We start from the raw sequence: 44658 nt of genomic DNA, 5'->3' as shown, positions 1-44658 counted from the left end.
TGGTCTGCGCGTTATTCGCAGACCAGGGCGATTTTGTTGTTTAAAGACTGCTTAAAAATAACAACACACCACCATCTAGTGAAAGACAATGACAACAATAAAAAGAGCGCTGATGCTGATTGCATACAGCTTGATGTTGCCGCAGCAGGCTTGGGCCGACGGCATTAACCAAGCCAATACGGCGTGGGTTTTAACCTCCACCGCACTGGTTTTATTCATGACCATTCCCGGTCTGTCGCTGTTTTACGGCGGTTTGGTCAGAAGCAAGAACGTGCTGTCGGTATTGATGCAATGTTTTGCGATTACCTGTCTGGTATCGATATTGTGGCTGGCCGGCGTTTACAGCTTCGTATTTACCGATGGCGGTAGTTGGCAGCAATTTCTGGGGGGCGGCAGCAAGATATTTTTGCCGGAAATGAGCACGCAAAACTTGATTGGCGATATTCCGGAAACCGTGTTTTTCATGTTCCAAATGACCTTCGCGATTATTACCCCGGCGTTGATCGTTGGCGCCTTTGCCGAGCGGATGAAGTTTTCGGCGATGCTGTGGTTTAGCGGGCTTTGGTTGATCGTGGTGTATATGCCGATTTGCCATTGGATCTGGGGCAACGGTTGGCTGGCGGCGTTGGGTGCCAAGGATTTTGCCGGTGGGATTGTGATTCACGTCAACGCCGGTGTGGCTTCCCTGGTGGCGGCATTAGTTTTGGGTCGTCGTAAAGGCTTTCCTACCGTGGCGATGCCGCCGCACAATATGACCATGGTCGTGACTGGCGCCGGTATGCTCTGGTTCGGCTGGTTCGGTTTTAACGGCGGTAGCGCCTTAAAAGCCGACGGCAGTGCCGGGATGGCGATCACCGTGACGCACATCGCCGCCGCTGCCGGTGCTTTGACCTGGATGATGATCGAATGGCTGCGTTTTAGTAAACCGAGCGTGCTGGGTATCGTCACCGGGATGGTCGCCGGCTTGGGCACAATCACGCCGGCTTCCGGTTTTGTTGGGCCGATTGGTGGTTTAATCATCGGCGTTGTCGCTGGCGCGGTGTGTTTTTATGCCACGCAATTCGTCAAACGCCGGCTAAAAATCGACGATTCCTTGGACGTGTTTCCGGTACATGGCGTCGGCGGTTGCGTCGGCTCGATTTTAACCGGCGTGTTCGCGGCTGAAAGTTTCGGTGGCTTGGGTTTAAACGGCGTTACCATCGCCGAGCAAGTCGGCGTGCAAGCGCTGGCGGTTTTGGTGACGGCGGCCTGGAGTGCTTTGTTCAGCTATGTTTTGTTGAAACTCATCGATGCGTTCATCGGTCTACGCGTCAGTGAAGACGAGGAACAGCAAGGTTTGGACATCGTGCTGCACGAGGAAACCGGCTACCACAATCTGTAAAAATGAACGCTTAAACTATAGGCTTCTCATAGCGGGCAGGGCGGATAGCCACACTGCCCGCATCCCTGCAAAATTAGGAAAATCATGCCCATCACTCTCGAAGCTTTAGAAACCATCGTCCGCGCAGCCGGCGAAGTGGCGATGCGATATTTCAACGATTTAGATTCTCTGGCGATCAACAAAAAAAGCGCGCGAGATTTGGTCACCGACGCCGATGTCGCGGTGGAAAATTACTTGAAACAAGCGCTCAGCGAGCACTGTCCGGAATACGGTTTTTGGGGCGAAGAAAGTGGCCAAACCGCTAATCAAACCAGTCGCTGGATCGTCGATCCGATTGACGGCACCCATTCGTTCTCAAAAGGCCAATATTTTTGGGGCATCAGCGTAGCCTTGGAAATTGACGGCGAATTGATGATGGGCGCGGTTTACGGTCCGGCCTTGGACGATTATTACTGCGCGGAAAAAGGCAAGGGTGCCTGGAAAAACGGCAAACCTATCCGGGTGTCGGACGAAACCAGTCTGGCCAGCAGTATGGTGTCCACGGGTTTTGCCTGTCTGCGGCAGTATTTGGACGACAACAACCTGCCGCGTTTCAATCGCATCGCTCAGGCCACCACCGGTCAACGGCGGCTGGGCTCGGCGGCGCTGGATTTATGTACGGTTGCCGACGGCCAGGTCGATGCTTTTTGGGAGCAGGAGCTGAATCTTTATGACATCGCGGCAGGCGTGTTGATCGCCAAAGAGGCGGGCGCGACGATCACCGATTTTGAAGGTAATCCCGGCGTATTTCCAAAGCAGGTCTTTGCCACAAACGGCAAGATTCTCGATCAGCTACTGCCTTTGATGTAAGTATTTTTCATCAAGCTCTCGCACCGCTTGGCAATATCGGTAGCTTGCTGCGATGGTGAAAAATCAGCGTATTTTTCCGCAAACTGCCTGGCTGCCTGTGCGTATTTCGCGTGGCGCATCAGTTCAGTCAGTGGCGCTTTGTAATTGGGGTTTTTGCTTTCAGCAGTGATATAAGCGCCCGCGCCGAGATCGGCGGTATTTTGAGCGCTGATCAGCTGTTCGAGTTGAAAAGGCAATGCCAGCAAGGGTTTGCCGAACAGTAAAAATGCCGACAGCATCGCCACCCCTCCATGGCAAATGGCCAGATCGCATTGTTTAGCGGCCGCCGAGATGATCACCGGCTGTGGTGTAATGTGTAGATTGGCGCTACTATTATTCGCTATAAAAGCGGGCGTTGTGCCGGGTATATGCACCAATATCGACCAGGGCGACGCGCGCAACTGTTTTAGCAATATCTCCAGGCCGGGATATTCCGGGCGCAAATAAGCGAATATTTTTTCGGCCCCAACGCTCGGCCAGATTGGCTCAATACCGGCGGTTTGCAAAATGGTTGGACCCCAATAATTTGCGCTACGCCATTGTTTATAATGATCCAGCTCCGGAAATGTGCAGATAAAGTCTTCCGAAATCTCGAATAAGTCCGCCAAAATCCTCAGCGGTGGAGTATTCAGACGAGCTAAAACCGAGTTAGTCGTGCTTAACACCTGGCTTTCGATAGTGCTTAAGACCTTATCGGTAACTCGCAACCAGGGGCGGATATTGGGCATGGGACTGATGCGCGGCGGCGAGAAAAAGCCGGTGCCGAAGCCGGCTCGCGGAATATTAAATTCTCGGGCCGCGAGTAACGCGGTCGGTGCATGGTCAAATATAAGCAGGTCTGGTTGCAAATGCGTATATAAAGATTGCCAGGCTTTTGCTCTCGAATATAAACCGGTTACATCGTTAAAGCCGGAGTTCAACAAAATTCCCGGAAAGTTGGAAGCCGGTGGTAATGGTCGTCCATCCGGCCAGCAGACCGGTGCTTGTAGATAACAAAAGTGATCTTCAGCCAACAAGGTTTCGGCGTATTCCAAATCTCTAAGCGCGAATATTACCTCATGTCCGTATGTTTTAAGTTGTCGGGCTATTGGCAGGAAGGCGGCGGTATGGCCGTAGCCTGCACCCAATTCCCAGCAATAAAGTACTCTACTCATGGTTGCGGATTTAAGGTGGTTGAGCGGGTAATTATTTAAAGTTGATTGGGATATCTTTTACCTGAATTATTTTTACCGGCTTAAATCATGCTCCGGCATTTGCTAAACAAGCGAAATTACGCTATATCGTAATTAACCATTGCGCGCAAACCTAATTACAGAAATTGGATTTTATTTTAATTTACGTAGTATTAACTCACTGACTTTCTCATGAGCTTACCTATACAACATCCCGAAAAATTACCTAGTTTAAGCGAAATGCCGCCTATGCGTTTTTGCCGCCGACTGCGCTGCACTATTTGGCCGCATGTTCATAGTTCTAAACAGCTGTTATTGGCGGCTGCGGCTGCTTTATCGATGACTCCGTTTGCGCTGCAAGCGTCAACTTTGTCCTTCTCCGCCAGTTCTTATAGCGCGACTGAAGCGGGCGGCGGCGTGCCTGTCACTGTCAATATGAATACAGCGGCGTATGGTGGTTGCACTATCAGTGGCGAAGTGGTTGCCACTGGCGGCAGCGCGACTTCAGGTAGCGACTACAACATATCCGGCGGCACCTTTTCTTTCAATGTGCCGTTTACTGGCGGGCCGCATACCGATAGCGCAACAGTGTTTATCAATATTGTGGACGACACACTTGTGGAAAGTACTGAAACCGTGAATTTGGCTATTCAAAACGCTATCGAAGATTGTTCGGGACCGCCCAACACCAGCAGTACTGCCGTGCTCAGTATTGCTGATAACGATACGGCGCCTACTAACCCGACAACCCCGACGACGCCGACGACGCCGACGACGCCAACCCCCAATTTGAGTTCGGATCCCGGCTTTACCCCCAATCAGCAATCAATTTACGAAGGTTTAACCAGCGCTTGTTCCGGGGCGAGCGGCGATTTGTTGGCTCGCTGCAATGAAATAAACAACGCCGATCTAAATGCGGTGATACCCGATGCCGTTGCCGCGCAAGGTGCGGCAGCCGTGGATTTCGGTTACAAACAATTTTCCGTGGTGCATGGCCGCATCGTGAACCTGCGTAATTCTCAGCAGCAAAGCTCCTCGTTACTGGGTTATTCCACTATCAATATCAACGGTGAAACCATACCGGTTGGCAAGGCTTTGATGACGGCCTTGGGGCCGGCGCGGGGCGGTGCGGCTGGCGACGATCCGAACGACCAACCGTTCCGCGATAGCCCGCTGGGCTTCTTCTTGAAAGGTCAATTCAATGTCGGCGAAAAAGCCAATACCAGCAGCGAACGAGGTTTTAAAGCCGACAGGAAAGGGGTGACGTTTGGCATGGATTACAGCATTATGGATGAACTGGTGCTGGGCGCGGCATTCGGCTATGGCTCTACCGACACCAATTACAATTTAAATAGCGGCAGCATGTCGGCCGATGCCTTCGAGTTTTCGTCTTACGGCAGTTACTTTTTGCCGCAGTCATTTTATATAGACTGGATAATGAGCTACGCGCTGCATTCGTTTGATATCAATCGGCGCATTCAATACACCGGTTTCGACAATACGGCCACCAGTGCCGCCAACGGCGACCAATACGGCTTTAGTTTGGGGTTTGGTAAAGATTTTGCCCTACAAAGTTTTGTGATCAATCCGTATCTAAGACTGGATTACAGTAAAACCAAAGTTGATAGCTATCAGGAAAGCGGCGGTGGCGGCTTGGCGATGGAGTTTGCCGGCCAGTCTATCGATTCGGCGACATCGACTATCGGCGGCCAAGCCAGCAACGCGATCAGCACCTCTTGGGGCGTCTTGTCGCCGGGCGTACGTTTCGAATGGGTGCATCAATATCTGGACGAAAGCCGTTTGATCCAGGCGCGTTTTAGTCAGGCGGCTGCCGGTGCCGGCACCTTCAGCGTAAAAACCGATACGCCGGATCGCGACTATTTCAATATCGGTACGTCGTTGGCGTTGAGTTTGCCGGAAGGTCGGGCGGGCTTTTTACGATACGAATACCGCTTGGGGCAGGCGTATATTACCGATCATACTATCGAGCTGGGGGCCCGAATTCCGTTCTAAGGAATTTGTAGCGAATACTTTGGGGAAGGGGCCGCGCCGGGAATACCCCGTAGCGGCCAGCTTTAATGCAGACTTATTTGGCGTTGGCCAATTCCGCGCGCATTTCGTCGATGACTTTTTTGTAATCAGGTTTACCGAAAATAGCCGAGCCCGCAACGAAGGTGTCCGCGCCGGCTTCCTTAATTTCACGAATATTGCCCACGTTCACGCCGCCGTCAATTTCCAGGCGGATATCAAAACCGCTGTCGTCGATGATTTTTCTGGCTTGGCGCAGTTTATCCAGCGCGGATGGAATGAACGATTGGCCACCGAATCCGGGGTTGACCGACATCAGCAAAATCATATCGACTTTGTCCAGCACGTGTTCCAGATAATGCAAAGGGGTGCCTGGGTTGAATACCAGACCGGATTTGCAGCCCAAGTCTCTGATCATTTGCAGTGAACGATCAATGTGTCTGGAGGCTTCGGGGTGGAAGGTAATGTAGCTGGCACCGGCTTTAGCGAAATCGGGAATGATGCGGTCTACCGGTTCCACCATCAAATGGACGTCGATAGGTGCGGTAACCCCGTGCTTACGCAGCGCTTCGCAAACCAGCGGACCGATAGTCAGATTGGGCACAAAATGGTTGTCCATCACATCGAAATGCACAATGTCTGCGCCCGCATTTAAGACATTAACAACTTCTTCGCCCAAGCGTGCGAAGTCTGCGGAGAGTATGGAAGGTGCAATCAGATTGTCAGCCATCTTTTGATCCTTTTGGTGAGGTTAAAAACCACCATTATAACTTCTTTCCGGCATTTGGCTAAAACAGTGGATTGATCGAACAATTTAGGGTCGCAGACGCCTGTTTCAAGCCTTAAGTATCAGCTGACTAACGGCGCATGATTGTTGATAGGTCGATAGTCGGTCAGAAATTTTTCGAATTCCGCTACCGGTAGCGGTTTGCTGGTCAAATAACCCTGATAAAGATCGCATTGCCGGCTCTTCAGAAAAGCCAGTTGTTCGGCGGTTTCCACACCTTCCGCAACCACTCGCATACGCAGCGTTTTTGCCATGGCGATAATCGTGGCGGTGATTTCCATATCGTCGGTGTGTTGGGGAATGTCTTCGATAAAGCTTTTATCAATTTTTAAGACATCCAGCGGAAATAGTTTCAAATAAGCCAGCGACGAATAGCCGGTGCCGAAATCGTCAATGGCCAGATGCACACCCAACCCATGCAGCTTATGTAGAATTTCGATAGCTTCTTTTTCGCGCTTCATCAGGGCGCTTTCAGTAAGTTCCAGTTCCAGGCGCTCGGCTGGAAAACCGGTTTCTTCCAGAACCTTGGCGACCACGTCGCTTATGTCGCTATGTAAAAACTGTTGCGGGGACAGGTTAACCGCCAGACGCAAGGGTGGAAAACCGGTTTGCCGCCAGCGCTGACCGTTACGGCAGGTTTCTCTCAACACCCAATTGCCGATACTGGTGATCAGACCGGTTTCTTCCGCAATCGGTATGAAGCGAAGCGGCGGTATCAGTTCGCCGCTGGCAGTCTGCCACCTGACGAGGGCTTCGGCACCGACGACCGCGCCATTATCGATGCAAATTTGCGGTTGAAAAAACACTCGCAATTCGCCTTGCTCGATAGCTTGCCGCAGGCGGATTTCGATGTCGATGCGTTCGCGCGCCGCGCGAGTCAAATCTTCCGAGAAATATTTAAAACGATTACGGCCCTCGTTTTTGGCTTGATACAAGGCCGTATCGGCTTGTTGGATCAACTCGTCCGGTGAAGCGCCATGCTCGGGAAACATGGCGATGCCGACGCTGACGCCGATGCGTACCTCATGGCCGCTGGGTAGTTGCCAGGTTTGGTTCAAGGCACTAATGATTTGCGTGGCGACATGGGCCACCATTTCCGGTTGGTTGACTTCTTCCAGCAACACTACAAACTCGTCACCGCCGAGTCGGCAAATAGTATCGCTGGTACGCAGCCGGGTGGTTAGGCGCTCGGCCACCATTTGCAGTAAATCGTCGCCGGCCAAATGGCCGAAGCTGTCGTTGACGTCCTTGAAGCGGTCCAAATCCAGCATCAACACCGCCATCTTATTGGCTTGGCGGCGGGCTTTCTCGATATTGTGTTGCAGGCGCGACAGGAACAGCATGCGGTTGGGCAACTTGGTCAGCGGGTCGTGGTGGGCCAGGAATTCCAGCTCCATTTCCGAAGCCTTCAGCTTGGAAATGTCGGCGAACACGCCCACAAAGTGGCTGATCTCGCCATTGCCGTCGCGCACGGTGCTGATGCTTAATAGTTCCGGATACACTTCTCCGCATTTGCGGCGATTCCAAATTTCGCCTTGCCAATGATCCGTCGTGGCAATATTGGCCCACATTTCCCGATAAAAGTCGGCGTTATGGCGGCCGGAACTCATGATGCCGGGACTATTCCCGATCACATCCTGATTGGCGTAGCCGGTGATGTCGGTAAACGCCTTGTTGACCATCGTAATTCGGCACCGGGCGTCGGTAACCATCACGCCTTCTCGCGTGCTTTCGAATACGGCGGCGGCTTGTCCCAAGCGCTCCTCGTTGGCTTTGATGTCGGAAATGTCGGTAATGGTGCCGACGTAACCGCACAATTCGCCGGCTTCATCCAGTTCCGGCTCGGCGCGGCCCACCACCCAGCGTACATTGCCGTCAGCTGTTTGAAAACGGTATTGCATATTGAAAGGCTGCAATGCGGCTACGCAGCGCTGCCATTCGGCAATAACGGAATCGCGGTCTTCGGCCAGCAAACCGGCTACCCAGCCGTCACCATGTGAATCAATAAAATGCAAGCCGGTGATCTCGCACCAGCGGTGATTGACGTAGTCGCATTCACCTTTTTGATTGGTGCGAAAAATGCCGACCGGGGCAATTTTCGATAGCGTATGGAAGAGTAGTTCGCTCTCCTGCAACGCAATTTCCGCTTGCTTGCGAGCCGTTATGTCACGCAGCCCGATTAGGTAAGCCGGCGAGCCTTCCCATTCCAGTGGAGTCGAGCGCAGTTCCGCCCAGGCTATACCGCTGGGACGAATCAGGTTGATGTCTTGAAATTGAATTTTGTCGGCGGGAATCGGAATTGCCAGGGAGTGGCCGATCAGGCTGCCGCGTTCCAGTAATTGTTCTGCTGCCTGATTGGCATAAATAACGCTACCTTGCGGGTCGACCACCATGACGCCGTCGGTAATGGTCTCAAGGATCAGATTAAGTTGTTTGAGTGTTTGCGGCATTTAGAGGGTACGACCAGGCATCAAACGATCACTGTCTGCACACCTGTACCAACATTTTGGGTAGTGATTGCCGCCATCACCGACGACATCCGGGAAAGATCGCCCAGCAGTTTCAATACCGGTTCCGGCAGGTCGCGCACCAGCATCGGTGTGGCAAATATTTCTTTTTCCAGGGCTTTTTCCGGCATGCCCAATACTTCAACCACGTCGAATACCCAATGGCCGGGCTCGTAAATGCCGGCCAGCACCGCGCTGATTTGCTCGACCAGCCTGCGGGTTTCCGGATTTAGCGACACCACATATAAGGTCAAAACCAGTTTATGGTGGTTGGCGCGGCGTTCTTCATGGACTTTAGCGATATGCACCACTTGCGCGATATTTCTGATTTGCGATGCCGACAAGGGTTTGCTGGCCAGTTCGAATTGCAAGCCTTCTTCATGGGCGTCTTTCAGTTGGTCCATGAATTCGGCGGCAAAGGCCGTGACGATATAGACATTCAGGCTGTTGTCCAAGGCCTTCAGGCGACGTAAGGTTTCCACGCCATCGATGCCGGGCATGCGTAAATCCAGAAATATCAAATCGGGACGATCGGCTTCAACCATGGCGATACCTTGCAGACCATTCTCGGCTTCGCGCACCTTATAGCCTTCCTCTTCCAGAATCAGCTTGAAGGCGCCACGTACCGCAGGGTCGTCGTCAATCACTAGAATATTGTTTACCATCGCCTCTGTCTCAATCCGTTAAAAAATACTAATAGTGGGGGAATTTTAACCGTATGCGGCAACCTTCGCCAATGCGACTTTCCACAGCTATCGAGCCATTGGCATCCTGAATCAGACGGCGAGTGACCGATAAACCCAGGCCGGTGCCCTGGCCGGGTGGTTTGGTGGTAAAGAAGGGGTCGAACATGCGGCCTTGCACCTCGTCGGGGATGCCTGGGCCGTTGTCTTTTATAATCAACTCTAGCATTTTTTCCGCGGAGCTGACGCTAATTTCAATGACAGGTTGCGCAATGCCGCGCAGCGCATCGCGGGCATTGATTAAGAGATTGATCAGAATCTGTTGCATGCTTTCCGGGGTGCAGGCGAGTTTGGGCAAGTTTTCCGGTATCTCGGTGCGGACTTGGATAGCGGTTTTGCGCAATTCGCCTTCCAGTAACAACAAGGTTTGGCCTAAAACCTCTTCCAGCGAGCAACTGCCGGTTTGCGTGTTTTTTTGATGCATGAACACCAGCATATTCGAAACAATGTTTTTGATACGTTGAATTTGCTGCAAGGCTTGCGCAAGTACTTGTTTGGATTTGGCGTCTTCGGTGCGGTCCGAGACAAATTCGACGAAGTTCATCACGCCCATCAGCGGGTTGTTGATCTCATGGGCCACGCCGCCGACCAGCGTACCCAGTGCCGACAGCTTTTCCATTTGCAGCATATGATCCTGATTTTCCTGTAATTGTTTATAAGCTTGGCGGGTTTGTTCCAGTAAGCGGGCATTTTCCAACGAAATCGCGGCTTGCGCGGTCAACAGCTCGGTCATGCTGATTTTTTCCGGAGTGAATACGCCTTCGGAAAGGCGGTTTTCCAGATACAGCAGACCGATTAGTTCACTTTGCTTGATGACCGGCAAACACAATACCGAGCGTAAGCCGAACGCCACCACTTCGGGAGCATTTTGAAACTCGCCCTCGCTACAGGCATCGCTCAGCACGACTTTTTCGTGGGTGCGCTGCACGTAATTGACGATGGCGCGGCAGATGCCGCGCACTTTGTTCAGACTGTAATAGTGTTTATGTATGGTGCGTTTTTTGCCGACATGCTGTTCGGCGGCAACCAAAAGTTCGTCATTGTGTTTGATCAGCAAATAACCGTGTTGCGCGGCCGAGCTTTCCAGTACCACCGCCATGATTTTTTGCATCAGTTGCGTCAGATCGATTTCTGCCGATAGCGCCAGCGCCGATTTCATCAAATAGCTGATGTCCAGACTCGGTAAGGTAGTGGGCACCGGATGAGGTTTGGCTATTCTGGCGCCGGTTTCCGGGCTGACGTATTGATGACGCTCCTGTAGCCGGTTGTTTTTCGCATCCGCACGGCATAAACGGTAATGGCGGCGGGCTTCGCCGTAATAGAGTTCCGCATCGCCCAGGCCATGTTTCAGCGTCAGATCGGCCAGCGCTTCGTATAGATGGCCGGTCAGTACGCCATAGTTCTGTGCCAGCGATAGGGCGATGGCATCCAGATACAGATTGCGCGCGTCGCGATATTGGCCATGCTGATTGGCTAATTCCGCATGGATAAACATCACGTAGGGCTTTAATAAGGGGCCGAGTTGCCCCCACACTTCCAGTTCGGCGAGCAAGGGCGGAATTTCGGAATCGATTCGCGCATCATCCGTTTCCGAGCGCAGCAGGTTCAAGATCCGAAATACATACCAAAGACGTTTCAAGACATTATCGGTTAAACCATGCAAATAGTTTTCCACGGTTTTCAAGGATAGTGCCGCCGAGCTATAGTCGCCCAAGTAATATTGGGCAAAACCCAGTAATGCGAAGTAACTGCCGGTAGCGGCAACATAATTATTGGCTTGCCAGTCAGCCAGGGTCGCTTGCATATCGAGCTGACCGCAGTCGGGCTTCATCGGCAATACCCAGCCGGCCATTACTGCTTGCGCTAGGCCTATCGAAAACGACAGCTGGTTTTTACGGGAAAATTGTAAACACTCCTCGGCGGCTTCCTCGACCCAGCGCAGGTTTTTACCCTGAGCGATCAGATTCCACATCAGCGGGCCGTAGGACAAGCCGGCGTTGTATAAGTCGCCGCAGTTCTTCCCGGATTGAATGGCTTTATGCGCGTAATCGACAATATCGGCCGGGTGGCTACGCGAGTGCATATTGCACCAGACAATGCCGTTCATGCCTCTGGTGGCGCCAAAGGTGTTGGGGTATTTGGCGCACAAATCGTGCGCCAAATCCTGATAGCGAAACGCCTGCGCGAATTTGCCCTGTTCGCCCAGATTGAGGCCCATGATGGAAAACGAATAAATCACCGATTCGTCCATGCCGCCTTCCAGGCAATGCAAGGTGGATTGGGCGGCGGACAAATACAGCTGCGGCACCAGACCGCACATGTATAAATCCGGAATCAACTCGCTATAAAAAGCCAGTTCGATTTTGCTCTGCCGCTGTTCAGTAAACGGCATGTTCAGGATTTTTAGCCAGACATCGTCTTGCTGTTCGATGATCTGCATCAGATTTTCCGTACGTTGCCGGGCTTGCTCGGGATCGTCGGGAATGGACTTGTTGAAATAGGCCAAGCCGCGATTGGCAGTGGCGATAGCTTGTTTGAAGTTCCCGAACGAGGATAGCGAGGTGGTCTGATCGGCCAGCGCTTCGGCTTTGTCCAGATCGCTGACCGCATGCTCTATCAGCCGATTCAACAAAGCTTCCGAACTGTCGTAGCGGCCACACATCAGATCGGTTTTCGCCAGGCGCTGATAAATCCGAAATGTCAGTGCGTAGGCCGTTTCCCAGCAATCGGTCGGCAGATAATTGTGGGCCTTCAGGAAAAATTCGTTGGCGGCATCGCCGGCCAGGGCATCCAGGGCTTTATTGCCGGCGTTGAAGTTGATATTCACCAGCCAATAGGCGGTTTGCTCGTCGAGTATAGCCGGGCAACCCTGATTGAGATGGGCGGCGATAGTGAATAAATTGTCCAGGCTGACAAGCTCGGCACCAGGGGGAACCACAGACAGCAAGCGATTGCCTATGCGCCAATGGATGCCGGGGCGGGACGCGGCGTCAACTTGTTGCAATACCGCTTCCTGCACCCGGTCATGGACAAATTGCAGGTCGGCTTTATTTTCCAGCAAGAGGCCCATGCTTAATACCGGTTTTAAATCCTCGAACAGCTGCTCGATGGGTTTGTCCAGCACCAGCCCGACATCCTCGGCAGTAAAGCGATTGCCCATGCAGGCGCAGTGGTAAAGGATGTGTAAAGTCCGGCTTGGAAGTTTGCGCACTTTGGCACTGAACAGTTCCACCACGCTGGCCGGCATTTGCGTGTCGCGGATGCGGTTCATATCCCATTGCCAGTGCTGTTTGGTGTCGATACCGAGTAAACCTTCGTTGTACAACCAGGCCAGACTTTCACTGACAAACAAGGGGTTGCCTTCGGTCAAATGCGCGATAAAGTCGGCCAAATTTGCCGTGGCGGTTAGCGACGAATCGAGAATGTAGGCGACCATTTCGTGGCAGTCGGCGTCGCTAAGTTCGGTCAGATGAATTTCGGCCAGCGGGCCGGCGTTTTCTTGCACGCTACGAATCAGTTTCGTCAGGGGGTGATCTTGATCCACTTCGTTGTGGCGATAAGCGCCCATAAAAAACAAGTAAGGGTGTTCGCGATGATTGGTGAACAGGTTTTGCAAGAAATCGAAAGTGGCGCTGTCGCACCATTGCAGATCGTCAATGAATAAGATCAAGGGATTTTCTTCGCTGGCCAGACAGGCTAGAAAGCGGCCGAACAGGTTGTTGAAACGGTTACGGGCTTCCACCGGCGGCAAGGGCGGGGCCTCGGCTTGCGGGCCGATGATGAATTCCAGCTCCGGCAGCACGTCGACGATCACCCCGCCGGCATTGTCCAGCGCTTCGAGAATTTTTGTCGACCAATCATGTACTTGCGCGTCGCTTTCGGTCAGAAAGGTGCGTATCAGATTGCGCAAGGCCTGGATCAGCGAACTGTAGGGAATATTCTTTTGGTACTGATCGAACTTGCCGGAGCTGAAATAACCGCGATTTTTCACCAACGGTTTTTGCAGTTCCTGAATCAGCCGGGTTTTGCCTATGCCGGATAGACCGGAAATAAACACCGAACGAAACCTGCCTTGGGTTACCTCGCTGTATTCCTGACGAATTAGTTCGGTTTCGCTTTGCCGGCCGACCATTTTCGAAATGAAAATTACCCGGCGGCTGCGGTCATGCTGGCCTATGCCAAAATCCGATACGCTGCCGGTGATTTCGTGCTCTTTCTGGCAGCGCAACAAATCCGCCAGTAAACCGGAGGCACTTTGATAGCGTTTTTCCGGCTGCTTCAAAATCAGTTTGGCGATGATTTCGCTCAGCGTGTTGGGAATGCCCGGGCTGATGTCGTGGACTTTGACCGCTTCCTCGGCCAGATGCGAGTGAATCAGTTCCAGCGGATCGGGGGAAAAAAACGGCAGCCGGCCCGTCAGCAGTTCGTAAAACACGATGCCCAGCGAATATAAATCGGTGGAGAAATCGACCCGGTAGTTGATGCGCCCGGTTTGCTCCGGCGAGGTATACGCTAATGTGTTGCGGACAAACTCCGGATCGTAAATGAAATGACTGACATCGCGGATGTCCAACGGCGTAATGAAATCGGTCAAACGCAGATTCAAACTGCCGGATTGCACCAAAATATTGTGCGGTTTAATGCCGCCATGAGTGATGCCTGCATCATGCACCGATTGCAAGGTGTCGGCTAACGAGCAGGCCAGCGTAAAAAAATCGGCTAAATTCACCGCCTGCTGTTGGGTGATCCAAGCGTTTAATGATTGGCCGTTGAACCACGGTTGCACGATGAATTGATCGCCGTCGTTGGATTCCAAAGCCAAAGGCGTGCAGACGCGCGGGTCGTGCAATACTTTCAGGCGTTCGATTTTTTGCCGCAGGTGCCGGGATTGGTCGTCCCAACTGGACAATAGTTTCAGGCATTTAACCACCAGCGGGTATTCCGGCACATGTTTATGGTAGCCCTTATAAACCGTGGCTTGCAGGCTCTCGCCGAGTTTGTCGGTCAGCACGTAGCTGTCCAGTTGCGGAGCGTTTTGGAGCGGAACTGTTCTGGTGCTTATATCGATCATGCGTTGACGACTGGGAGTATTAACGCGATTTTCGCGGCAGTTCCGGGAGCGGGCTGTTTTATAATTCTAGTCTTGTTTTGATTCAGCAGGATTAACCATGGCCGCGACAGCCTCCAATATGCTGCCTCTAGGCAGTATCGCTCCAGACTTTTGTTTGCCGGATACCGTGTCCGGCCGCGACTATGCCTTGCAGGACTTGAAAGGCGAACGCGGCACCTTGATTTTGTTTATCTGCAACCACTGCCCGTATGTGTTGCACATTAAAGAGCAGTTGATCGCTATTGCCCGGCAATACGCCGCCTCAGGCATTGCGACGGTGGCGATCAGTGCCAATGACATCGAAAACTACCCGCAGGATGCGCCGGATAAAATGCAGCAGATGATGGCGGAATGGGGGCATCCCTTTGCCGCGTATTTGTACGACGAATCGCAGGCTGTGGCCAAAGCCTACCAGGCGGCCTGTACCCCGGATATTTATCTGTTCGATGCCGATCTGGCTTGCGTTTATCGGGGCCGCCTGGACGGCGCCACACCGAAGAATGCGGTGCCGGTAAGCGGTGAGGATTTGCGCAAGGCCCTGGATCAGTTGCTGGCCGGACACCCTATCGATGCTGCGCAAATGCCTAGCATCGGCTGTAATATCAAATGGAAAATGCCGCTAGGATAGACTCATGCCGTTAAGTTAAGCCGTTCGCTGAGAGAATTCGAAGCGAATTGACGGGTTTCGACTCTGCTCGCCCGGCTCTTTGTCTTGGCAAAAGTTCTTAACTTAACGGTTTTGTGGATAGGCTTAGGTGCTATTGGAGTTCGCGGTCGAAATTCAGAAATGTCGGGTAGGACTTACGCTTGTTTGTCGTCGAATTGCTCTACCATGAGATCCAGTTCCTTGCTTAACTCCGAAACGCTGCCGCTGGCTACGCTGGCCTGAATGGCGTGCTCCGAGGTTTGCCGGGACAGGGCACCAATGGCTTCTACATTTCTGGAAATTTCTTCGGCAACGCTTTGTTGCTGTTCGGCGGCGCTGGCGATTTGCACGATCATTTCGTTAATAAAATCGACTGATCTGGTGGTTTGCTCCAATAATTCGGTGGAGTTTTTCCCGTGTTCTGCACCGGTCACGGCCATTTCCCGGACTTTAGCCATTTCGCGGACCGCATTCTGAACCCCGGAGCGCAGGCCGTCGATCATCTTGTGAATCTCTTCCGTGGATTTTTGGGTACGGCCCGCCAGCGTTCTGACTTCGTCGGCTACCACTGCGAATCCCCGGCCTTGCTCGCCGGCGCGGGCCGCTTCAATGGCGGCGTTCAAGGCCAATAAATTAGTTTGTTCGGCAATGCCTTGAATCACATCCAGTACGCCGCCGATTCTCTTACTGTGATCGGCCAGGATTATGATCACCGCTTCCGCTTGCCCGACCGCCGTCTCCAGCCGATCTATCAGATGGATAGTGTCATTGACCCGAGACATGGTTTCCTGAGACTGCCGATTTGCATCGTTCGCAGCATTCGCGGCGTTGGTGGCGCTGCGGGCTATTTCGCTGACGGTCGCGCTCATTTCATGCATGGCCGACGACACTTGTTCGATTTCCGATAATTGTCTATCCATTGCCGAACTGACTTGGCTGACCGCTCTATAGCTGGCATTCGCTTTCCCGGCCAGCGGTTCGGTAGCCTGGATCAAGCGACGGATAATGGTTCTGGATTTGGCTTTTAACAGTTTGACGGCCAACAGCAATTGGCCGACCTCGCTGCTGTCGGCGGTGTAAATTTGCTGCATGACCGGATTTTCTATCACTTGCCGGGCCTCGGCGGCAGCCGACTTCAGCGGGCTCAAGACAAGCGATGTCCAAAGATAAATGGCCAACACCGAGCCGGATGCGAGTGCGGCTGCCAGGCTTAAGCCGAGTATCCCGTTCAAATAAAGGCCGGCGGAGACAAGCAATTGCAGTAGGGCAATGCCGGCGGTCAGTTTGCCAAGGATGCCGATGCGGGCCAAGCGCGATTGTAGGGCTTCGCCGGCATTCAATTTTGCGTAGGTTGCTTGAGCGCGGACAATGCTATCGGCGTCCGGCCTGACCCGCACCGACTCGTAACCAATAATTTTATTGTTTTCGAAGCGTGGGGTGACGAATGCGTCCACCCAGTAATGATCGCCGTTCTTGCAGCGGTTTTTCACGATACCCATCCAGGGCCGGCCGGTTTTCACGGTTTGCCAGAGATCTGCGAAGGCAGCGGGAGGCATATCGGGATGGCGGACGATGTTATGGCTTTGGCCGATTAGCTCCGCTTCGTTAAAGCCGCTGATATGCAAGAAGTCCTTATTCACGTACGTGATCCGTCCAGCCGGGTCGGTGGCTGAGGTAATTGTCGTGGATGTGTTCAGGCTCACTTCGCGCTGGGTAACAGGTAGATTTTTTCTCATGGCTACAGTTCGTTGCTGTCTGGTGGCCCGTTTCGGCGGGGCGGCTGGCATGAAACTAATGCTTTAGGATTATAGGGGAATACCCGGCCGGTGCTGACAAAATCTTCGGAAAGTCTTATGAATTAATCAGCCGGACGGGATGGGTGCAAATTCGTTTGGCGATTTACCCGCGTCCGCATGAGCGGCTGATATTTTTGTCGGATCTCGGTCATGCGCTATGCTTGTCAGCGGCAAAAACCTGCAAAAGAGGATGGAAATGACAGAATATCAAGCACGGCAGTTGCAATTCAGCGGTAGCGGTGGCGAGTATTTTCGGATTTGGATCGTCAATGTCTGCTTGAGTATTGTCACCTTGGGAGTTTACTCGGCCTGGGCCAAAGTCAAACGTAATCAATATTTTTACCGGCACACTACCTTAGCCGGCGCGAGTTTTGACTATCACGGCGATCCTAAGGCGATTTTGAAAGGACGGGTCGTCGCCTTTTTATTGTTTGCTTGTTATACCTTGGTCGGTAAATTCGATCAGGTGGCGGGGTCGGCTATTCTGCTGGTGATCATCGTCGCCATGCCCTGGCTGTTGATGCGTTCGCTCCGCTTCAGGCTGCATAACACCAGTTACCGGGGCTTACGTTTTGCTTTTCATGGCAGCACCGGGGCGGCGTATTTCAATTTTCTGCTATTGCCGGTGTTATCGGCGTTGACCCTGGGTTTGCTCTGGCCGCTGGCGCAACAGCGTATGGCCCGTTATACCCGTGAAAACAGCACGTATGGCAGCGAGTTTTTTAAGTTCTTCGCCGGTAGTGGCGCTTATTACCGTATCTATTTTATGACGATATTTATCGGCGTATTAGTGTTTGCCGGTCTGATGGCCAGCGTCATGTTGCTCGGCAGCAAAGAGCTGATCCCGGTGGAGGCAGACCAATTGGTGGCGATGAGCGTGTTGGTAGCCTCGATAGGTACATATTTGGCCTTGTTTTTACTGGCTTATCCCTATGTTGCGGCGCGTTTGCAGAACTTGATCTGGAATAACACACAATTGGGGCCGCATGGTTTTCAGGCCCAGCTGCGGGCGCGAGAGATGCTGGGCATCATGTTTGGTAATGTACTATTGACTTTGTTGACCTTGGGCTTGTACAAGCCGTTTGCCGATATTCGCTTGGCGCGTTATCGCATCGAGCACGTCACATTATTAACGCGTGGCAGCATCGACGATTTTGTGGCCGGTTTGCAGACCAATAGCTCGGCGGCGGGCGACGAGATGGCCGAGATGTTCGATTTCGATATTGCCTTGTAAATGTGGCTCACGGCTGTGTACTACGACGGGCGGCAAGCCCGGCCGCATCCCGTTACCCTCTGTGTGGAGGGAGATAAACTGTTGTTGCAGGGCCGGGACATTGTGCGGCGCGAAGAGTTAAACGGTCTGAAAATTCCGCCGCCGCTCGGCAGTACGCCGCGCCTGATTTTGTTCGCCGACGGCGGCCGCTGCGAAGTGGCAGACCGGCAAGGCTTTGCTGAGATGTTGCAGGATGCAGGAAATAGCGCGGTGGCGGGTATGGAGAATAGCTGGTGGTATGCGTTGGCAGCGCTGCTGTTAACTTTGAGCCTGCTTGCCGTTGTGTATTTGTTTGGACTGCCTTATGCGGCGCGGGTCGTGGCGGACCGGGTGCCCGTTTATCTGCTGGAGCGGATGGATAATCAGTTTTTCGCCAGCCTCGATCAAACCTTGTTGATGCCCAGTAAACTAGCCGAGGAACGTCGACACACCCTTCAGGATGGCTTGCGGCGCCTGGTCTTGCCGCCGGGTGAGGACCGACCGGCGCACATTGAATTTCGCGGTAGCCCGACATTGGGCGCCAACGCTTTCGCCTTGCCCGGCGGCAGCGTGCTGGTACTTGACGACTTGGTGAATTTGGCGAGTAACGACCAGGAAATTTTGGCGGTGCTGGCCCATGAAATGGGTCATGTTCATGAAAAACATGCTTTGCGGCAGATGCTACAGGCTTCCGTGGTGGGGTTGGCGATGGCTTGGTACATTGGCGATGTCAGTAGTTTATTAGCCGTCGCTCCAACCGTGTTATTGGAAACCCGCTACTCGCGCGATTTCGAACGCCGCGCCGATGCTTTTGCCGCCGAACTGTTGCGTGGTAACGGCATTCCGGTTAGCCGGCTGGCCGATATATTGGAAAAACTGGAGGCCGCTCATCAAACCGCAGCGCCGAAACAGCTGGCAGAATCTGTTGAAGCGCTGGATTATTTATCCAGCCATCCTAATACCGAGGAACGGATCAAACGCTTGCGCGGGCTGTAAAATGCCCTGGCGCAGAATTATGTTGGCTAGCAGTTCATCTGCATCAGGAGAACAAAAAATCATGAAACGTCTTTATGCGGTTGCGCTAGCGTGTCTGCTGGCGGCCAGCGGAACCGGCTGTTCCTATAATGCCAAGCCCGAGCACCCTGCGCAAAATCGCAAAGTGCATCACTTGGTTATCGTTTGGTTGAAACAGGCTGGCGATGAAAAACTCCGGCAACAATATATTCGAGACAGTGCAGGCTTAGCTAAATTGCCGGGCGTGTTGGCTTACGATGTCGGTACACCGGCGCCGATCAATCGCGGACGCCCGAATGCGGCGGTTGACGAAAGTTATGATTTGGCGGTGTCCGGCGTTTACGAAAGTCAGCAGGCTTACGAAGCGTTTTTGCAGAATCCGGACTATCTGCGCGTAGCGCAACAGCTGATGCGGCCCCTGGTGGATAAGTATAAGGTTTACGATTTTATCGAGTAATGATGTTGTTACCAGCCGTTTCTCGGGCTCGTAGATAGGAGCGGCTGGAAACGCATCAGTCTTGCTTCTGTTTAAGTGCCGGCAGCATACGACTCAACGTGTTGTCCCGCTGCAGGTAATGGTGGAACAGTACCGCCGATACGTGTAGGCCAATCAGGTAATAACCGATCTCGCCGCCGGTTTCGTGTATCTCTTTGATCGCTTTGGCGAGCTCTTTGTTTTCGGCGATCAGTGCCGGCAGTTCCAGGCCGAAGAATGGAATCGTTTTACCGGCGGCGCTCAATGTTAGCCAACCGGCTATCGGCATCCCTAACATCAACAGATAAAGCAACAGATGCACCAGACGCGCCGCCTGTTGTTGCCAGGCCGGCGGTTCGGGTGAGATGGCCGGCGTGGGGCCGGCCAAGCGGAAACCCAGTCTAGGCAATACCAGCAATAACACCAATAAACCCAGCATAAAATGCAGGGCTTTCAGCGTCTCGCGCGGGTCGCTGCCCTTGGGGAACAACTCGCGCAGTTCAATACAGGCATACCCCGCTGCCATCACGATGAACGTCAGCCAGTGCAAGGCAATCGTCATCGTGCTATAGCGTTCGTCTGAATTATTTTGCATCGCTGTTCACTCCTGTTTGCGAAGAAAATGATATTCCGCCAATAGTGTAATTAACCCATTCTTGTCAACTGATGCTGGAGGCTTGTTGTATTGATTTACTTTTTCAAAGCCGCTGCTTCCGCCGCGCGGCGGGTAATTTCCGCCCAATCGCCGGCATCGACCAAGTCGGAGGGCGCCATCCAGGAGCCGCCGACGCAGGCGACATTGCTTAGCGCCAGATATTCCACCGCGTTCTTCGGATTGACGCCGCCGGTCGGGCAGAAGGTCACTTGCGGCAGCGGGCCGCCGATGGATTTCAGCATGGGGATGCCGCCCGCGGCTTCGGCCGGGAAAAACTTCATTGCGGTTATGCCTTTGTCCATCAAACGCATCACTTCGCTAGGCGTGATCACGCCGGGTAAAATCGGTACCCCGGAAGCTAAAGCCGCGTCCAGCAAGCTATCGGTGACGCCGGGGCTGACGATGAATTCCGCGCCGGCATCAATGGCGTTTTTCAGGGTTTGAATATTGATAATGGTGCCGGCACCGACAATCGCGCCCGGTACTTCGGCTTTGATGCGCCGAATTGCATCCAGCGCTACCGGCGTGCGCAAGGTGATTTCCAATACTTTCAATCCACCTTCCACCAGCGCGCGCGCCAAGGGTACGGCTTGGTCGAGTTGATTGATAACCATCACCGGCATTACCGGCGAGGTGTTCATGACTTCTTTTATTGATACGGTCATTTCTTATTTTCCTAATGTGATGGTGCTTGGATAAACCCTAGAAGTTAAGTGTGCCTGGTTAACGTAACGATAACAGTCTAATGAATTAATTAGCGCCTTATACCGTGTAAGTCGTTGAGGCGGTCTTGCCGCCGCGTCCGGTCCAGTCGGTATGAAAGAATTCGCCTCTGGGCCGGTCGGTGCGTTCATACGAATGTGCGCCAAAATAGTCGCGTTGCGCCTGCAATAAATTGGCTGGCAATCTTTCGGTGCGATAGCCGTCGAAATAGGCTAGCGCAGACGAGAAGGCCGGTGTGGGAATACCCAGTTGTATGCCCAAGATCACGGCCTGACGCCAACCGGCTTCGGCTTGCTTCATCGCTTCGACGAAGAAATCGGCCAGCAACAAATTTTCCAGATCCGGATTTTGCTGATAAGCCTGTTTGATGTCGTTCAGAAACTGGCTGCGAATGATACAGCCGCCGCGCCACATCAAGGCAATGTCGCCGTAATTCAGCGCCAGTTTGTATTCCTTGGCGGCTTCGCGCATCAGCCGAAAACCTTGCGCATAAGAAATGATTTTCGAGGCGTACAAGGCCTGGCGAATCGCTTGAATCATCTCGGCTTTGTCGCCGCTAAAGCTGGCGCTGGTTTTCGGCAAGGCTTTGGCGGCTCTGATGCGTTCGTCTTTTTGTGCGGACAGGCAGCGGGCAAAAACCGATTCGCCGATCAGGGTCAGTGGTATTCCTAAGTCCAACGCATTGATGCCGGTCCATTTGCCGGTGCCTTTCTGGCCGGCGGTATCCAGAATGCTGTCCAGCAGCGCTTGGCCGTCGTCTTCCTTGTAAGCCAGGATGTTGGCGGTGATTTCGATCAAATACGAGCTCAATTCGCCTTGATTCCACTCGGCAAAGATCGCCTGCATTTCGTCGGTGCTCAAGTTAAGCCCCTCGGCCAACAGTTGATACGCTTCGCATATCAGCTGCATGTCGCCGTATTCGATGCCGTTGTGCACCATTTTTACGTAGTGGCCGGCGCCGTTATCGCCAACCCATTCGCAGCAAGGGTCGCCATCGACATGGGCGCTGATGGCTTGGAAAATCGGCTTAACCGCCGGCCAGGCTGCCTTGTTGCCGCCGGGCATGATGGATGGGCCGTGCCGGGCGCCTTCTTCGCCGCCGGAGACGCCGGTGCCGACGTAGAGCAAGCCTTTTTCCTGCAAATATTGAGTGCGGCGGTTGGTGTCGGTAAACAGCGAATTGCCGCCGTCGATGATGATGTCGCCCGCCGCCAGCAAGGGTATTAAGTCATCGATATATTGATCTACCACTGTCCCGGCCTTGACCATTAACATGATCATGCGCGGCGTCTCCAGGCTGTTTACCAACTGTTCCAGGGAATGGGTGCCTACGACCTGGGTGTTTTTGGCGGGGCCGTCGAGAAACTCATCGACTTTGCTGGTGGTGCGGTTATACACCGCCACCTTGAAACCGTGGTCGTTCATGTTCAGGACTAAATTCTGTCCCATGACGGCCAGGCCGATCAAACCGATATTTGCTTTCATGTGTTTGCCTACTGTAAACGTGTCGTTATTGGGTTATTACACAATGTTGCTTAATTCTGGTTTCAAGAAAGTCGTCCTTCTGCTAGGAAGGACGGATTTGGCAAAGTGAAACTAAGACGGCATTGCTTAAATCGTTTGCTGGTCAGTCTCTAATCCACGAAAAACAGGTTGGTTGCCCCGGTTTCGGAGGTGGATGCGTTTGCGCGCATCGCGCCGAACAGTTCGCGACCCATGCCGAAATGATGCCCGGTAGCGCTGTTGGGAGTCGGCACCCGGGCGTCGAATTCGGCTTGATCCACTTGTACGTTGACTTCACCGGTTTGAGTGTTCAGCGCAATGATGTCGCCGTCGCGGACTTTGGCCAACGGGCCGCCGTCTATGCATTCAGGCCACATGTGAATCGCCGACGGCACCTTGCCCGATGCGCCGGACATCCGACCGTCTGTGACCAAGGCAACATGAAAGCCCCGGTCTTGCAATACGCCAAGCACCGGCGTCAATTTATGCAATTCCGGCATGCCGTTGGCTTTCGGGCCCTGGAAGCGTAATACCACGATGACGTCTTTTTCCAATTCGCCACGCTTGAATGCTGCCACCACGTCCAGTTGGTCGTCGAACACCATGGCTGGCGCGGTCACCACTTGATGTTTTTCGGCGACCGCAGAAATTTTTGAGACGCCGCGGCCCAGGTTGCCGTGCATCACATGCAGGCCACCGCCGGCAGCGAAGGGTTGCTCGACGCTGCTAATGACTTCGGGATCCAATGAACTGGCTGGCCCTGGCTCCCAACTAAGTTTGCCGTCGTTCAGCGTCGGCACTTGGCTGTATTGGGCCATGCCGCGCTGGTCGCCGATGGTGAGAATGTCGCCGTGTAGAAGGCCGTGCTCCAACAGTTCTTGGATCAACAAGCCCATGCCGCCGGCGGCCTGGAACTGATTGACGTCGGCCGGGCCGTTCGGATAAATCTTGGTTAGCAGCGGAATGGCTTTGGAGAGGTTATCAAAATCGTCCCAATTGATAATAATGCCGGCCGCGCGGGCGATGGCAATTAAATGGATGGTGTGATTAGTCGAGCCGCCGGTTGCCAGCAAGCCGATAATCGCGTTGATGATGGCCTTCTCATTAATAACATGGGCTATAGGCCGGAAGTCGTCGCCCAATGCGGTGAACTTCAACACCTGTTTGGCGGCGGCTTTGGTCAGTTCGTCGCGCAGCGGAGTATAGGGATTGATGAACGAGCTGCCGGGCAAGTGCAAGCCCATGATCTCCACCATCATTTGATTACTGTTGGCGGTGCCGTAGAAGGTGCAGGTACCCGGGCTGTGGTAAGCCTTGGATTCTGATTCCAGCAGTTCTTTTTCGCCGACTTTGCCTTCAGCGAATTTTTGCCGGGTACGGGATTTTTCCTTGTTGGAAATGCCGGTGGTCATTGGACCGGCGGGCACGAAAACCGCAGGTAGATGGCCGAAGCTCAGTGCGCCGATCAGCAAACCCGGCACAATTTTGTCGCAAACGCCCAGATACAAGGCGGCGTCGAACATGTTATGGCTCAAACCAATAGCAGTGGACAACGCGATCACATCGCGGCTGAACAGCGACAATTCCATGCCGGGCATACCTTGCGTAACGCCGTCGCACATGGCCGGTACGCCGCCGGCGAATTGCGCGACACCGCCGGCTTCGCGCACGGCCTGTTTAATCAGTTCCGGGTAGTGTTGATACGGCTCGTGCGCCGACAACATGTCGTTGTAGGCGGAGATAATGCCGACGTTGGCTTTGACGGCATGCGACAGCGCGTCTTTTTCGTTGGCGGAGCAGACGGCAAAACCGTGGGCCAGATTGGCGCAAGGCAGATTGGTGCGCTGCGGGCCGTTGGCAATAGCGGCGTCGATGCGGGCCAGATAAGCAGCGCGGCTTTCCCGGCTACGTTCCACCACGTCGGCGGTCACTTTTTCTAAAACAGGATGCATAAGCTCTCCAGGGCAGCAGGTGGGGTGGTGTCGACGCGCCGAACAGCGTTTTGGAATCGAGAGTGATCAGGTTATGCGCGTCTAACCCACCCTAAAATTAAGCAACTAAGGTGCCCAGTACAATTCCACCGGCACGTCTTCCTGATTCAATAATGCCCGGATCGGCATATCCTCTAACGGGCCCGGTTTCTGGGCGCTGTTGAATACCGCCAATTTATCTTCGCCGGTAAACAAAATCACGATGCGTTCGGACTTTAACAAGGCACTGCGGGTTAGGGTCAGGCGTTCCGTGTTGGGTCCGGTCACTTCGCTCTGAATGGCGGTGATGGCTGCGGTCAGATTTTGATTGTCCTCGCTCAACGCGTTCGCCAAACCTTCTGCATGCGGAAACAGCGAGGCGGTATGGCCGTCCGGGCCCATGCCGACAATGCTCAGCGTGAAAGGTTGCGGCAGTTTGGCGTAACGGGCTTCGGTTTCGGCTTGGCCTTGTTTGGCCGTGTCAGCCAGGGTTTTCATGCCGATAAACTCAACGTTTTTGGCGTTGTTGATCAGCAGACTGCGGCGAATCAGTGCCTCGTTGCTGGCGCTGTGTTGATTATCCACCCAGCGTTCATCTACCAGCGCCACCTTGATTTTTTTCCAATTCAAATCGGATTTGGACAAGGCTTCGTAAAGCGGGGCAGGGGTAGTTCCGCCGGATACCAATAAAGTCGCCTGACCGTGTTTGCTGACTGCTTCGGACAAAACATCCTGGCATTCGGCGACCAAGGCGGTAAACAGGTGGCTACGTTGTTCGAAAAAAAATTCTCTAACCATGTTCGTTGTTCTCGTGATGGATACAGATTGATTACTCTTCCCAGGCGCGGCCGTCGCGGGCCAATAATGCCACGGAGGCAATCGGCCCCCAGCTGCCCGCCGGGTAAGATTTTGGTGCACTATGATTTTGCGCCCAGGCGTCTTGGATCGAATCGACCCAGGCCCAGGCTTGTTCGATTTCCTCGCGGCTTAAAAACAGCGTGGTATTCCCGCGCAGGGCTTCCAGGATCAGTTTTTCATAGCCGCCGAAAATGCTGTTTTTCTTGAAGGTTTCCGAGAAACTCAAGTCCAGCTTGGTTTGTTGCAGTTTGATATTACCGTCTATGCCCGGTACCTTGTTCAGCATCACCACATCCACGCCTTCGTTGGGCTGCAAATGGATCACCAGTTTGTTGGCCGGCAAATCGCGGAAGCTGTCCTTGAAGATGTTGTGCGGCAACTGCTTAAAGTTGACGACGATCTCGGTACGTTTATTGGGCATGCGTTTGCCGGTACGCATATAAAACGGTACGCCGGCCCAGCGCCAGTTGTCGATGTCCACTCGTATCGCCACGAAGCTCTCGGTGGTGCTTTCCTTATTGGCACCGTCTTCTTCCAGATAACCCGGTACCGCCGTGCCTTTGATGAAACCGGCGGTGTATTGGCCGCGCACGGTTTTTTCCTCCACGTTACGCACGGTGATCGGCCGCAAGGCTTTTAAAACCTTGATTTTTTCCATGTGGATGCTTTCCGCTTCCAGATCGGCGGGCGGCTCCATCGCCACGAAAGTCAGAATTTGCAGCAAATGATTTTGCAGCATGTCGCGCAACTGGCCGGTCTTGTCGAAATATTCCCAGCGGCCCTCGATGCCAATGTCCTCGCCCACCGTGATCTGGATATGGTCGATGGTGTTGTGATTCCAGTTGGTGGTGAAGATCGAATTGGCAAAACGCAGGGCCAGCAGGTTCAATACTGTTTCCTTGCCCAGGTAGTGGTCGATGCGATAAACCTGATCTTCCTGGAACACTTCCTCGACGACATCGTTGATTTCCTTGGACGATTTCAGGTCATGGCCGATGGGTTTTTCCATCACCATGCGCGATTCGGCTGTCAGCACCCCACAGCTTTGTAATCCCTGGCAGATGCTTTTGAACAGAAACGGCGCCACGGCGAAATAGTTAACCATCACCCGTTTTTCCGAATCGACCACGGCATTTAACTGTAAGTATTGCTCGGGTTGAGTCAGGTCGATTCTTAAATAGGAGAGTCGATTCGACAGCCTGCCCCAGATTTCTTCGTCTATCGGGGTGTTTAAATGCGCGATCAAACTATTATGGGCAATTTCGACAAAACCGGCGCTGGTTTCATCCAATCTATCAACGCCGATAATGCGGGTATCGGCTTCCAATAACTGGGATTTTTCCAGACGATACAGCGAGATCAGTAGCTTTCGTTTCGATAGATCACCCAATGCGCCGTAAATCACCAGGTCGCAGGGTTTGTAATTTTGATTTTTCATTAGTGATACCAGGAATGAAGAAGAGGGTTGATCGGCTTTGGCATGTCGATTTCAGCGCGCAAACAAATGCGCGTTGCAGGAAACTCTGGGCCCGGATCAGTCGAAAATGCCGCTATTATAATGTTCGTTGCCGGTTTGGAACAAGATCAAAGGCCGCCAGGGCAGGATTTACTTGGGTTGGCGGCGCAGGAAACGGTTGCCTGTCAGCCGAACATCTCTGTGGTATAGCGATAGGCTCGAATAGTGTCCGACCAATAGGCGGCGGGTAAACCGGCCTTTTGTTTCAGGTGTTGCAAAAATTGCTTGGGATTGGGTAAATCCTCCCACACCGAGGGCAGGAAGGTGCCGCGCCGGCTGCCTTCCTGCAAGATGATGCCGTCCATGCCGGGACGAAGTTGCGCGATCAGGTCCGCTTCTGAATTAAATTTCAGCGCGACGGCGGGGCTAAGCACGGAGATATGCAGATCAAGATCCGCCAGTTCCTCGTTGGTCAGAGGCGAAAAGCGCCGATCCCGGAACGCTGCGGCAAAGGCATTCTCGGTCACGTCTTCTGCCAAAGGCCGCACCGCTTCCAGCATACCTATGCAGCCGCGCAACTGGCCGCCGCGTTCCAGCGTGACGAATGTGGCGCGGGTTTGGCGCAATTCCGCCGGATAGTCGGCCAGATTAACCGGCAGCGGCCGACCGGTTTGCAGGCCGTGAACTATGGATTGCCGGGCCAGCTCCAGTAACTGTTTCCGCAGGGGTTCAGTCAACGACATACGCACCGTACCCCACCACTTGCTGTTTATCGCCGGCCGTGTCGCCGGAATTTCGCAGGTCTATGGTTTTAATCGATAGATTTTTTTGTTGCAGCAGTTTCAACAAGCCGTTGACCGGTACTTTGCCGCAGGCCGCTTCGCCGCAAATTTCGGTGTATTGCAAATGCTCTATCATCCGGCTGGTCGCCTGATCCAGGCGTTTGGCGGTATCGTAGTCGTGATAATGGCTGAGGTCCGAGCTGATCACCAGCAAGGTTTCATCGCCGCCCCACAACAGCTCCAGAGCCTGACTGACTTGCTCGGGACTGGCGTCCCCGGCCACGATGGGGACCAGTGTGAATTGCTGTAGTACTGCCTGCAAAAACGGCAGATGTACTTCCAGACTGTGTTCCAGAGTGTGGGCTTGCTCGATGTACTCCACAAATGGCAATTTCACCAAGGCTTCAATAGCGGTTCTGTCCACCTCAACATCGCCGAGCGGTGTGCTGTAAGCGTGGGTTCTACTGACCGCCAAGCCGCGAAACGCTACGCGATGCGAGGGGCCGATCAGTACGACGCGGGTAATACTGGCAGCGGCCGGCTTTAAACGGGCATAGGCGGTAGCGGCTATAGGTCCGGAATAAATGTAGCCGGCATGCGGCACTATCATGGCTTTGGGTACTTTGCCGGTTTGGCACACGTCCCGCAAATAGCCGGAGACCGCGTCATGGAGTTGTTGGGGGTGGGCAGGATAAAACCGTCCTGCTACGGCGGGTTTTCTGTTCATGCGCTGATCCTTTTTTAAAGTTTTAATACGATCAGAGGCCGGTTTGGCGGGGAGTATTAAAAAATTGAATACCCCGCTCGCCTAAGGTTTATTCTACTGCTAACTCTAGCGGATAACGACCCGATTTTATGCTTGGGGTTCAAGGAGCATCGCCATGACTACTCTACTCAGCGCAGATACTGCTGCCACCCGCTACTGGCATGTTTTGGCGGACGGCAAGGTGCAGTGCGACCTGTGTCCGCGCTTTTGCAAATTGCATGAAGGCCAGCGCGGATTGTGTTTTGTCCGCCAGAATCTGGATGGGCAAATCGTGATGACCAGTTACGGCCGCTCCAGCGGTTTTGCCATCGATCCTATCGAGAAAAAGCCGCTGAACCATTTTCTACCCGGCACACCGATTTTTTCCTTCGGCACCGCCGGCTGCAATTTGGCCTGCAAGTTTTGCCAGAATTGGGACATCAGCAAGTCGCGGGAGATGGACACGCTGATGAGCCGCGCTGCGCCGGAAGCAATCGCCAGGGCCGCTTTGGAACACGGTTGCAGCAGCGTGGCCTATACCTACAACGACCCAGTGATCTTTCACGAATACGCCATCGATACGGCCCAAGCCTGTCGGGAGCTGGGATTGAAGTCGGTAGCGGTCACGGCAGGCTATGTCTGCGCCGAGCCGCGCTCTGAATTTTACCGTTACATGGATGCCGCCAATGTCGATCTAAAAGCCTTTTCCGAGGATTTTTATCACAAAATCACCGGCGGCCATTTGCAGCCGGTGCTGGAAACCTTGCAGTTTTTGAAACACGAAACCCCGGTCTGGTTGGAGTTAACCACGCTACTGATTCCCGGCGCCAATGATTCAGAGGCCGAATTGGAAGCGATGACGCAATGGGTGGTCGAGTATTTGGGAGCGGATGTACCCATGCATTTCACCGCCTTTCATCCGGATTGGAAAATGACGGATACGCCGCCCACGCCACGTTCGACTTTATTGTCGGCACGCAGCATTGCCTTTAAAAACGGCGTGCGTTACGCCTATGTCGGCAATGTTCATGATAAGTCGGCGGAGAGTACGTATTGCCACAGTTGCGGCAAAATTTTGATCGGTCGCGACTGGTATGAGTTGTCGGATTGGAATTTGGATGCCGCCGGCAATTGCCGGTTTTGCGGTAGTGCCTGTGCGGGTGTATTTAATCCCTTACCGGGCGATTGGGGCGCTAAACGCCAGGCCGTAAAGTTTTAACTGGCTGGTTTACCGCTATGACCAAGCGTCCGGATTGATTTGGCCGATAGCCTGAAATGCAGGTTTGCAGAATAAGTAACCTTGAAACAGCGTGACGCCGCAGGCCAGCAGAAAATCCCGCTCGGCCTTGGTTTCAATGCCTTCCGCCAGCACTTCGATGCCGAGTTCGCGGCAGATTTGCACAACCCCGGTGACAATCGCCTGTTTGGGTTTGCTAAGGTTGATATCGCGTATCAGATCCATGTCCAGTTTAAGCACATCAGGCTGGAATTCGGCGAGCAGGTTCAGGCCGGCGTAGCCCGCACCGAAATCGTCGATTGCGGTTTTAAAGCCGAAGCGGCGGTATTCGGTGAATATATTGATTAAATGCGGACGGTCGGAAACGTCCTCGCCCTCAACCACTTCGAAAATGATGCGATCTTTGGAAAAATTGTAGCGTTGCGCCGCGTCAAAAGTTGAACGGATGCAGGCTTCGGGTTGGTAAACCGCATTCGGCATAAAATTTATCGATACAAACTCTTGTATACCCAATTTGGCTGCGCCTTCTACGGCTTTTATCCGGCAGCTTTGGTCGAAGCGATAGCGGTTGGCGTCGGTCACTTTGCCTAACACCGATGCGGCCGATTCGCCGTTAACCCCGCGCACCAAGGCTTCGTGCGCAAAAACGGTCCGGGCAAAAAAATTGACGATGGGTTGATAGGCAAAACTAAAGTCGAAATCCAACTCATCGAGGTCCTGGCAGCGATTACAACTGGGTAGGTCGGAATTGGTGTGGGCTTGCGGGGAATTTTGCGCGGTTTTTTCTGGCATAGCGGATTCTCGAAATCGATATCAGGATGTTAGTCATCCTTGCTTAAGTGGGGGCGTTCTTTGCCGCCTTTATTATCAAGTGTAGCGAAGTTCAGTGGAATAAACATTTACTTCGCCGGCTTTCGAAGGCACGGTATCGGGTTGATTTTACTATTCACTTAAGTGGTTCAGTGTCAAATCCTAATATTTAATTATTTGAACCAGCATGATTTTTGATTCTGATTGGAAACTTGCATATGATAGCCGAACAGATTTAAGTCGTTGCTTGCTCACACTGTCCCTGCAAACATTCAGCAGGCTTCCGGCAAACGGAACTTAAGGGAATTCCATGAAAAAACCTCGATCACTCGATCACGACGGCCTGGATGGCATTATTCCGTCCACGGATAAAGCGCGGCTGAAATCCGGCAATCCGCAAGGCAAGTCAGACAAAACCCTAAAAAAGCCTATGCACAGCAATGTGCCCTGGTTGCTTGGCGTGATTGGTTCACTGGCCTTGCTGGCGGTGTTAGTGCCGGATTTAACGCAAAAGCCGGAAGCCATCACCCAGACCGCAGCCCTGGATAAACAGGCGGCGCCAGTCAAAAGCCCGGCGTCAACACCGCTTGTAGCCTCAGAAAATACTGATACCCCAGCGCCGAAGCCCCCTGCCGAAGCGGCTCCAACTTTGGTTGCCGAAGCTAAACCGGAGCACTCGCTGGCGGCAAATCAAAACGCGCAACAGTCGGCCGCCGGCGATGCCGACATTCAGAGCCCTGACGCGTTGCCGGAGTTACCCACCGAACCGACAGCGGCAGGTATTCCCAAATCTTCTCCGGATAAGGCCGTTCAAGCGTCTGCCGCGGTGCCGTTTACCGTATATTTCAAATTCGACTCCAGCAAATTGACGCCGGAATCGGCTAATAGCGCCAACGAACTATTAAGCGCGGCAAAAAACTGTCGAAACCTGATTAAGCTGAACGGGCATACCTGTAATTTGGGTAGCGATGCCGCCAACTTACAGTTGGGTTTAACGCGGGCCAATGCGGTAAAAAAATTATTGATCGCTAGCGGTATCGGCGCAAAAGCCATCCTCACCGCATCGGAAGGCATGAGAAAACCGGCGGCACCGAACGATACCAAAGAGGGCCAGGCTTTAAACCGTCGGGTCGAATTGCAGTGTGTGGATAATTAACCGAATTAAAGAGGATAGACGCCATGATACAAAACACTAAATCAGACTATCAGATAGCCCAACAGCAAATTCTCGACGGCATTATTTCAGGCGAGTTCGATATCGAAAACCGCAAGGATTTGGGGCCCTTGATTCCGATCCGCTTGTTTCAAGCCTTGCGCATGGTGGCGCTGGGATCGAACGTGGAAGATATATTAGGGCAGGGCGCGCCGTCGCTGGTTTACCATTCCGGCCAGAGTTTGGGTTTGGCGATGGGGCAGATTGCCGCCGCCAATATCGATAAGGATCTGGAAACCTATGTCGGTAAAATCAAATTGCTGTGCCGACAGCTGAGCATCGGTTTGGTAGTGCCGGACAAAGTAGATTTGTCGGCGGGGGTGTTGGAATTGCGAGTGGACGAATGCGTATCCTGCGCCGGCATTCATCACGTTTCCGCGCCTATCTGTCATTTCGAAGCCGGCATGGTCGGCGGCATCGTCAGAACCTTTTTTAATCGCAACGTGAAGGCGACCGAAACCAAGTGCAATGCGCTGGGCGACAAGACTTGTTTAATCCGCGTCGATTTACTGTAGGTTGATAATTATTAAAAGAATCAGGAGAACAACATGAGTAGCAATGTCCAATTTCTCGACCCGCGAAAATCTCAGAACAGCGAAATCGATTCCATCTTGCGTAATCTGATGAACATTCAGGGCGTATCGGCGGCGGCCATTGTCGATAGCGACGGCTTTGTCACGCATATCCACCGCGATTTCGAAATCAACACCGACGCCATCGGCGCCTCCGTGCAGGTGGTATTCGGCGCGGCGGCGAAAGCGGCGCAACACGTCGGCCATCATTTGACCAACATGGTGATTTGCGAAAACAACGACGGTTATATCTTATCAACACCGATAGACGCGGGCTTCATTTTGGCTCTGGTAACCCAGCGGGAAGCCTTGTTGGGTCGGGTGCGGTTTGAATTGAAAGAAACCATCCCGGTATTGAAAAAATTGTTCACCAGTTATCTGGCCAATTAACCGCTGCCTAGAGCCTGAATATGCATTGGTTTGAATCGCAGTTGGCGCAGCTGGATACGCTCGCCGACGACTATCTCGCCGCGCGCCGGCAACCGGCGGCGGACATCGTCAATGTCAGCGAAGCCACCCGCCTAAAGCGCGCGGCATTTATCGACGCCGTGCAGGCTGTGGTGGATAAAGTTGTCAAGATTGAGGGCGTAAGCGCCTGTGCAGCCTACCACGACGGCCTGATTCTGGCCCAGTCCGCCGAAGCGTCCAATATGGATGCATTCGGGGCGGTCATTCAGGAAACGATACGCGCCGCTCAGCACGGCGAAACCTCTCTAGGCCTCGGCGAGATCGAACAGATCGTCATCGTCGGTGCCGTCAACAAGCTGGCGATGCTCAGCGTCGGGCCTATTATTTTATGTATTTCCAGTCCCAAGGGTGTCAATTTGGCCACCGTGTTGAGTCAGGCCAAATAGACAGCGGCAGTTAAATCCACGCCGCCGTTTCTTCCATCCCCTCCGGCTGTTAGGAGAAATTCCGCTCTCCCACGGTCATAGAAATTGCCCTCCATTGGCAGCTGAACTAAGCTGTTCAGTAAACGGTGGGTGTTGTCTCACGGTTTCGAAAAAAGAATAACTAGATCTTCGTTAAATCACCGGGGGGATGCAAAATGAGAGACTGCTGGTCTAAATTTGGCGTCGGCATGACTGTCAAATTGGCTTTTGTGTTTGCTGTGCTGCGCCAGCCAATCACTATGGCGGCGGAAATCGGCGGCGACTTAGTAGCTGATACCGCGAAGTCTAGCCAGACCTTTTCGGCTGATTCGAAGGCGGATGAGGATGCCGGTATCGAGACCAATGCCGCCGAACAGTTTCATGATGCAAGCAGGGATGTCGCCGATATGGATTTGGTGGAGCTGGTAAATGTCAAGGTGTCGCCCTTCGATGTCTCCCTCCAGCTCGATAGCGGATACCTGGCCTCGAATTCGGTGTCCGGCTCCCGTTTCGATGCGCCGATCAGCGATTTGCCGTTTGCGCTCCAAGCCTTCACCGAGTCCTTCATCAAGGATCAAAAGCCCCGCGATATTTTCGACATAGCCCGTTATTCGCCTGGCGTCACCTATCGCAGCAACGACTTCAACGAAGGCAACGCCAACCTGGCCATTCGCGGCTTCGCGGTTGGATCATTGGCCGGTGGCAATATCCACACGCTGCGCGATGGCGTCCACGGCCCGTCTGTTCTGGATTTCACCAATATCTCGCGGGTTGAAGTGGTTAAAGGGCCGGCATCGTTTCTGTACGGTCAGGTCGCGCCGGGCGGGATCGTCAACGTCATCACCAAAAATCCGCAACGTCAATTTGCCGCCAATGCCGATGCACGCTACGGCTCCTACGGCGAGTACCGTTTCGATGTCGACGTCACGGGGCCAGCTACCAAAACCTTGTTCTACCGGCTGGCGGCTTCCTATGACCAGGATATGCATTACTGGGAACCGTATGATGCGCACTCATGGAACATCTCGCCTTCTTTGCTTTGGCAACCCAGCGACCGCCTGAGTGTCTCGTTAAAATACGAAAACTTCGAAAAAATCGAAGAACCCCAGCTCATGCAAAAACCCGGCTACAGCACGCAGGTCGGCGTGTTGCCGACAGCCGCCGATCCCAACCTCTCGGGCGTGGATGTGCCGGGCCTGCCCAATAATTGGAATAGCATGGCCTACAGTGACTATCGGCATAGCAACACGCATAATCTCAGCACCTGGATAGACTTCAAGGCCGACGAGCACTGGAATCTGCGTACCGGCTTTTCGCATTTGGAATACGATGTCGATGCGCTGTTTACCGGCAACCTCGGCATGGTCAATAACACCACGCTGATGCAGGGCCGTCGGGTCAGGCAGCAAATCTATAGCAACCGCGACGATACGATAGAACTGCAAGGCGTGGGCAAGTATGACCTGGGTTTCGCCAGTCTGCGTTTGCTGCTGGGCGGTCAATACATAGACCGCAATTTTCATCGCGCAGGGGGGCAGGCCGCGAATGATCCGGCCTTGGGCAGTAATCCGACTGCTTCGCCTTTACCCTTGTGGGATTTAGGCAATCCCAATACCTGGAACCGCAATACGGCGATACCGTCATCCCTGCTGACGACCAGCGGCCTCGACGAAAATGTGCAGGCCGTGGACAAATCGGTTTACGGCAGTTCCACCTTCGGTTTCTTCGATGACCGCTTACTGCTGCTGACAGGTTGGCGCTGGACTTCGACCGAAAGCCAATACACAAACCGGCTGACCAACCAATCGCAAGTTTCCACCGCCAGCACGGTCACGCCCCAATATGGCCTGCTCTACAAACTGACACCCGAATGGTCCTTGTTCGGCAGTTACGCCGAATCTTTCGTGCCCGGCACTTTTCCGGTCAACAATCTGGATGGCACCTTATCGATTCCCAAGCCGACTGAGGGCTGGGGGTATGATGTCGGCATTAAGGCCGACTGGTTTGGCGGTCGTTTGTCCAGTACGCTGACTTACTTCGATATCCGTAATAAATACATCGTCAACGATCTGGCGGTGACTAATTCCGCCGGCGGCATCACAATTTACGGTCTGCAAAGCGGTGAGCAGCGTTCCCACGGCATCGAATGGGACGCCACCGCTAAACTGACCGACGACTGGCAACTGTATCTGTCCTATAGCTACATGGACGCGAGGATCAGCGAATTCAGCGGTCGGGACCATGCCATCCTCGCCCAAGATCCTGGCTCGCTCGACGCGGCCGGGCTGGCGAATTATAAGAACGTCAACCGTTTCCACAACGCCCCGCTGCAAATGAGCGCGCCGCATCTGGCCAACCTGTGGACGCGTTACGACTTTAGTGTGGAGGCGCTGCGCGGCCTGCATCTGGGCGGCGGTGTCAATCTGGTCTTCGATCAGACTTTGTTGCCTGATAGCCCGGCCACCTCGCGGCAAACGTACGCCTTGTTGAACGCCCTGGTCGGCTATACCTGGGAAGCGGGAGGGCATAGCATGAGCATAGACCTGATGGGCAAAAACCTGCTCGACGAACAGTACCGGCCCTCGCAAAGCAGCCGTGGCAGGCCCCGCGAGCTGATGATCAACTTTTCGGTCAAGTTCTGATCCTGGCGCTAAGGCTATGAAACCAGCCGACTATTCATTCTGTTTGACTTCGGAGTCATTCGGGTTGTATGGATGCCGGGCTGTAAGCCGGTTCGCCTCAGGCCTTGCCGATATTGGGCTTTACGGCGGATTTGTGACGCAAGAGGTAAGGTTTTGAGCACCAATTCGCATGCGTCTTGCGCTTCCTGCGCAGGGAAATGGATATGTTCGAGGCGCAATGCACGGGCGGCTCTTTGGCTTGCCGCGGTGCTGCTTTTGCCGGGCTTGGCCCTCAGCCAGGATGTCTTAGTCGATAACCCCTATAAAGTGAAGGCCGCTTTCCTGCGCAATTTTGCCCACTATGTCAATTGGCCGGAACACGCGCTTCCAGCCGGCAATGCACCTTGGTGTATCGGTATCCTGGGACCCGATCCGTTTGGTGATATTTTGGAAACGACCTTGCGGGGACGGACCGAACAGGGTCGTACTTTTGTCATTGTTCGCGCCGCTACCTTGGAAGAGCTGCCGCCGTGTCAGATTGTTTTTATGACTTATCCGGATGCCGCAAAGCGGCGCACGGCGCTTGCTGTATTAAAACAAAAGCCGGTTCTTACGGTCAGTGACGAGCCGGAATTCTTGCCGGACGGTGGAGTCATAGCATTTAAAGTGACGGATAGGGTGCGGATGAGCATCAACCTCGACCAAGCCCGAGCGGTTTCATTGGCGATTCAGACCAAAATGTTGGAAGTCTCCAGCGAGATTTTGGAAAACGGCGAGATGCGCCGAATGAGATAAGTGATGTCCATCCAAGCCACTATTTATAACAGACTTGCGCTAGTGCTTTGGGGGGCGGCGCTGTTGGCGTTTGTGTTGGCAGCGGCGGGGTTGGCGCTGTTTCATAGCATGACCTTGGAACAGCGCGTCCGGCAGATCATGGAGCCCTACGCGCAATTGGTCTCCGTGGGCACTGACGCGGCGGTGGCTTTCGAAGATCCGCTGCGGGCTCAGGAAGTTCTCGATACCTTGCGCGCCAATCCGCAAATTCAGGAGGCGGATATTTTTTTGGATAGCGGGAGGATTCTGGCCAGCCTCAACGGCAACGTATTCGGCCCTCCTCGGGGTATGCCAAGCCTGCCCGATGGCGTTTATCTAAACCACGATACCGCAGAGTTGTTGCAGGGTTTAAGCAAAGGCGGGCGCCTGCGCATTGTGATGGGTTTGGAACAATTGAGCCAGCAAACGCACCAGTTGTTCTGGTTATTCGGTGCCGGCATGCTGGTGTTGTTGGCCGCGACCTTAGGGCAGCTGGCGGTGCTGCGACGCACTATCATTCGGCCGATTGCGTCCTTAACAGTAGCCGCCGAGCGTGTTCGGCACTCCGCCGACTACCGGCATCGAGTGCCTGCCGTCGGTACCGATGAAGTAGCGCGTTTGGGGCAAAGTTTCAACGCGATGATGGACGCGGTTGAGGAACGCGAAATCGAATTGTCCCGGCTTAACGTCTTCCATCGCACGATTTTGGACAATGCGGCCTACGCTATTGTCTCTACCTCCCCGGACGGTACTATTACCAGTTTCAATTTGGCCGCAGAACGCTTGTTGGGGTATATGGCCGGCGAGTTGATAGGCAAGAAAACGCCGGCGCTTTGGCATGATAGGGCAGAGGTCGAGCGCTACGCTCAGAAATTGTCTGAAGAACTTGGGGTCTTGATTTCTCCGGGATTCGACGTCTTTACCGCGCGTCCCCTGCGCAATCTGCCTGAGGAAAACGAGTGGACTTTTATCCGCAAAAACCGGACCCGCGTGCCGGTGAGCCTATCAATAACGGCCTTGCGGAGCGAGAGCGGCGGCATCTGCGGATTCGTCGGCTTGATATACGATCTTACCGAACGTAAACAGGCCCAGCACCAGCTGCAATTGCTGACTTACTCTCTGGATCAAGTGAAGGAATCCATATTTCTGATGCCCGAGAACGATCCGAAATTTCTTTATGCGAGTCAAGGTGCCGCTACCAGGCTGGGATACAGTTGTGATGAACTCACCAGTGGTATGGGGGTGTTCGACATTGATCCCAGCTGGTCGCCGGCAGTGTGGGAGACATTTTGGCCGGCGTTGTCGGAGCGCCGCCAGATGCAATTCGAAACGACCCACCGGACGCGTGATGGTCAGGTTTTCCCGGTGGAAGTGACCGGTAACTGCTTTGAGTTCGACGGCAAGATATACAACCTGGCAATTTGCCGGGATATTACCGAGCGCAAAAACGCCGAGAAATTGTTGTCGGAATACGCCGCGATTGTTGAATCCACTGAAGATGCCATCATCGGTAAGACCCTAGACGGCATCATCACCAGCTGGAACAAGGGAGCGGAGCGCATGTTCGGGTATAGGGCCGACGAGATCGTCGGTCATTCGATTGATATCCTAATACCCGACGAGTGCCGGCGTGAGGAGGGGGAAATCCTGGTTAAAGTTCGACGCGGAGAATCGATCAGGCATTATGAGACTGTCCGCCGCTGCAAAGAAGGGCAATTGATTGATGTCTCGGTAACGGTGTCGCCGCTACGAAATTCGCAAGGCCAAATTGTCGGGGCTTCCAAAATTGCCCGCGATATCACTGATCGCAAACGCGCGGAAAACGAACTGATACGCTATCGAAATGAGTTGGAAAATACGGTACAGCAACGCACTGCCGAGCTGCTGCTGGCTCGTGATGCCGCCGAAGCGGCTAATAAAGCCAAGAGCGTGTTTCTGGCCAATATGAGCCACGAACTGCGCACCCCGATGAACGCCATTCTCGGATTTTCCGGCATCCTGCTGAAAAACCCCTTGCTGCATGAAAGTGATCGCTGCAACGTCGAAATTATCAATCGTAGCGGCGAACACTTGCTGAACTTGATCAATGAGGTGTTGGAAATGGCCAAGATAGAAGCCGGCCGCGTCCAACTGGAAGAGGCGCCGTTCGATTTGGGGGAAATGGTGCTTGATGTGATAAAGATGATGCAGGTACGCGCTGCCGAGAAAAATCTGCAATTAGTCGTCGATCAGTCTTCGGCATTTCCGCGCTATATCGTCGGTGACCAGGCCCGCTTGCGCCAAGTATTGATCAATCTGGTGGGCAACGCGCTGAAATTTACCCAGCAAGGTGGGGTGATCATACGCCTGTCCACCAAGAACAACGCCATCGCTCATCTGTTGATTGAAGTAGAGGATTCCGGCCCCGGGATTACAGCTGAAGACCAAAAGCACATTTTCGAACCCTTTGTGCAGATAGGACACCTTGCCGACAACAAAGGCACCGGGCTGGGCTTAAGCATCACCAGGCAATTTGTGCAACTAATGAAGGGCTCCATCAGTCTGGAAAGTTCACCGGGAAAGGGCTCGCTGTTTCGGATCGATGTGCCGCTGAAGCAGGCGCAGGCAGCCGATATTAGCGATCTGTACCGTTTGGAAGAACGTATGGTTCTGGGGCTGATGCCGGGGCAGGACAATTATCGGATTCTGATAATCGAAGATCAGCTGGAGAATCAATTATTGCTGGTTAATCTGATGGAGGCCGTGGGCTTTCAGGTTAAGGTTGCAGAGAATGGCGAGCTGGGCGTGGCCTTATTCCAAAGCTGGCAGCCGCACTTAATTTGGATGGATAGACAGATGCCGGTCATGGATGGTTTGGAAGCGACCAGAATCATTCGGACCTTGCCGGGCGGCAAAGAAGTGAAAATAGTGGCGGTCACGGCGTCGGCTTTCACCGAGCAACGGGCGGATATCATGGTGGCCGGCATGGATGACTTAATCTGTAAGCCTTACCGGGCCAACGAAATTTACGACTGTCTAACCCGGCTATTGGGCGTGCGCTATGTGTATGCCGACCCACCGGCAATAATGCCAGAGGACCTGATTTTGACGGCGGAGATGCTGTCAGTAGTGCCGCAGAATTTACGCGGGGATTTGGAGTTGGCGGTGAAAAATCTGGATAGCGAGCGTATAGGTATGATTATTCAACAGATTGCGGCGTACGATCTGAGGGTGACAGCCGCATTGAGTCGGCTTGCCGAAAGTTATGAGTATCCGACGATACTCAAGGTACTGGGGAGTAACTAGAACATCATGATAAATACAGGCAAAATTCTGGTAGTTGACGACACCTCGGCGTCTTTGAAGTTGCTGTCGGATCTACTGAAGGCCGAAGGGTATGAGGTGCGTTCGGCGATAAACGGTGAGCTGGCGGTTAATTTTGCCACCGCCAATCCGCCTGATTTGGTGTTGCTGGATATTCTGATGCCGGGTATGGGCGGCTTTGAGGTGTGTCGTCGGCTCAAAGCGCATCCCGATACCCGCAATGTGCCGATCATTTTCATCAGTGCGCTGTCCGAGCCGGATGAAAAAGTCCAAGGCTTCGAACTAGGCGCGGTGGACTTCGTCACCAAGCCGTATCAGCGCGAGGAGTTACTGGCGCGCGTGCGCACGCATCTGGAAATCGACCGGCTGCGCAATCATCTGGAAGAACTGGTGGAAGAGCGCAGCCACCAACTCCTGGAAAGCGAGAAAAAGCTCAGGGCCAGTCTGAACGACCTTGTTGCGGCACATAGCCTAATGCACACATTGCTGCACACTATTCCCGATCTGGTCTGGTTAAAGGACCCACAGGGCGTGTATATCACCTGCAATCGGCAATTCGAACGCTTATACGGCGCCAAGGAAGCTGACATTGTCGGCAAGACCGATTACGACTTTGCCGCCAGGGAACTGGCCGACTTTTTCCGCGAGAATGATCGCAAAGCCCTGGCGGCAGGCCGGGTTTGCGCCAATGAAGAATGGCTGACGTTCGCCGAGAACGGCTACTCCGGCTTGTTCGAAACCCTGAAGACACCGGTATTGAATCAGGACGGCCAACCGATAGGTGTGCTCGGCATCGCCCGCGACGTAACCGCGCGTAAGGCAGCCGAAGCCAAAGTTCAGCGCCACATGCAGCTCTATGCCGCCTTGAGTCAGTGCAATAAGGCCATCGTGCATAGTGCCGACGAAGCCGAATTATTCCTGGAAATCTGCCGAGCCGCCGTGGAATTTGGCGGTATGAAAATGGCCTGGGTTGGCTTGTTTGGCGCTGATCGGCGCGTTATACGTCCGGTTGCCAGTTTTGGCGAAGGCGCGGATGAGCTGGCCACGATAGATATGTCCATGTCTGCCGATAGCGCTTTCGGCCACAGCCCTACCAGCATCGCGATCCGCGAACAACGTCCTTATTGGTGTCAGGATTTCATTAACGATCCGCTTACCGTGCCATGGCGAAAACAGGGCTTGCGCGCCGGCTGGGCGGCGTCGGCCTCGTTGCCATTGCGGAGAAACGATAGCGTGGTCGGCGCATTCGTATTGTACGCTGACGAGGTTAACGCCTTCGACGATGCTGCCCGCGATCTGTTGGTCGAAATGTCGATGGATATTAACTTGGCCTTGGAAAATTTCAGCCGCGCGTTGGCCCAAAAGCAGGCGGAAGCCGAGATTGAGCGCTTAGCGTTTTACGATCCACTGACTAACCTACCGAATCGCCGTCTGCTTTACGACCGCTTGCAACAAGCAATAGTGACTAACGCCCGGCATGATAAACACGGTGCGGCCTTGTTTATTGACCTGGATAACTTCAAAACGCTTAACGACACCAAGGGCCATACTATTGGCGATTTGCTGCTGATCGAAGTCGCCCAACGTCTCCGAGATTGTGTGCGCGAAGGCGATACTGTCGCCAGGCTGGGCGGCGACGAATTTGTGATGATCCTCAACAGCCTAAGCTCGGATGAAACGCGCGCTTCTGCTCATACCAAAACGCTGGCCGGCAAAATCCTTTCCGCCATTGATCAACCGTATTCGTTGCAGGGATATGATCACCATTGTTCGGCCAGCATGGGCATCTGCATGTTCCGCAATCAACATATTACGGCGGAAGAGTTGCTGAAATATACCGATACCGCGCTATACCAAGCCAAGCGCGGCGGCCGTAATAAGCTGTTGTTTTATGATCCGGTGATGCAGGCCGCTTTGGAGACTCGCGCCGTATTGGAATGCGATTTGCGTTGTGCATTGGCCGAGCAGCAATTGGTGTTGTATTACCAGATGCAGGTCAATCAAACCGGCCTGATTATCGGCGCGGAAGTGTTGATACGTTGGCAGCATCCGCAACGCGGCTTGGTTTCGCCTTTGGAGTTTATTCCCCTGGCCGAGGACACCGGTTTGATTTTACCGATAGGCAAATGGGTTATGGACTCGGCTTGCGCTCAGCTCAAAGCCTGGGAACACGATCCGGTTAAGTCCAAACTACAACTTGCTGTTAACGTCAGCGCGATGCAGTTTCATCAAGAGGATTTTGCTGAGCAAGTGCGGCGAACTTTGGCGCGCTACGATTTGAGTCCTAATCGGCTTAAACTTGAGCTCACCGAGAGTTTGGTGCTGGATGACATTGAGGACGCTATTGTGAAAATGCAGCAACTTCGTGATTTTGGCGTGCGCTTCTCGATGGACGACTTTGGCACCGGTTATTCGTCGCTATATTATCTGACCAAGTTACCGATTGACCAGTTGAAGATCGACCAGTCCTTCGTGCGCAATATTACCTTATCCCAAAGTGATGCGGTGATTGTGCAAACCATCATCGGCATGGCTGAGAGCTTGGGTATCGAGAGTATTGCCGAAGGTGTTGAGACCGAAGAACAGTTGAGATTCTTGGAATTGCAAGGCTGTCATTTATATCAGGGCTACTTCTTCGGTAGGCCGGTACCATTGGCTGATTTCGAAGCCCAATGCGATTATTCAGCGCAGCCCGATTTGCAGGCTAAAGAAAGTTAGAGGCACATCTTCTGCCTGAACAAAGGCCGAAGCTTAGCGGGTGACTGAAATATTTCAGAGCCGTCGTCACACGGTGCGACAAAATGAAGCGCAATTTTTAAAGTGTTATCGCTCTGGCATACGCTTTAATTAAGTTAACCAGGTAAAACGGCAACAGTTCCTGGTTGAGCCGTAAATTATCATTATAAAAATAATAAGCGAAGGGGTTGTTGGTGGGGAGCGGGGGAGAACAAAAAAAGTGCGAAGTGGTCGGTATTGGCGCTTCGGCGGGTGGGCTGCAAGCCTTAATGCCGGTTATTGCCGGATTAAAACAGCGGGGGAGATTCGCCTATGTGTTGGCTCACCATCTATCGCCCGATAAGCCCTGTTCACTGATAGAACTATTGCAGAGCAAATGCCAGCTTGCCGTATCCTGGGCTGAGGATGGTATGGCTCTGGCGCCGGATAACCTTTTTGTGTGTCCGCCGGGACACAATATCGAGGTGGTGGATGACAAATTGCTAGTGTTTCAGGTCGAAGAGGCACAACCCATCGCGCCGTCGATAGATCGATTATTTCGTTCCATCGCTGACAGCCGGCAGGATAAAGCCATCGTCGTTATTCTCTCCGGCTCGGGACACGATGGCACCTTGGGGGCTGAAGCGGTCGCCGCAGCCGAGGGCTTGGTTATCTTGCAAAACCCGGCAGACGCCGTGCATAGCGCAATGCCCGAGTCGGTCATCAAATTAGGCTTTGCGGATTTGGTGGGCAGTTCACAACAGATTGCCGAGTGGCTGAATCACACCGACGACATCGATGGCGTAATCAACGATGAAGTGATGGGTTCCGCGAACGCATTTTCAGAGTTAATCCGCTTGGTTCATCACACGACCGGCTTGGATGTCAACAGTTACAAGGAAGGCACCTTGCGTCGCCAGGCATTTCGCCGGTTTCGCAGTCTGGAAATCGACTCCTTGGAACGCTATGTCGATTACGTTAAAGAGCATCCGGAAGAACTCAGCCTCTTGCAACAGCGCTTTATGGTGTCGGTATCATCGTTCTTTCGCGATGAAAGCGCCTTTGCGGCATTGGCAGCCGCATTGCGGATTCTGGTAGCCGGCAAAGCGGCCGGCGATTCAATCAGAGTTTGGGTGCCCGGCTGCTCAACCGGTGAAGAACCTTATTCTATCGCAATACTCTTGGCCGAGATTTTGGGGGACAGGTTAAGCCTATTCGAGGTGCGGGTGTTTGCGACCGACATTCGGGATGAAGCGATTGAATTTGCGCGGGCTGGGGTATACACATCCCGAGAAATGACCAATTTAGGCGCGGAGCGGCAACAGCGTTGGTTTAAAAATGAGGGGAGCGGTTGGCGGATTCAGCCGCTTGTCCGTGAGTTATGTATATTTTCCACGCACAACATTATCCATCACCCACCCTTCATTAATATGGATTTGGTGAGTTGTCGGAATTTGTTGATTTATTTCAAACCGGCGCAGCAATCGGATTTAATCAACGCTTTTCATTACGCGCTGAAGCCTGACGGCTTGTTGTTCTTGGGAAAGTCAGAATCAGTAGGGCTAAATTCGCCTTTGTTCGAGGTATTGGATGGCAGTAATAAACTCTATCGCCGTCGGGCCGTGGAAACGCGGCATGTACTTCGCTATTCGCCGTTTAATGCCGCTATCGAAGCCAACGGAGCCAAGTTGAATATGGGGAATACGCACTATCGGCAAGCCTTAACCGAGTTAGCCATTAACGCTTTGATGAGGGATTACGCGCCAGCCGGCGTGCTGATCAATGATAATTTTGAACCCTTGCGCTTTTTCGGCAATGGCCGCCGCTTTTTTGGATTGCCTGAAGAAAGTACCGATTTTTCAGTGTTTTCGCTGTGTCTGCCCGAGTTGCGTAATGAACTGAAAGCACTCTGTTTCAGGTTGATACAAGAAAAGCTAAACGTCGCGGAAGGTGTGACGCTCGACATACATATTGATGGTGTCGCCTGCCGGGTTAGGCCGAAAGTGACGCG

32 protein-coding genes (1 of these 32 cut by a window edge) are annotated in these 44658 nt (G+C 53.4%); 17 read left to right on the top strand and 15 right to left on the bottom strand.

Annotated elements, in window-relative coordinates:
- Nucleotides 1-112: 112 nt before the first annotated feature.
- Both NP589_RS03440 and NP589_RS03435 read left to right on the top strand, forming a co-directional pair.
- Entirely contained in the window at nt 113-1381 is a 1269-nt protein-coding gene (locus NP589_RS03440) for an ammonium transporter (RefSeq protein ID WP_256605710.1), read from the top strand.
- Between the two features lie 84 nt (nt 1382-1465).
- Nucleotides 1466-2230, top strand: a complete 765-nt coding sequence (locus tag NP589_RS03435; protein ID WP_256605709.1) for an inositol monophosphatase family protein — start codon at nt 1466-1468, stop codon at nt 2228-2230.
- Here NP589_RS03435 and NP589_RS03430 read toward each other — a convergent pair.
- Nucleotides 2209-3423 (bottom strand): glycosyltransferase, encoded by a 1215-nt coding sequence (locus NP589_RS03430; RefSeq protein WP_256605708.1) that lies wholly within the window; start codon nt 3421-3423, stop codon nt 2209-2211. The genes NP589_RS03435 and NP589_RS03430 overlap by 22 nt on opposite strands.
- A gap of 210 nt (nt 3424-3633) precedes the next feature.
- On the opposite strand from NP589_RS03430, the gene NP589_RS03425 reads away from it, so the two are divergent.
- On the top strand, nt 3634-5454 hold the full coding sequence (locus NP589_RS03425; protein ID WP_256605707.1) for an autotransporter domain-containing protein: 1821 nt from the start codon (nt 3634-3636) through the stop codon (nt 5452-5454).
- Between the two features lie 73 nt (nt 5455-5527).
- On the opposite strand, the gene rpe is transcribed toward NP589_RS03425, so the two are convergent.
- From rpe to NP589_RS03405, 4 genes are all read right to left on the bottom strand, one after another.
- A complete protein-coding gene (rpe, locus tag NP589_RS03420; protein ID WP_064007317.1) occupies nt 5528-6199 on the bottom strand; it encodes a ribulose-phosphate 3-epimerase in 672 nt (223 codons plus the stop codon).
- A 119-nt stretch (nt 6200-6318) separates the two neighbouring features.
- Nucleotides 6319-8706, bottom strand: a complete 2388-nt coding sequence (locus NP589_RS03415; RefSeq protein WP_256605706.1) for a sensor domain-containing protein — start codon at nt 8704-8706, stop codon at nt 6319-6321.
- Nucleotides 8707-8726: 20 nt separating this feature from the next.
- Nucleotides 8727-9428 carry a response regulator gene (locus tag NP589_RS03410; RefSeq protein WP_256605705.1) on the bottom strand — a complete coding sequence of 234 codons (702 nt, stop codon included), beginning with the start codon at nt 9426-9428 and terminating at the stop codon, nt 8727-8729.
- A gap of 28 nt (nt 9429-9456) precedes the next feature.
- A complete protein-coding gene (locus NP589_RS03405; RefSeq protein ID WP_256605704.1) occupies nt 9457-14577 on the bottom strand; it encodes an AAA family ATPase in 5121 nt (1706 codons plus the stop codon).
- Nucleotides 14578-14674: 97 nt separating this feature from the next.
- Between NP589_RS03405 and NP589_RS03400 the strand changes: the two genes are divergently transcribed.
- Entirely contained in the window at nt 14675-15244 is a 570-nt protein-coding gene (locus NP589_RS03400; protein ID WP_256605703.1) for a thioredoxin family protein, read from the top strand.
- A 173-nt stretch (nt 15245-15417) separates the two neighbouring features.
- On the opposite strand, the gene NP589_RS03395 is transcribed toward NP589_RS03400, so the two are convergent.
- Nucleotides 15418-16998 (bottom strand): methyl-accepting chemotaxis protein, encoded by a 1581-nt coding sequence (locus tag NP589_RS03395; RefSeq protein WP_256605702.1) that lies wholly within the window; start codon nt 16996-16998, stop codon nt 15418-15420.
- Nucleotides 16999-17254: 256 nt separating this feature from the next.
- On the opposite strand from NP589_RS03395, the gene NP589_RS03390 reads away from it, so the two are divergent.
- The 3 genes from NP589_RS03390 (at nt 17255) to NP589_RS03380 (ending at nt 19781) form a co-directional block, all read left to right on the top strand.
- Nucleotides 17255-18292 (top strand): YjgN family protein, encoded by a 1038-nt coding sequence (locus tag NP589_RS03390; RefSeq protein ID WP_256605701.1) that lies wholly within the window; start codon nt 17255-17257, stop codon nt 18290-18292.
- The gene (locus NP589_RS03385) at nt 18293-19306 is read left to right on the top strand and encodes a M48 family metallopeptidase (RefSeq protein WP_256605700.1); all 1014 of its coding nucleotides are present in this window, start codon (nt 18293-18295) and stop codon (nt 19304-19306) included.
- A gap of 61 nt (nt 19307-19367) precedes the next feature.
- Nucleotides 19368-19781 carry a Dabb family protein gene (locus tag NP589_RS03380; protein WP_256605699.1) on the top strand — a complete coding sequence of 138 codons (414 nt, stop codon included), beginning with the start codon at nt 19368-19370 and terminating at the stop codon, nt 19779-19781.
- A 55-nt stretch (nt 19782-19836) separates the two neighbouring features.
- Here the strand turns inward: NP589_RS03380 and NP589_RS03375 are convergent, their stop codons facing one another.
- From NP589_RS03375 to amrB, 8 genes are all read right to left on the bottom strand, one after another.
- Nucleotides 19837-20394: a cytochrome b gene (locus NP589_RS03375; RefSeq protein WP_256605698.1), complete on the bottom strand. Its 558-nt coding sequence runs from the start codon at nt 20392-20394 to the stop codon at nt 19837-19839.
- 95 nt (nt 20395-20489) lie between these two features.
- The gene (locus tag NP589_RS03370) at nt 20490-21119 is read right to left on the bottom strand and encodes a bifunctional 4-hydroxy-2-oxoglutarate aldolase/2-dehydro-3-deoxy-phosphogluconate aldolase (RefSeq protein WP_256605697.1); all 630 of its coding nucleotides are present in this window, start codon (nt 21117-21119) and stop codon (nt 20490-20492) included.
- A 97-nt stretch (nt 21120-21216) separates the two neighbouring features.
- The gene (gene gnd / locus NP589_RS03365; RefSeq protein WP_256605696.1) at nt 21217-22662 is read right to left on the bottom strand and encodes a decarboxylating NADP(+)-dependent phosphogluconate dehydrogenase; all 1446 of its coding nucleotides are present in this window, start codon (nt 22660-22662) and stop codon (nt 21217-21219) included.
- A 149-nt stretch (nt 22663-22811) separates the two neighbouring features.
- Nucleotides 22812-24632: a phosphogluconate dehydratase gene (gene edd / locus NP589_RS03360; protein WP_256605695.1), complete on the bottom strand. Its 1821-nt coding sequence runs from the start codon at nt 24630-24632 to the stop codon at nt 22812-22814.
- Nucleotides 24633-24737: 105 nt separating this feature from the next.
- A complete protein-coding gene (pgl, locus tag NP589_RS03355) occupies nt 24738-25448 on the bottom strand; it encodes a 6-phosphogluconolactonase (protein ID WP_256605694.1) in 711 nt (236 codons plus the stop codon).
- 31 nt (nt 25449-25479) lie between these two features.
- Entirely contained in the window at nt 25480-26946 is a 1467-nt protein-coding gene (gene zwf, locus NP589_RS03350) for a glucose-6-phosphate dehydrogenase (protein ID WP_256605693.1), read from the bottom strand.
- Nucleotides 26947-27149: 203 nt separating this feature from the next.
- Complete coding sequence (amrA, locus tag NP589_RS03345; RefSeq protein ID WP_256605692.1) at nt 27150-27707, bottom strand: AmmeMemoRadiSam system protein A; 558 nt, start codon at nt 27705-27707, stop codon at nt 27150-27152.
- Nucleotides 27694-28473: an AmmeMemoRadiSam system protein B gene (gene amrB / locus NP589_RS03340; RefSeq protein WP_256605691.1), complete on the bottom strand. Its 780-nt coding sequence runs from the start codon at nt 28471-28473 to the stop codon at nt 27694-27696. Before amrB ends, amrA begins: the two co-directional genes overlap by 14 nt.
- 154 nt (nt 28474-28627) lie before the next feature.
- Between amrB and amrS the strand changes: the two genes are divergently transcribed.
- Nucleotides 28628-29710, top strand: a complete 1083-nt coding sequence (amrS, locus tag NP589_RS03335; protein WP_256605690.1) for an AmmeMemoRadiSam system radical SAM enzyme — start codon at nt 28628-28630, stop codon at nt 29708-29710.
- 15 nt (nt 29711-29725) lie between these two features.
- On the opposite strand, the gene NP589_RS03330 is transcribed toward amrS, so the two are convergent.
- Nucleotides 29726-30520, bottom strand: a complete 795-nt coding sequence (locus tag NP589_RS03330; RefSeq protein WP_256605689.1) for an EAL domain-containing protein — start codon at nt 30518-30520, stop codon at nt 29726-29728.
- A 328-nt stretch (nt 30521-30848) separates the two neighbouring features.
- Between NP589_RS03330 and NP589_RS03325 the strand changes: the two genes are divergently transcribed.
- From NP589_RS03325 to NP589_RS03285, 9 genes are all read left to right on the top strand, one after another.
- Nucleotides 30849-31694 carry an OmpA family protein gene (locus tag NP589_RS03325; RefSeq protein ID WP_256605688.1) on the top strand — a complete coding sequence of 282 codons (846 nt, stop codon included), beginning with the start codon at nt 30849-30851 and terminating at the stop codon, nt 31692-31694.
- 23 nt (nt 31695-31717) lie between these two features.
- Entirely contained in the window at nt 31718-32266 is a 549-nt protein-coding gene (locus NP589_RS03320; protein ID WP_256605687.1) for a V4R domain-containing protein, read from the top strand.
- A 33-nt stretch (nt 32267-32299) separates the two neighbouring features.
- Nucleotides 32300-32713, top strand: coding sequence for a roadblock/LC7 domain-containing protein (locus NP589_RS03315; protein WP_256605686.1), 414 nt, complete (start codon nt 32300-32302; stop codon nt 32711-32713).
- Nucleotides 32714-32733: 20 nt separating this feature from the next.
- Nucleotides 32734-33177 (top strand): roadblock/LC7 domain-containing protein, encoded by a 444-nt coding sequence (locus tag NP589_RS03310; RefSeq protein ID WP_256605685.1) that lies wholly within the window; start codon nt 32734-32736, stop codon nt 33175-33177.
- Nucleotides 33178-33404: 227 nt separating this feature from the next.
- Nucleotides 33405-35837 carry a TonB-dependent siderophore receptor gene (locus tag NP589_RS03305; RefSeq protein ID WP_256605684.1) on the top strand — a complete coding sequence of 811 codons (2433 nt, stop codon included), beginning with the start codon at nt 33405-33407 and terminating at the stop codon, nt 35835-35837.
- Nucleotides 35838-36083: 246 nt separating this feature from the next.
- Nucleotides 36084-36611 (top strand): YfiR family protein, encoded by a 528-nt coding sequence (locus NP589_RS03300; protein ID WP_256605683.1) that lies wholly within the window; start codon nt 36084-36086, stop codon nt 36609-36611.
- Nucleotides 36612-36614: 3 nt separating this feature from the next.
- Nucleotides 36615-39914, top strand: a complete 3300-nt coding sequence (locus tag NP589_RS03295; protein WP_256605682.1) for a PAS domain S-box protein — start codon at nt 36615-36617, stop codon at nt 39912-39914.
- Between the two features lie 6 nt (nt 39915-39920).
- Nucleotides 39921-42650, top strand: coding sequence for an EAL domain-containing protein (locus NP589_RS03290; RefSeq protein WP_256605681.1), 2730 nt, complete (start codon nt 39921-39923; stop codon nt 42648-42650).
- Nucleotides 42651-42862: 212 nt separating this feature from the next.
- Nucleotides 42863-44658 carry the start of a CheR family methyltransferase gene (locus NP589_RS03285; RefSeq protein ID WP_256605680.1) on the top strand. 3040 nt of this gene lie beyond the right edge of the window, so 1796 of the gene's 4836 nt are visible here — the first part of the coding sequence; it begins with the start codon at nt 42863-42865; its stop codon lies beyond the right edge, outside the window.

This window comes from Methylomonas rosea, from assembly GCF_024505055.1.
GTDB lineage: Bacteria > Pseudomonadota > Gammaproteobacteria > Methylococcales > Methylomonadaceae > Methylomonas > Methylomonas rosea.
Note: the sequence above shows the minus strand (reverse complement) of the source record. Positions and strands in the feature narration are given on the sequence as shown.

Coding starts and splice junctions, on each gene's coding strand:
- NP589_RS03295 (WP_256605682.1), top strand. CDS start 36,615: ATGTCCATCCAAGCCACTATTTATAACAGACTTGCGCTAGTGCTTTGG.
- amrS (WP_256605690.1), top strand. CDS start 28,628: ATGACTACTCTACTCAGCGCAGATACTGCTGCCACCCGCTACTGGCAT.
- gnd (WP_256605696.1), bottom strand. CDS start 22,662: ATGAAAGCAAATATCGGTTTGATCGGCCTGGCCGTCATGGGACAGAAT.
- NP589_RS03305 (WP_256605684.1), top strand. CDS start 33,405: ATGACTGTCAAATTGGCTTTTGTGTTTGCTGTGCTGCGCCAGCCAATC.
- NP589_RS03435 (WP_256605709.1), top strand. CDS start 1,466: ATGCCCATCACTCTCGAAGCTTTAGAAACCATCGTCCGCGCAGCCGGC.
- NP589_RS03315 (WP_256605686.1), top strand. CDS start 32,300: ATGAGTAGCAATGTCCAATTTCTCGACCCGCGAAAATCTCAGAACAGC.
- NP589_RS03325 (WP_256605688.1), top strand. CDS start 30,849: ATGAAAAAACCTCGATCACTCGATCACGACGGCCTGGATGGCATTATT.
- NP589_RS03415 (WP_256605706.1), bottom strand. CDS start 8,706: ATGCCGCAAACACTCAAACAACTTAATCTGATCCTTGAGACCATTACC.
- NP589_RS03430 (WP_256605708.1), bottom strand. CDS start 3,423: ATGAGTAGAGTACTTTATTGCTGGGAATTGGGTGCAGGCTACGGCCAT.
- amrB (WP_256605691.1), bottom strand. CDS start 28,473: ATGAACAGAAAACCCGCCGTAGCAGGACGGTTTTATCCTGCCCACCCC.
- NP589_RS03410 (WP_256605705.1), bottom strand. CDS start 9,428: ATGGTAAACAATATTCTAGTGATTGACGACGACCCTGCGGTACGTGGC.
- NP589_RS03370 (WP_256605697.1), bottom strand. CDS start 21,119: ATGACCGTATCAATAAAAGAAGTCATGAACACCTCGCCGGTAATGCCG.
- pgl (WP_256605694.1), bottom strand. CDS start 25,448: ATGGTTAGAGAATTTTTTTTCGAACAACGTAGCCACCTGTTTACCGCC.
- zwf (WP_256605693.1), bottom strand. CDS start 26,946: ATGAAAAATCAAAATTACAAACCCTGCGACCTGGTGATTTACGGCGCA.
- NP589_RS03390 (WP_256605701.1), top strand. CDS start 17,255: ATGACAGAATATCAAGCACGGCAGTTGCAATTCAGCGGTAGCGGTGGC.
- NP589_RS03405 (WP_256605704.1), bottom strand. CDS start 14,577: ATGATCGATATAAGCACCAGAACAGTTCCGCTCCAAAACGCTCCGCAA.
- NP589_RS03395 (WP_256605702.1), bottom strand. CDS start 16,998: ATGAGAAAAAATCTACCTGTTACCCAGCGCGAAGTGAGCCTGAACACA.
- NP589_RS03440 (WP_256605710.1), top strand. CDS start 113: ATGCTGATTGCATACAGCTTGATGTTGCCGCAGCAGGCTTGGGCCGAC.
- NP589_RS03400 (WP_256605703.1), top strand. CDS start 14,675: ATGGCCGCGACAGCCTCCAATATGCTGCCTCTAGGCAGTATCGCTCCA.
- NP589_RS03385 (WP_256605700.1), top strand. CDS start 18,293: ATGTGGCTCACGGCTGTGTACTACGACGGGCGGCAAGCCCGGCCGCAT.
- NP589_RS03310 (WP_256605685.1), top strand. CDS start 32,734: ATGCATTGGTTTGAATCGCAGTTGGCGCAGCTGGATACGCTCGCCGAC.
- amrA (WP_256605692.1), bottom strand. CDS start 27,707: ATGTCGTTGACTGAACCCCTGCGGAAACAGTTACTGGAGCTGGCCCGG.
- NP589_RS03375 (WP_256605698.1), bottom strand. CDS start 20,394: ATGCAAAATAATTCAGACGAACGCTATAGCACGATGACGATTGCCTTG.
- NP589_RS03380 (WP_256605699.1), top strand. CDS start 19,368: ATGAAACGTCTTTATGCGGTTGCGCTAGCGTGTCTGCTGGCGGCCAGC.
- NP589_RS03330 (WP_256605689.1), bottom strand. CDS start 30,520: ATGCCAGAAAAAACCGCGCAAAATTCCCCGCAAGCCCACACCAATTCC.
- rpe (WP_064007317.1), bottom strand. CDS start 6,199: ATGGCTGACAATCTGATTGCACCTTCCATACTCTCCGCAGACTTCGCA.
- edd (WP_256605695.1), bottom strand. CDS start 24,632: ATGCATCCTGTTTTAGAAAAAGTGACCGCCGACGTGGTGGAACGTAGC.
- NP589_RS03320 (WP_256605687.1), top strand. CDS start 31,718: ATGATACAAAACACTAAATCAGACTATCAGATAGCCCAACAGCAAATT.
- NP589_RS03425 (WP_256605707.1), top strand. CDS start 3,634: ATGAGCTTACCTATACAACATCCCGAAAAATTACCTAGTTTAAGCGAA.
- NP589_RS03290 (WP_256605681.1), top strand. CDS start 39,921: ATGATAAATACAGGCAAAATTCTGGTAGTTGACGACACCTCGGCGTCT.